Raw genomic sequence first — 56,111 nt, 5'->3', positions numbered from 1 at the left:
GGCTGGGTGTTCATCCTGGCCGGGCTGGCCGTACTGCTGACCACTGTCTGGTTCTGGCAGGACCGGCGCAAGAGGGCTCGAACCCTCATCGTGGAGGAGAACCGGCTGTCTCATCCGACGGCGATGATGCCGCCACCGCCGGACCCGCCGCCACCAACCGCACCGCCGTCCTGATCCCCGCACAACACGTACCCTGAGCCACCCGTCTGATCGGCGGGTGGCTCAGTCGCGTGCGGTGTGCCGAGCCGTGAGCGGCGCTCCCGCCCTGCTCAACTCCGACCAGCCGAGCGGGCAGCGGTGCACCGCAAGCTCGGCCGTGCGCAAACCCTCGTCGTCCACTCCCTCGGGGTCGAGGAGCGCGGAGAGCAGCGAGATGCCCGGATTGTGGGCAATGAGCAGCGCTGTGCGGGCCGCCGGATCCACAGTGCGGACCAGCGACAACAACTCCTCGGGGTGCGCGTCGTACGCACCCGGCTCATAACGGACGGTCGGGCGAGGACCGGTCGGGCCACCCTCCGGTGGTGAACCGGTCATCCCCATCGCCACCCCGTGCCAGGTCTGCCGGGTGCGTCGGGCCGTCGAGCAGATCACCACGTCGGGCAGCAGCCCCTGGTGCGCCAACCAGGCCCCAGCCGTAGCCGCGTCGGCGGTTCCACGTGCGCTCAGCGGCCGCTCCGCGTCGTCCGCCGCGTCGCTGCCCTGCTCGGCCTTCGCGTGCCGCAGCAACACCAGAGTCCGTGTGTCGGGGTCGGCGTCCGTCATGCCCCCAGCTTGCCCGATTGGCGATCTCTGCGCCTGGGTAAGTCGATGGATGCCGCACCCCTACCGACGGCCGCGGCGCGACGTACGCCAGGTTAGAGCCGAGGAGCGAGACATGGGCATTGGTGGCAGCATCTTCTTGATCGCATTAGGCGCGATCTTCGCGTTCGCAGTGGAGGCCGACCTGGGCTGGCTGGACCTGGCCGTGGTCGGCTGGGTACTGATGCTCGCCGGCGTCGCCGGCCTGCTCGCCACCCTCTACTTCTGGAACAGCCGCCGTCGCCCGGTGGTGGCGGCGCCGGTTCGCGAGGAGCGCGTGGTGGCCGACCGGGTCGTGCCGGTCCAGGACAACCAGGTCATGCAGGAGTACCGCGAGGTGCGTCGGCCGGGCCGACCGGTCTGATCCTCGCCCACACACTCCGGGGTCCCGCAGCGTCGCGGGGCCCCGGCTCGCGTCTGCGCCGGGACCGCCGGCCCCCACTACCCTTGCGGTGCGGGCCCGGTCCCGAAGCCGGTCGGGTCAGGCGAACAGCGCGAAGTAGATCGCGATGTGGTGACAGAGCGCCGCCAGCAGTGTGCAGGCGTGGAAGAACTCATGGTGGCCGAAGACGGTCGGCCACGGATTGGGTCGGCGCAACGCGTAGAAGACCGCGCCGATGCTGTAGATCGCGCCGCCGACGATCAGCAGCACCAGCGCGGCGACGCCGCCCCCGTGCAGGATCTCCGGCAGCATGGCCACCGCCACCCAGCCCAGCGCCAGGTAGAGCGGCGCGGACACCCAGCGCGGCGCGTGCGGCCAGACCACCTTGACCGCCACGCCGGCCAGCGCGCCGCCCCAGACCAGGGCCAGCATCACTGTGGCCGGCCGGGGCGCGAGCAGCATCGCGCAGAGCGGTGTGTACGTGCCGGCGATGAACACGAAGATCATCGAGTGGTCCATCCGGCGCATCACCTGGTAGCCGCGCTCTGACCACACGCGACGGTGGTACAGCGCGCTCGTGCCGAAGAGCCCGCAGACCGTCAGGCTGTAGATGAGGCAGCTCACCAGGGGTGCCCACCCCGGCCGGGTGGCGGCGATCGAGCAGAGCACGATGCCGCAGACCACGGCGACGAAGAAGGCGTACGTGTGTAGCCAGCCGCGCATCCGGGGCTTACCGATGTCGACCGGCTTCAGGCGAAGCGGGGCGGAGGTGGTCACCCAATCAGGTTACGGCACCGTAGGTTACTTGTAAGTAGTGGCGTTGGTGACACCCGGCACCGTCAACGTGAACACCGGATCGGCACGACATCGGCGAGGATGAGCGGATGCGGATCCGACAGGTCGGGGCGCACGCCCTGCTACTCGACTGCACCGCCCCCGCCGACACCCCCGAACACGTCGCCGACACCCCCGAGGCCGCGTTTGTCGAAGCGTGGCGGGCCGAGCTGTGGCGGCGTCGGGAGCGGGGTGACCTGATCGCCGTGGAGATCGTGCCGGCGGCCCGGACCGTGCTGCTCGACGGCCTGCCCGACCCGACCACCACGGCCGATCAGCTGACCCGATGGGCATCCGCCGTCACCGCCGCGATCACCCGCCCCAACCAGGCCCACGCCCACGCCAAAGACCACGCCGACGCCCAGGACCACAACGCCACAGCCGGAGACGCAGCCGACGGCGCGGCGGACGTGGTCGTACCGGTCACCTTCGACGGGCCGGACCTGCCGGCGGTGGCGGAACACTGGGGCGTGGACGTGTCGGCAGTGCGGCACCGGTTGACCAGCACCCGGTTCCGGGTCGCCTTCTGCGGCTTCGCCCCCGGATTCCCCTACCTGACCGGGCTGCCCGCCGAGCTGGCGCTGCCCCGGCTGGCCACGCCCCGTCCCCGGGTGCCGGCCGGCTCGGTCGCGTTGGCCGGCCCGTACGCCGGCATCTACCCGGGCGCTTCCCCGGGCGGCTGGCAGCTGGTCGGTCGGACCGACCTGGTGCTGTTCGACGTGGCCGCCGACCCGCCGGCCCGACTCGGTCCGGGCACCACGGTCCGGATGGTGGCGGCGTGACCCACCCGGCCACCATCGAGGTGCTCCGCGCCGGCGCGCTCACCACAGTGCAGGACCTGGGCCGGCCGGGTTGGGCGCACCTCGGCGTACCCCGGTCCGGTGCTCTCGATCCGGGTGCCCTGCGGTTGGCCAACCGACTGGTCGGCAATCCGGAGCACGCGGCCGGCCTGGAGATCACCCTGACCGGCTGCACCCTGCGGCTGACCCGGGCGGCGACGGTGGCGGTCACCGGCGCCGAGGTCCCCGTCCAGGCGGGTGCCCGACCCGGTGACACGGGACGCCCGCTCACCGTGCCGGCGGGGACGGTGCTGCGGATCGGTCCCGCCCGGCGGGGCGTACGGAGTTGGCTGGCGGTGGCGGGCGGCATCGACGTGTCACCGGTGCTCGGTAGCCGGGCCACCGACACCCTCTCCGGGCTCGGCCCGCCCCCGCTACGGGACGGTGACCTGCTGCCGCTCGGTGATCCGGTCGGCACCCCCGCACCGGTGGACCTGACCGTGTGCTCCACGCCGCCTGAGGAGCTGCACCTGACGCTGGGCGCCGGTCCTCGCGAGGACTGGTTCACGCCGACAGCGTTCGACCGGCTCTTCGGCAGCGCGTACACCATCAGCCCGGTGAGCAACCGGGTCGGCGCGCGGCTCGCCGGCGCGGCGCTGCCCCGCGCGGTGGCCGGCGAACTGCCCAGCGAGGGCATCGTGCTCGGCGCGGTGCAGGTACCGGCGGACGGACAACCCCTGATCTTCCTCGCGGACCATCCGACCACCGGTGGATACCCAGTCATCGGGGTGGTCACCGACGTGACCCCGCTCGCGCAGGCCCGGCCAGGTACTACCGTCAGATTCCATGGACCTCAACGCTGACCTGGGCGAGGGATTCGGCATCTGGCGACTCGGCGACGACGAGGCGCTGCTGAGCCTCGTCACCTCCGCCAATGTCGCCTGCGGCTTCCACGGCGGCGACCCGTCCACCATGCGGCGGGTCTGCGAGGGTGCCGCGCGCCGCGGGGTCGCGGTGGGCGCGCAGGTCGGCTACCGGGACCTGGCCGGCTTCGGCCGGCGGCACATCGCGTACGACTTCGCCGAGCTACGCGACGAGGTGACCTACCAGTTGGGGGCGCTGGACGCGTTCTGCCGGTTGTTCCGCACCCGGGTCCGCTACCTCAAGCCGCACGGCGCGCTCTACCACGCGGCCAGCACCGACGAGTCCCAGGCGGCGGCGGTGGTCGCCGCCGTCAGCGGTTACGACCCCGAGCTGCCCGTACTCTGCCTTCCCGGCTCGACGCTCGCCCAACTCGCCGTGGGCGCGGGCCTGCCGGTGGTTGCCGAGGCGTTCGCCGACCGCGCCTACCTGCCCAACGGGGCGCTGGTGCCGCGCGGCACCCCCGGCGCGGTGATCACCGACCCCGAGCAGGTAGCCGAACGGGCGGCGCGGATGGCCACCGAACGCAGCGTGGTGGCGGTCGACGGCACAGTCATCCCGTGCTCGGTCGACTCGATCTGCGTGCACGGCGACACCCCCGGCGCGGTGTCCGCCGCCGAACTCGTCCGCGCCACCCTGATCGACGCCGACATCACACTGGCCCCGTTCGCGTGATCGGAGGGGCCGGCGGGCCCCTCCGATCGCGTCAGGCGTCCAGGCCGCGAAGCACCAGCGGCAGCCTGGTCACGGCACCGTCGACCACCCGGACCGGTACGCCCCAGTCCTGCCGGGTCAGGTGGCACGCCGCGTGCTCGACGTCCGCGTCACAGGTCGCCGCCTGCGCGGTCACCTGAAGCACCCCTGCGGTGACCTCGCCGTTGAGCACCAGCCGGCGGGACAGTTCGGTGCCCGTGCCGGCACCGTCCACCAGCAGCTCCGGCGGGGACGCGGAGACCACCAGCCGGGTCGACGGCCCGTACGTCTCGTCCAGCTTCTGCCCCGGCGCCGGGGTGAAGACGATGTCCAGGGTGACCTCGCCGGCCGCGACGTCGGTCGGCTTGCGCTCGGTGCGGTGCCGAGGCCCGTCCACGGTGCTGGCACCCGCCGCCGACAGGGCGCCGGGGGCGAGCCGGGTCAACCGGTGCGCGGCGGACTCCACCACCAGCACCTCACCGGACGGGGTGAGCACCAGGTCGCTCGGCTCCGCCAACCCGTCCGCGACGGTGGAGACCTGGTTGCTGGCCGGGTCGAAGCGGCGCACCGCACCGTTGTACGTGTCCGCGATCAGCACCGAGCCGTCCGGCAGGGCGCACACGCCCAGCGGGTGCTGCAGCAGCGCAGTCTCCGCCGGACCGTCCACGTGCCCGAAGTCGAACAGACCCTGCCCGACGGCGGTGCCCAGCACACCGTTCTCGACGTACCGGACGGCGCTGGACTCGCTGTCGGCCACCCAGAGTCGGGTGCCGTCGGCGGAGGTGGAGAGCCCCGACGGCTGGGCCATCCACGCCTCGGCCAGCGGGCCGTCGCGCAACGCCTCCACAGTGGTGCCGGCGTACATGCCGGCGGTCCGCTTGATCGGGTCGAACCACCAGAGCTGGTGGATGCCGGCCATCGCGATGATCAGCTTGTCGTCGTACCAGGCCAGGTCCCACGGGGAGGAGAGGTCGACGGCGAACGCGTCGTGGGCGTGGTCGTCGACCTCGGCGCGCCACTGCCGCCCACTGCCGGCCACTGTGACCACCTCGCCGGACTCCAGCCGTACGCCGCGCAGCAGGTGGTTGACCGTGTCGGCCACCACCAGGTCGTAGCCGGCCACCTCGGCGACGTGCGTGGGCAGCAGACACACCCCCTGCGGCTCGGAGAACGTCGCCGCGGCGGCCGGCCCGTCCGCCCGGCCGCGCTCGCCCGAGCCGATCCGACGCACCGGCGTCTCGCCGTCCGGGTCGATCTCGACCAGGGAGTGCCGGGCCGAGTCCGAGACCAGCAGGTTGCCGTTGGGCAGCAGCACCGCCTTACCCGGGAAGCGCAGCGCGGTCTCCGGTGCCGGCGGCGGGACGTACGGGCCGGTCCCCCGGTGCAGGGTGCCCTTGGCCTCGTGGGTGGCGATCAACTCGTCGATCAGTCGGGCCAGCCCCTCGGCGTGCCCCTCGCCGGCCATGGTGGCCACCACGTAACCCTCGGGGTCGATCACCGACAGGGTCGGCCAGGCCCGGGCCGCGTACTGCTGCCACATGTCCAGCTCAGGGTCGTCGAGTACGGGGTGGTGCACCCCGTACCGCTCCACGGCGGCGGCGAGCGCGTCGGCGTCCTTCTCGTGCTCGAACTTCGGCGAGTGCACGCCGATCACGACGAGCACGTCGCCGTACTTCTCCTCCAGCGGGCGCAGCTCGTCGAGCACGTGCAGGCAGTTGATGCAGCAGAACGTCCAAAAATCGGCAATGACGATCTTGCCGCGAAGGTCGGCGAGCTTGAGGTCGCGTCCACCGGTGTTCAGCCAGCCCCGACCGCGCAGTTCGGGAGCCCGTACTCGTGCGCTCATGCACCCATCGTGCCTGACCATCGGCCCGTGTTCGGCCGGAGGGGGCGAGATTCCGGTACCACCTGCGGGTACGACGACGGCGGGGTCACGGTTACCCGTGACCCCGCCGTCGGTGCAGCTACTTCGTGGCCGGCTTCAGGCAGAGCACCCGGTTGGTGCCCTCACCCGGCAGCACCACGTGGGGCTGGGTCGTGTCGGTGCACTTCTCCTTGGCGTCCACCTTCGAGACGATCGTGAACGCGCCCGCCTCGCCGCAGTCCGCCGCCGAGGCGCCGCCCTGCCCGGACTGCTTGACGCAGGTGCCGACTGCCGGGTCGAAGGACGGCGTGTCGTTCCCGCCGACCTTGCCGAGCAGCAGCAGCAGGCCGAGCGGCACCGCCAGGATGAGCATCGCGGCGATCAGCACCGCGGCCAGCACCCGGCCGTTGCGCACCTTCGGCGTCGGTGGCTCCACCTTCGGCTCGTCGGCGTCCGGCTTGAACGAGTCGAACCGGCCCTGGTCCGCCTGGCCGGCCTCCTGGCCCCAGGACGGCGCGGGCTGCGGCGGTGGCGGGAACGACGGGAAGCCGCCGCCCGGCGCCGGTTCGGTCGCCGGCCCACCGAAGCCCGGCGCGCCGGTGCCCGGGCCACCGAAGTTCGGCGCACCGAAGGTCGCCGCCCCGTTCACAGTGGCAGCACCGGCGGCAGGTGACCCGGGGCCGCCGAACTGGTCCGCCGGCGGCTCGGCACCGGAGTGCGGACGGGTGCCGTTCACCGGCCTGTTGTTGCCCGGGGCGTCGACGAAGGACGGCACACCCGGCGGGAACGCCGGCGGCGCAGCCGGCGCCTCGTTGAACGCGTTCGGTGCGGGCTGCCGGTCGTCGAAGCGCGGATCGGCCGGGGACTCGCCGCCCCAGCCAGGCCCAGCCCGCCGCTGCGCGTCGTGCTGCCAGTCGGGTGGGGACTGCTGCCGCTGCGCGTCGTTCTGCCAGTCGGGAGCGATCTGTCGCTGCCCCTCGTGCTGCCAGTCGGGCGTGGCCTGCCGTGGCGCGTCGTTCTGCCACTCCGGAGCACCCTGGCGGTCCGCGCCCGAGTCGCCCTGGAACGCCTCCGGCTCCGGCTCGGCCTCCGGCTCCGGTCGCGCCGGACGGCCGTACACCCGGGGTTGCGGGTTGGCCGTGCCGGTCGGTCGGATGGCCTGGTCGGTCGGCGGCATCACCCGGCTGGCCAGCGGCACCGAAGCGCTCGCCGTGGCCCTGGCCGCTGCGCCGGCTGCCGACTCGGCGTCCGACACCGGTACGACCGCGCGGCCCGCTCCGGACTCCGGAGAGGTACGCGGGGCGGGCACCACCGCGCCGCTCGCGGAGACGTCCTCGGGGCGGCCACCGTACTGCGCGGCGGCGTCCGGGGTTTCCCGCTCGGCGTAGGCGGGCTGCTCGGGGATCGGAGCGAACTGTGCCTGGGGCGCGTAATCGGCCGGCGGGGCGGCAGCCAGGCTGGCACCCGGGACGCGCTGCTCCTGCGGGGGCAGCGGCACCGCGTTCGCCGGCGAGATGCCCGGCGCGGGCCCGGGCTGGTAGGCCGGTGCCTCGTCGCCCCGGTCCGCCTCCCAGCCTCCACGGGACTGGGCGGAAGCCTCGGCCTCCGCGCGACCCCACACCTCACCGGGGGCCCACGGCTCGACCTCCGACACGCCGCCGGAGTTGCCCTGGGTGGCGTTGTCCGGGCCGGCGGCCCAGTTGGGCGCGCCGCCGCTGGTGGGCACGCTGGCGCTGGCCCGGGCGGGGAGGTTGCTCGGCTCCGCCTGGGTCCACCCTGCCTGCTCCGGCCGCTCGGTCGGCTGCTCCGGTTGGGAGAGCACCCAGTCGGGCTGCTGCGGACGGCCCTCGGCCTCGCCCCAGGCGGCCGGCTGCGCGGGCTGATCCTGCCGCGCGTCGTTGCCGTCGTTCCACACTGCGGGCTGCGCCTGCGCCTGCGCCTGCTGCTGCTGCGCGGCCCACCCGCCGGAGTTGGCCGGATCGTCCTGCGCGGGCCAGTTCGTCGGCGGGGCCGGGACCTGGGCGGCGCCACGGGCCGGGCTCGGCTGGGCGGCCTGACCCCAGCCGGGGGCGGGCTGCTCGGTCGCTTCGGCGGGCTGGCTCCAGGTCGGTGGCGACTGCTCCGCCGGCGTCCACACCGGTTGGTCGTCGCGGGCGGCACCGGCGGCGGGCCAGCCGCCGTTGCCGGTGGCCTGGTCCTGCTGGGCCCCGCCGGACCAGCCGGCGGCCTGCGGCGCGTCGGATTGCGGAGATTCGGTCGCTCGCCAGTCAGCCGCGGGCGGGCTGCCCTGCGCCGCGCCGCCCCAGCCGCTGGCCGGGTCCTCCTGGGCGGGCCAGGCGGCGGTGGCCGGGGGAACCTGCGCGGCGCCCCGTGCGGCTGGCTGGGCCTGCGCCCAGTCCGGCTGCTCGGCGGGGGCGTTCGGGGTCCAGGTCGGTGCGGGTGCGCTCTGCTCGGCGGGCGTCCAGCCCTGCTGCTGCGCGGCCCAGGGGTCGGGCTGTGCCGGAGCCGGCGCGCCGTCGTTGCCGGACCACGCGCCGGGCTGCTGCTGCGGCGGCTCGCTCGCGCCACCACCGGCGGCCCAGGCGGGCTGCGCCGGGTCGTTGGGCTGGGCAGCCGCGGTGGCACCCCAGGCGGGGGCCGGCGGCTGCTCGGACTGGGCCGCCCATGCCGGCGCCGACGGGTTGGGCCGCGTCGGGGGCGGGGGTGCCCAGCCCAGGTCGGGGCCGGCGGCGTTCTGGCCGTTGTCCGGCTGCGCCGGGCGGTCGCCGTACGGCGCCGGTCCGCCGGCGCCCGGTGACACCTCGTCCGGCTCCTGGCCGGGTCGGTGCGGGCCCTCGGACGTCATGGGTGCGCCTCCTCCATCACATGTCGGCTCGCCGGTGCCGATCGGTCTCCTCGGCGTGGCTGCCGGCGTCACCGGCGTACCGCTGTGCCGGCTCCCCGCACGGTATCGGGTGTTGGCACGGCACGTCCAAGGAGCACTGGTCGTCACTCACCGTGGCCGGTTGATGTCGAGCAGTTTTGTCGGCTCGGCCTCTGCCGGGTCGGCGGGCGGCGACCGAAGCCCACCGTACCGGGCGCTGCGGCAGGGCGGAATCCCGGTGGTGGTGGTTGGGAAACGCCGATGGCCCACCCGGTGGGCCGGGTGGGCCATCGATCTGGAGGAGGTGAGGAATGTCGTGGAGCGTCAGCTCATGTGACGCTGGGCGATGACGAGGATTTCCTCGCGGACCGCCGGCGAGTTCGCGGAGCGCAGCGCGTGCTCGATGGCACGGGCGCGGCGGGTCGCGTCGCGGTGGTTGCGGATTCGCTCGATCATGCTCATTGGTGGGTCCCCCTAGCTATTCGGTTGTCAGCCCCTGATACGTCTATTCAACAGCAGAAGCCGGCGAAATTCCATCGATTATTAGGTGAGCTGAGACACCTGCCTAACAATCAAAGGTCAACAAGCCATCTGGCCGACGGTTCCGTTGCCCAACGGACACGGCCGGTGTGCCGGGCGTTAACCCGTGGCACACCGGCCGTGGCTGGCGTTCGAGACGATCAGGTCCAGGCGAGCAGCGCCGCCTCCGGATCCGTGAGGAAGTCGCCGACGTCCCGCAGGAACTTCGAGCCCAGCTCACCGTCGATGATCCGGTGGTCGAAGCTCAGCCCCAGCGTGGTGACCTGGCGAACCTTGACCTTGCCCTTGTGCACCCAGGGCATCTCCCGCACCGCGCCGAAGGCCAGGATCGCGGACTCGCCCGGCGGCAGGATCGGCGTGCCGGTGTCCACCCCGAACACGCCGACGTTGGTGATGGTCAGGGTGCCGCCGGACATGGCCGCCGGCGAGGTGCGGCCGGACTTCGCCGTCTGCACCAGGTCGGTCAGCGCGTCCGCCAACTCCCGCAGCGAGAGTCGGCCGGCGTCCTTGACGTTCGGCACGATCAGACCGCGCTCGGTGGCCGCCGCGATGCCGAGGTTGACGTACTCCTTGACCACGATCTCGTCGCCCGCCCAGGTCGAATTGACCATCGGGTGCCGTTGCACCGCCAGCAGCACCGCCTTCGCCACCAGCAGCAGCGGCGAGACCCGTACGTCGCGCCACTCCCGCCGGCCGCGCAGCCGGTCCAGGGCCTTCATCGCCCGGGTCACGTCGACGGTCAGGAACTCCGTCACGTGCGGGGCGGTGAACGCCGAGCGGGACATGTTCTCGGCGGTCAGCTTGCGGACGCCCTTGACCGGGATGCGCTGCTCCCGGTCCGCGCCGAAGCTGGGCGCTGTCGTCGCCGCGATCGGCTCGGCAACCACAACGCTCGCACCACTCGCCGCCTGCTGCACGTCCTCCCGGGTGATCGAGCCGAGCGGCCCCGACCCGGTCAACGTGCCGAGGTCTACCCCGAGATCCTTGGCGAGCTTGCGCACCGGCGGCTTGGCCAGCACCCCGCCGGTCGCCGCCGCGGCCCGCCCGTTCTGGGCCGGCGCGACCACCGGTGGCGGAGTCGGCGCCGCCGGTGCGGGAGCCGCCACGGCCTGCGCCGGGACCGCGCCCTTGCGGGGGCGGCGCTTCGCGGCGGTGGTACGCGGGCCGTAGCCGACCAGCACCGCCGTCCGCCCGCCCGGGGCCGCCCCACCGATCAGGCCGGGCTCGACCATGCCCTCGGCCGGTGCCACCTGCACCGCCGCCAGCGAGGCCGCAGACGGGGTGGGCAGGTCACCGCTGGGCGTGGCAGTGGTCGACGGCGCGTCCAGCGGCCCGGCACCCGGGTCGGTGTCGATAGCGATGATCGGCGTACCGACCTCGACAGTGGTGCCCTCCGGGTGGTGGATCGCCTGGACCTGGCCGGCCCACTTCGCCGGGATCTCCACGGCCGCCTTCGCCGTCTCCACCTCGACGATCGGCTGGTTCAACTCGATGGTGTCGCCAACCTTGACCAGCCAGGCCAGGATCTCGCCCTCGGTCAGCCCCTCGCCCAGGTCGGGCAGGTTGAACGTCTTGATCCGGGACATGTCGCTCACCAGCCGAAGGTGCGGTCGACAGCGTCGAGCACCCGGTCGAGGTCGGGCAGGAACTCCTCCTCCACCCGGGCGGCCGGGTAGGGGATGTCGAAGCCGGTCACCCGCAGCACCGGCGACTCCAGGGAGTAGAAGCACTCCTCGGTGATCCGGGCGGCCAACTCGGCGCCGAGGCCGATGTTGGACGGTGCCTCGTGCACCACGACCACACGGCCGGTGCGCTTCACCGACTCGTACGCCGCCGTCAGGTCCAGCGGCGAGAGCGAGCGCAGGTCGATGACCTCCAACTCCCGGCCGTCCTCGGCGGCGGCGGTCGCCGCCTCCAGGCAGGTCCGCACCATCGGGCCGTAGGCCAACACGGTGACGTCGGTGCCGGGCCGCACGACCCGGGCCGAGTGCAGGGGGTACGCGTCGGACAGCGGCGCGTCCAGGTCGACCTGGCCCTTCTCCCAGTAGCGCCGCTTGGGCTCCAGGAAGACGATCGGGTCGTCCGAGGCGATGGCCTGCTGGATCATCACGTACGCGTCCTGCGGGTTGGCGCAGGTCACCACCTTCAGGCCGGCGGTGTGCGCGAAGTACGCCTCCGGCGACTCGGAGTGGTGCTCGACCGCGCCGATGCCGCCGCCGAACGGGATCCGGATCACCATGGGGATGCTGAGCCGGCCGCCCGAGCGGTAGTGCATCTTCGCCACCTGCGACACGATCTGGTCGTACGCGGGGTAGACGAAGCCGTCGAACTGGATCTCGCAGACCGGCCGGTAGCCGCGGATGGCCAGACCGACAGCGGTGCCGATGATGCCGGACTCGGCCAACGGGGTGTCGATCACCCGCTGGTCGCCGAAGTCCTTCTGGAGGCCGTCGGTGATCCGGAAGACGCCGCCGAGCTTGCCGACGTCCTCGCCCATGATGATGACCTTGGGGTCGTTCTCCAGGGCGCGGCGCAGACCGGTGTTGAGGGCCTTTCCGATGGTGAGCGTCTCCGTGGCCATCAGTGGGCGCTCCCCTCGAACGACTCCATGTAGCGGCTGAACTTCGCGCGCTGCTCGTCGAGCAGCGGAGACCCGTTGGGGTAGACGTGGTCGAACATCGTCACCGGCTCCGGGTCCGGCATCTCCAGGACCCGCTCGCGCAGGTGCACCGACTCGCGGCGGGCCTGCTCGTCGACCTCGGCGAAGAAGCCCGCGTCGGCGATCTGCTGCTTCTCCAGGAATGCCTTGACCCGGGCGATCGGGTCCTTGGCCTGCCACGCCTCGACCTCGCTGGCGATGCGGTAGCGGGTCGGGTCGTCGGAGGTGGTGTGTGCGCCCATCCGGTAGGTGTACGCCTCGATCAGGCTCGGGCCCTGCCCGAGGCGGGCGTTGTCCAGCGCGGTGCGGGTGACCGCGTACGTGGCGAGCACGTCGTTGCCGTCCACCCGTACGCCGGGGAAGCCGAAGCCGGCGGCCCGCTGGTAGAGCGGGACACGGGTCTGCCGCTCCAGCGGCTCGGAGATCGCGTACTGGTTGTTCTGGCAGAAGAAGACCAGCGGCGCGTTGAACACGCTGGCCCAGACGAACGCCTCGTTCACGTCGCCCTGGCTGGTGGCGCCGTCGCCGAAGTAGGCGATCGCCGCCTCGCCGTCGTCGGTGCCGGTCTTGCCGTCGATGGTGATCCCCATCGCGTAGCCGGTCGCGTGCAGGGTCTGCGCCCCGATGACGATCGTGTACATGTTGAACTTGAACTCGTTCGGGTCCCAGCCGCCCTGGTCGACGCCGCGGAACAGGCCGAGCGGCATGATCGGGTCGATGCCCCGGCAGTAGAGGACGCCGTGCTCCCGGTAGGTCGGGAAGGCCATGTCCTGGGTACGCAGCGCCCGCCCGGAGCCGACCTGGGCGGCTTCCTGGCCGAGCAGGCTGGCCCACAGGCCCAGCTCGCCCTGGCGCTGGAGAGCGGTCGCCTCGGCGTCCAGCTTCCGGACCAGCACCAGGTCGCGGTAGAGACCGCGGTATTCCTCGTCGGTGAAGTCGACGCGGTACTCGGTGCCGTCCGGCCCGGTGGCGCTGTCGATCCGCTCGCCTTCGGGGGTGAGGAGCTGCACCAGCGCGGGGTCGCCGGCCGCGCCCTTTTTGGAGCGGGGTGCGGCCCGCCTGCTGCGGGTGGTGCCCCCGGGGTCGCCCTTTGCCATCGGTCTCTCCCTGTCGTGTCTGCGTCGGCACCGGGGGGTCACCCGGCCGCGCAACTCGTGCGCCTGCCCGGCTGCTGCCGGACCGGTTCCTGGCGGCCGCGCCTAGCCCCGGTGGGGGTTGCCGCACGGCGTGATCCGGGTTCTGGCCGAACCCGGATCGGGAGCGCCGGCGCTCAACCGCGCCTGCCGCGAGGGTGCGCGGAGGTCACGGCTGCGTTGCCGTCGTGCTCCATATTCGCAGAGCAGGTGAGCGCGCCCACAGTACGCCTGCCTCCGCAATCCGACCGCCCCTGCTTTGACGCCGTTTGTCGCCATCATGCCGGCCCGCGTTTCCCATGCGTTGCGGCACGATTCGTCACCGTTCGGGCAGCACTGCGTGTCGACACGCGGTGGAGGTTGGCTGACCCACCGTGACTGCGCGAGGCTGATTCCCGCAGGATCGCGCCTATCGGGTTATTTGTCGGGTTTCTTGCCCCGGTGGCGCCCATTCATGTCCTCCGACGGCCGACGACTAGGGGTGTGCGGTGTACGAGCCAGGTGACGGTCCCGGCACACCAGCGCTTGGTAGGCACCGGTCAACCGGCGGCTACCGCCGGATGGTCGGTGTCCACCGGGCCCCCGGCGCCGGTGGCCCCTCCCGCGGTTACCTGCTCACCGTCGCGTTGCTGGCCGGCACGGCGTCGATGCCCATCCTCGCCGCGATCAGCGCGGGCTCGGCCACCCCGGGCAGCACCGCACTACCGGACAGCAGCACCCCGTTCATGCCGACCCCGTCCGTCGGGCCGGTGGTGATCCCAATGCCGATGACCAGCCAACCACCGCTTTCCCCGCTCGGCACACCCAGCGTCGGCCCGACCAGCGGCTGGCTGCCGGCCGCCCCGTCGCGCCCACGGGAAGGGCCCGCCGCTGCCGATCCCGGGCCCGCCCGGTGGACGACCGCCCCGCCGGTGGCACCGAGACCCCCGCGGAGCACCTCGCCGCCGGTGCCCCCGCCCGTCGCTCCGCCACCGCCGACCGACCCCGACCCGACCGATCCGCCGGACCCGGACCCGACCGACTCGCCGGGTCCGGACCCGACCGGCTCGGCCGACCCCGATCCGACTCCGACCCTGACGGTGGACCCGACGCCCACCCTGGAGCCGACACCCACACCGACCGACGACGCGACAGCGACCGCCGTGCCGACCAGCACCCGGTCCGTGCCGGCTCCCACACCCACGCCGCCCGCGGTACCGACCCGCCGACCCAGCCCGGCGATCCCGTCGCCGTCGGCCGTCGCCTCGACGCCCAGCGTCAGCCCGGCGCCACTGGCCGGACCGACGTACCCCGCGGTGTCGCCGACGGTACGGTGACGATCAGGCGCGGCCTGTCCGGCGACGGCGGCGCTCGGCGGTAGGCGCGTACCGGAGGGGGTGGCGTGGGCGGCGGTGCGGAACCCCGCCCGGTCACCACCCGGCCCGGCCCGGGGTTGCGGATCGCCCGGCTGGTCACCGAGGTGACCGCCCCGGCGGTGCTCGTGTCACTGCTGATCATCACGGTGAGCTGGCACAGCGCCAGCCGTCCCGGTCAGGGCCTCGTCTGGGGTCTGCTCGCCACTCTGTTCGTCACCGGCATCCCGTTCGCCTACATCGTCGGCGGCGTACGCCGTGGCCGGCTCACCGACCACCACGTCGGCCGCCGGGAGCAGCGCCGGGCGCCGCTGCTGGTCGGCCTCGGTTCGGTAGCGGCGGGGCTCGCCCTGCTCGCCGTGCTCGGCGCACCCCGCCCGGTGCTGGCACTGGCGGTGGCCGGCCTCGTCGGCCTCGTCGTGGCCGTGTCGGTCAGCCACTGGTGGAAGATGTCGATCCACTCGGCGGTGGCCGCCGGCACGCTGGTCATCCTGATGCTGACCTTCGGGACCCTGCTGGTCGCCGCCGCACCGCTGCTGGCGGTGGTCGGCTGGTCCCGGGTACGGCTGAAAGACCACACGCTGGCGCAGGTGCTGACCGGAGGTGCGCTCGGCGCCCTGATCGCCGCGGCGATCTTCGGACCGCTGCGCTAGCCCGATCCAGGGCGGGCGGCGTGCCGCTCAGCCCTGGCGGGCGACGCCGGCCGGGCCGAGGGCGGGCGGCGCGTGGCCGCCCACCCTGGGACGCCGTCAGGCGCCGTCGTCGGCGAGGCGGTGGCGGTTCGCCTCGATCCACGCGTCCAGCGCGGCCGGGTCGTCCGGGTCCACCCCGTCGGCCATCAGCTGCGCCACCGCAGCGGTGGCAGCGCTGCGCCGCTCACCGGTCGAGTAGAGGCGGGCGAACTCCGGCACCATCTCCTCGATCGCCTCGTCGGTGCGCGTCGCCGCCGCCTCGGGCAGCCCGCGCTGGCGCGACGCGTACCGCGCCCAGGCCCGCAGCACCCGGGGAAGCATCGCCGCGTCGTCCATGTCCAGCACGGCCCGGCGGTGCACCCAGTCGAGCAGGAAGAGCCCGGACACCGCCGGACTCCAGCGCATCGGATCGGCGTCCGGGAAGCTCGCCGAGTGGTCCAGCAGCAGGCTCAGGCAGAAGTGCAGGGAGGCCAACTCCGGGCCGTCGACGGCGTCCAGCCCGAAGCGGGCCGCCTCCGGCGCGGCGAGGAACCGCCGGACCAGGTCGGTGCGTTCGGCCGCGGAGAGCGGCTCGACCTCCGCCGGACCGGTCGGAACGGCCGCGATGGGCAGCGTCGCCAGCCGGGCCCCGACCAACGCTCGGTCGGTGGCGAGTGACCCCTCGCCGGGCAACTCGCCCAGGTCGTCGGTGACCGCAAGATGGCGAGCCACCTCGCCCCGGAACCGGGCTGGATCTTCGGCCCGGAACCAGGTCAACTCGTCGTCGGCGCACATCTGCCGGACCTGGTCCAGGATCCGTTCGGCCGGCCCGCCCACGAAGATGTCCTTGGTGATCCCGATGTTGTGGTCCACCAGGGCCACCAGCGCGTGCTCCGAGCCGCCGGACTCGTCGTCGTAGGCGAAGGTCGCGAGGTAGGAGGTCTGGTCGCCGTACACGTCGCCGTACGCCCAGGTGCCGGTTAGGTGCACCCGGCCGAGCTGGGCCGTCCAGGTGGGCGCCTGGCTGCCCGGGCGCACCCGATCGGCACCCTCGGCGGTCGGGACAAGCGTGGCGAAGACCTGCCGGATGGTGGTCGCCGCCGCGATCCTGCGGCGTGCGGTGGCGGCGAGAAAGCCGGTGACGAACTCCCGTACGGCGGCGTCGCGGTCGGTCTCCGCGATCGCGTAGACACTGCCCAGCAGGGCGCTGCCGAGCATCTCGGCGTCGAGGGCGGACTCCAGCTTGGTCACGTCGCGTGCGGCGTGCAGCACCGCGTCGTAGGGGGTCTGAGGCGTGGCCATGCTCCGACCCTACGCCGCCGGAGGCGTACGCAGAGCGGTAGCGAGCCGTGCGGAGCGTCAGCGGCGTGCGGCGTCCCGCAGCGCGTCGCGTGCCTCCTCGTACGAGCCGAGCACGATCCGTACCGGTGTCAGCACGTACTCGTCGCCCACCTGGGCGACCCGCGCCGTCAGCCGCTGGTCGGCGCGGGCCCGGGCGCGCCGGGCGGCCCAGCGCACCACCGGCCGGGTCAGCGCCGACACGAGCAGCCCGGCCAGCAGGCCGCCGAGCAGCAGCACTGTCGGCAGCGGCACCTGGCCGACCATCGGGTTGTCCAGCGCGGGCAGGCCGAGCGCCCGCAGCGCGTAGCCGAGCACCAGCCAGCCCAGCCCGACCACGGCGGCGAGGGTGACCAACCACTGCACACCGCCGACGACCCGCCACCACAGCGGGCGACGGTCGAGGCCGAGGTCGGTGCCGGCGATCGTGCGATCCAGGGCGTCCGGCAGGTCGCCGAGGCGGGACCGGGCGGCGGAGGTCACCGCGCCGGGCCAGGCGGCGGGCAGGTCGGCGGCGGCCCGGTCGGCCACCGCGCGGATGGCGAGGCCGAGCGCCGAGCGTTGGGCGGCCGTCGGGTCCGGTACCGAGGTGGCCGCGACCAGGCTCTCCGCCGGGTCGGCCTGGTCGCCGGTCGGGCCGGGCAGGTGCAGCCGACGCAGCGGGTCGGGTCGCAACCGCCGCCAGCCCCGGACCACGGGCCAGCCGGTGGCCGCGCCGGCCCGGTGCCGGTACGCCCGTTCCACGGCCTCGGTCACCGCTGGCACCCCGGCCGCCCCGGCCAACGCCCGGTTCAGCCCGTTGACGGCGGTGTCGTCCGGCCCGCCCGCAGGCCGGGCCGAACCGACCAGCTCGTCCAGGCCGGCGACGACCGTGTCGACGTCACCCGCGAGCCGGCGCAACGCGGCCTGCCGCTCGGCGACGGTGCGCTCCAGCGCACTGCGCAGCCCGACCATCCCGGCCGGATCGATGGCGGTGGTGGCCAGCAGGGGCACCCCGGTCAACCCGTCCGTGTCGAGCAGCCGACGCAGGTCGTCCAGGACCCGGGGTACCTCGACCGGGGGCAGCCGGTCGGCCTGGTTGAGCACGACCAGCGTGACCTCGCGGTGCCTGTGGAACTCGCGCAGGTAGCTGTCGTGGATGACCCGGTCGGCGTACTTCTGTGGGTCGACCACCCAGACCACCTGGTCGACAAGGCCCAGGAGTCGGTCCACCTCGAGCCGGTGCGATCGCTGCACCGAGTCGAAGTCGGGCAGGTCGAGCAGGATCAGCCCGTGCAGGGCCGTCTCGTCGTCCGCGTCCAGGGCGCTCTCCCGGACGAAGCGGTGTCGGGGCAGTACGCCGATCCAGTCGAGCAGATGGTTGGCGCCCTCCAGCGGCCCCCACACGCAGGCGTGGGTGACGCCGGTGGTCGGCCGACGGACCCCGACCGGCGAGAGTTCCAGTTGGGCCAACGCGTTGAACAGGCTGGACTTGCCGCTGCCCGTGGCACCGGCCAGGGCGACCACTGTGTGGTCCCGGGACAGCGCGAGCCGGGCGCCGGCCCGTTCGACCACTGTGTGCGCGGGCACCAGGTCGGCGTCCGGCAGCAGACCGTCCACGGCGGTCAGGAACCGGCGTACCGCGTCCAGGCGGGCGATCAGCGCGTCGGCGTCGACCCGCTGATCCCCGCGGAACACCTCGCGTACCCGGCCGGCGATGTTGCTCACCGGGAACCCTCCTCGTCGGCGGCGGACAGGCCGCTGCGGTGCCGGGCCAGCTCGACCCGGCCGGCGGCCCGGCGCAGCCCGTCGCCGGCGTCCTCGGCGGGGCGGGCGTCGGCGGTGCGGCTCAGGAAGCGGTCCGCCTCCGCGTCGAGCAGCGTCCGCACCCGGTCCAGCAGGTCGGCGCGGGCCTTGGCAGCGAGGGTACGCACCGCCTGGTCGCCGAAGATCGCCTGGAGGACGGCCTGCGCGGCGACAGTGGTGCCGGCCCCGGTGGCAAGCTCCAGCCCGGTCGGGATGAACGCGGTGGAGGCGAAGACGGCGATCATCACGGCCAGCCCGGTGGCGTTCACCGCGTACGCGGCGGTGCGGGCCACGAACCGCTTGTCACCGCCCTCGACCCGGACCAGTTCCAGCACTCCGCGCTGCCAGTCCCGGACCATGCGCTCGGCGCGTTCGGGTAGGTCGTCGCTCGGGTGGGCGAGCGCCGGGTCGAGCAGCCCGGCGCCGGCCGGATGTGCCTTCCACCCGGTGTACGCGGACTCGGCGGCCTCCGAGGCCACCCCGCGCAGCAGCGTCACCAGTTGCGACTCGATGGCGTTGCGCAGCTCGACGGCGGGCACCGGTCGACCGGTGACGGCGGCCACCACCCGGTCCCGGAGGCGTCCGATCCGTGCCTCCAGCGTGCGGAACAGCTCGCCGGTGCCGACGAACTCCTGCCAGCGGGCGAGCACCTCACCCCGGAGCAGCCGGCCGTCCTGGAGCCCTTGCTCGACGGTGCGCTCGGCACCCCGGTACGCGGCCCGGACCCGTTCGTCCAGCCCGTCGGCGGCGGCGAGCTGCTCGTCGGCGGCGTCGGCCAGATCCTCCACGGCGGGGTGGAGTGCGGCCAGCGCCCCGTCGAGGGTCTGGCGGACCACCGCCGCCCGCGCGTCCACGTCGGCGGCCAACCGGGCGAACCAGTCGGCCAGTGGGGCGGTAACTCCCTCGGGCAGCAGCCCCTGGCCGTCGACCCAGGTCTCGGGCAACACGAACAGCGGTGCCCGGCCGAGGCCCTGCTCGGCGAGCATCTCGGTCAGGTGCGCGGCGATCTCGTCGGTGGCCTCGGCGGGCACCCGGTCCAGCACCATGGCGATCACCGCGCCGCGCGCCCGGGCACTGCGCAGCAGCTCCCAGGGCACCGCGTCGGCGTACCGGGCGGCGGTGGTGACGAAGAGCCACAGATCGGCGGCGGCCAGCAGTTGGGTGGCGAGCGCCCGGTTGGCGTCGACTACCGAGTCGATGTCGGGCGCGTCGAGGAAGGCGAGCCCGGCGGGCAGGGCCGGCGCGGTGACCAGGTGCAGGGCGCGCGGATCGTCGCTCGGCTCGGTGGTGCGGGTCAGCCCGGGCAGGAGGTCACCCTGCCGAAACCAGGCCGCGTCGGACGGGTTGCAGACCAGCACCGGGGAGCGGGTGGTCGGCCGGAGCACGCCGGCGGCGCTGACCCGGGCCTTGACCAGGCTGTTGACCAGGGTCGACTTACCCGCGCCGGTGGAGCCGCCGACGACCACGAGCAGTGGGGCGTCCAACCGGGCGAGCCGGGGCAGCAGGTAGTCGTCGAGTTGGTCGGTGAGTGCGGTGGCGCTGTGCCGGGCAGAGTTGGCGGAGGGCAGCGCGAGGGGATACCGGGTCGCGCCGATCGCCTCCCGGAGACCCGACAGTGCGCCGGGGAGGCTGTCGTCCCCGGTGGTGGCGGGCGGCTCCTCCGCGGCGTCCGGCGGGTCGGTGCGGGCTGCGACGGCGGGCGCACCGGAACGGGTGGCGGGATCGCCGTGCGTCGTCACCGCTAAAGCGTGCCCGACCGATGCAAGGGAAGACAACCGGACGGTAATAACGGCTGGGTTGCGTCGGGTTGACTCAAGTCAACTTGACGATTGGCCAACGCGTGGCACTATTGAGTCAAGTTCACTCAACTTGTGGTGGGGCCCGCTGCGAGCGGTGCTCGCCAGCAGCCCACGGGCGATGCCCGTCACCTGCACAACCTTACGAAGCGAGGAAGCGAAGATGGCACGTGCGGTCGGTATCGACCTCGGCACGACGAACTCCTGCGTCAGCGTTCTCGAGGGCGGTGAGCCCACCGTCATCGCCAACGCTGAGGGGTCGCGGACGACTCCTTCGATCGTCGCGTTCGCCCGTAACGGCGAGGTGCTCGTCGGTGAGGTCGCCAAGCGCCAGGCGGTGACCAACCCGGACCGGACGATCCGGTCGGTCAAGCGCGAGGTCGGCACGAACTGGTCCGTCGACATCGACGGCAAGAAGTACACCCCGCAGGAGATCTCGGCCCGGACGCTGATGAAGCTCAAGCGGGACGCCGAGGCGTACCTGGGTGAGCAGATCACCGACGCGGTGATCACCGTTCCGGCCTACTTCAACGACAGCCAGCGCCAGGCCACCAAGGAGGCCGGTGAGATCGCCGGCTTCAACGTGCTGCGGATCGTCAACGAGCCGACCGCGGCCGCCCTGGCGTACGGGCTGGACAAGGGCTCCAAGGAGCAGACCGTCCTGGTCTTCGACCTCGGCGGCGGCACCTTCGACGTGTCGCTGCTGGAGTTGGCCGAGGGCGTCGTCGAGGTCAAGTCGACCAGCGGTGACAACCAGCTCGGTGGCGACGACTGGGACCAGCGGATCATCGACCACCTGGTCAAGACGTTCCGCGGCGAGCACGGCATCGACCTGGCTCAGGACAAGATGGCCCTCCAGCGGCTCCGCGAGGCAGCCGAGAAGGCCAAGATCGAGCTGTCCGCCGCCACCACCACCAACATCAACCTGCCGTACATCACCGCCGGCGCGGCCGGCCCGCTGCACCTCGACGTGACGCTCAGCCGCGCCGAGTTCCAGCGGATGACGCAGGACCTGCTGGACCGTTGCAAGGGCCCGTTCGAGCAGGCCGTGAAGGACGCCGGGATCAAGATCTCCGACGTCGAGCACGTCATCCTGGTCGGCGGTTCGACCCGGATGCCCGCCGTGACGGACCTGGTCAAGCAGCTCACCGGCCGCGACCCCAACAAGGGCGTCAACCCGGACGAGGTCGTCGCCGTCGGCGCCGCCCTCCAGGCCGGTGTGCTCAAGGGTGAGGTCAAGGACGTCCTGCTGCTCGACGTGACCCCGCTGAGCCTGGGCATCGAGACCAAGGGCGGCATCTTCACCAAGCTGATCGAGCGCAACACCACCATCCCGACCAAGCGTTCCGAGGTCTTCACCACGGCGGACGACAACCAGCCGTCGGTGCTGATCCAGGTGTTCCAGGGTGAGCGTGAGATCGCGGCGTACAACAAGAAGCTCGGCACCTTCGAGCTGACCGGCCTCCCGCCGGCGCCGCGCGGCGTGCCGCAGATCGAGGTCGCCTTCGACATCGACGCCAACGGCATCGTCAACGTGCACGCCAAGGACCTGGGCACCGGCAAGGAACAGAAGATGACGATCACCGGCGGCTCCTCGCTGCCGAAGGACGACATCGAGCGGATGCGCCGGGACGCCGAGGAGCACGCGGAGGAGGACAAGCGCCGCCGCGACGACGCCGAGACCCGCAACGTGGCCGAGGCGCTCCAGTGGCAGACCGAGAAGTTCCTCGCCGAGAGCGGCGACAAGCTGCCCGGTGAGAACCGCGAGCAGCTCAACGAGGCGCTCGGCGAGCTGCGTGGCGCCCTCGGCGGTCAGGACATCGAGAAGATCAAGTCGGCGCACGAGAAGCTGGCTCAGGTCTCCCAGCAGGCCGGTTCGCTGCTCTACTCGCAGCAGGCCGAGCAGGGTCAGCAGCCGGGTGGCGAGCCCGGCCCGGGTGCGACCGGTGCGACCGGTGCGACCGGCGCGCAGGCCGGCGGCGCCGACGACGTGGTCGACGCGGAAATCGTGGACGAGGACGGCAAGAAGTGACCGTCGGCCTCCGACACGTTCTCACCGCGAAGGGGATGAGGTAGCCGCATGACGCAGAAGCCACGAGCCGCCGACCCGGGCGACACCGGGTCGGCGCCGGGTGGCTCCGCGACCACGGAGCCGACCGGCGACGGGGAGCGGGTCGTCATCCGCAACAACCGCAAGCTCGTCGACACCGCCGAGCCGGAGGGGACCGCCGCCGACGCGGAGACCGGTGTGCCGGCCGAGGGTCTGGTCGAGGACGCCGAGGTAGTGGTCGACGAGATCGAGGTCGAGGTCAACTCCACCGACGGGCCGGAGCCGTCCGGTCCGCCGGTGGTCGACGCCCCGGCGCAGCCGGTGGACGGCGGCGGCACGGGCACCTCGCTCGGCGCTGAGCTGGAGGCGCTCCGGGCCGAGCTCGACGAGCGGACCAGGGACCTGCAGCGGGTGTCGGCGGAGTACGCCAACTACCGCAAGCGGGTCGACCGCGACCGCAGCCTCGTCCAGGAGCAGGCGACCGGCTCGGTGCTGGCCGCGCTGCTGCCGATCCTGGACGACCTGGACCGGGCCCGGGAACACGGCGACCTGGTCGGGCCGTTCGGCACGGTGGCGGAACAACTCACCACCGCGCTGGGCAAGTTCGGCCTGAACGCCTTCGGCGAGCAGGGCGACCCGTTCGATCCGACCCGGCACGAGGCGGTCGCGCACCAGACCTCGGCCGACGTCAGCGAGCCGACCTGCGTACAGGTCATGCGACGCGGCTACCAGCTCGGTGAGCGGCTGCTGCGCCCCGCGCTGGTCGCGGTCGCGGATCCGGAATAGTGCCAGACAGTGACCGGGCCGTCCCGCCCACCGTTCTGGGGTGGGCGGGACGGCCGGGCCACCAGGGTCGGAAGGAGGTGGACCGGTGAGTTCGAAGGACTGGATCGAGAAGGACTTCTACGCCGTGCTCGGCGTGGACAAGGCCGCCTCCGCGGATGACATCAAGAAGGCGTACCGCAAGGTGGCCCGGGAGTCGCACCCGGACCACAACCCGGGCGACCCGAAGGCCGAGGAGCGGTTCAAGGCCGCGTCCGAGGCGTACAACGTGCTGTCGGACAGCGGCCGCCGTCGCGAGTACGACGAGATGCGTTCGCTGTTCGGCTCGGGCGCGTTCCGGCGCAACGCCCGGGGTGGGGGTCAGCCGGGCGGCATGCCGTTCGACGTCTCCGACATGTTCGGCGGCGGCGGAGGCGGCGATCGTCGCTTCGGTGGCGCCGGCTTCCAGGACCTCTTCAGCTCGATCTTCAGTGGCGGTCAGGCCGGTGGGCAGGCCGCACCACACGGTCCGGCCCGTGGTCGGGACGTGGAGACCGAGGTGGCGCTGGACTTCGGCGACGCGGTGCGCGGAGTGACGCTGCCCCTGACGTTGCGCGCGCCGGGAGTCTGCGACACCTGCCACGGCAACGGGGCCAAGCCCGGCACCCAGCCGCGTACCTGCCCGGTCTGTCATGGTGCCGGCGTGACCACCCGTAACCAGGGGTCGTTCAGCTTCTCCGAGCCGTGCCGCAACTGCCAGGGCGTCGGCACAGTGGTCGAGGAGAAGTGCCCGGAGTGCCACGGCAGCGGCGGTGTCACCAAGACCCGCACCATGAACGTGCGCTTCCCGGCCGGTGTGGCCGACGGTCAACGCATCCGGCTGGCCGGGCGTGGCGAGCCGGGCGAGCGCGGCGGCCCGGCCGGCGACCTCTTCGTACACGTCAAGGTTCGGCCGGACGAGCTGTTCGGGCGTACCGGGGACGACCTGACGCTGACGGTGCCGGTCACCTTCGCGGAGGCCGTGCTCGGCACGGACCTGCGGGTGCCCACGCTCGACGGTGCGATGACCCTGCGGGTGCCGCCGGGAACGCCGAGCGGGCGGGTGCTGCGGGCCCGGGGCAAGGGTGTGGTCCGTCGCGACGGGCAGGCCGGTGACCTGCTGGTCACGCTGGACGTGGTGGTGCCGGCCCGGTTGTCGGACGAGGCGCGTACGGCGCTGGAGTCGTTCGCCGAGCAGACCCCGCCGGCGGCCCGGGAACATCTCGACGCACGGGTGCGTCGAGTCAGTTAGTCCGGTGGAATGGACGCGGAGGTGAGCGGGATGTCGGGCGAGTTCCTCGGTTCGGGCGACCCTGCCTACGAGGCCAAGGTGCTGATGATCTCGGTAGCGGCACGGATGGCGGGGATGCACCCGCAGACCCTGCGCCAGTACGACCGACTGGGGCTGGTGCAGCCCGGCCGGGCCGCTGGTGGCGGGCGTCGCTACAGCGTCCGCGACGTGGTGCTGCTGCGCGAGGTGCAGCGGCTCAGCCAGGACGACGGGATCAACCTGGCCGGCGTCAAGCGGATCATCGGGCTGGAGCGGCTGCTGGAGCAGGCGCAGCAGCGGGTGGCCCGGCTGGAGGCGGAGCTGGACGCCGCGTACCGCCGGGTGGCGGAGCTGGAGTCGTTGGCCCGCTTCCCGGGCCGGGATCTGGTGCCGACCAACCGCACGTCCACCGCCCTGGTGGTGTGGCGCCCCCGCCGGACGCCCGATCGCTGACCTGCCGCTCACCCGGATCTGTCTTCTCGGCCCGGACCGCGCTGGATTCCCGGCGCGGTCCGGGCCGCTTCAGTTAGCCTGTCGATAAGGGTCCAATCGGCTTAATATGGACCTACCGGCATGGCGAGGGGGAGCGATGGCGGAACCGGCGAAAAAGGTGGCCCAGCAGACCGAGGACCGGTTGGAGAACCTGGCCGAGACCGTCCGCAAGAAGTTCGACAAGGTGACCGAGGGGACCTACCGGGACCGGATCATCGCGGGCCGGTTCGCCGAAGACGGCGACCACGCCGGCGAACGGGGCCGAGCCGAGACGGAACGCAAGCAGGACTGACCGGTGACCGACGTGCGGGCCGGGACCCACGGGGGGTCCCGGCCCGTTCGCCGCGCCGGGGTCGCGGCCCGTTCGCCGTAACTGAGTGCGGGCCGTGCCTCAGCCGAGGCGGCGGTTCTCGCGGACCAAGCCGCCCTCGCACCAGTCCCGGTAGACGAAGAGGTCCGGTCGGGCCAACAGCACCCGGCCGTTGTGCGCCCAGATCCTCATCAGCTCGTCGCCGTCACGCTCGGCCTGTTCGACGAGCTTGCGGAAGCGGCGCTTGGGGTGGGCGCGGAAGTTCGTCCGGATGCCGTCGGCCGCGTAGATGTAGAGGCAGTGCAGCGCGAAACGCCGGGCCGGGCAGGTTGGATCCATCGCCAACTCGAAGAGCGTCAACACCAGCCGGTCGCCGGAGACCAGCAGGTCCCAGTCGGGTGGCATCGAGGCCAACGGCACCGAATCGGGCTTGTACGCCCAAGCTCGCAACTCCGCCGGAGTCGGATCGACGGGGTTGGCGAAGCCGTGGAACGTCGACTCCTGCACGCTCACCGGCCAACCTTCCGCTCTCGCCCGCGTTTGGCAACGCTGCCTGCGGACCCTGGCTGCTGGGGCGAAACGGTAACCCGCCGTCGGGTGCTGCGGTAGTACCCGCGGGGAGCAATTCCGCAACCGTTGGCACGGGCGGGTCCATTGCATCGACAGCGCAGCCGATGATGCACCAATGACTATCCACGTTAGACGGTTCCAGCGGGGCGCCGAGGCCGAGTTCGTCGCCGGGCTGGAGTGGCTTTTCGCCCCTCCCGGTAGCCGTCCCGGGGATTGGGACCGCGACCGCGCCGTCGAGCGAACCGCGCAATTGCTCGCCCACGAGGACGTCGCACTCTTCGCGGCACGATCGGACGAAGATCAGTTGGTCGGCGTGGCCAGCGTCTACGTGGACATCCTCTCCGTGCGCTTCGGCCGTCGGGCGTCGATCGAGGATCTCGCCGTGCACCCCGAGTGGCGCTCCCGGGGTGTCGGCTCCAGCCTCCTCACGGCGGCCAGGGCGTGGGCGCACGAACAGGGTGCCGACTACGTCTTCCTGGAGTCCGGCCTGGCCCGAACCGAGGCGCACCGCTTCTACCTCCGCGAGGGTGCGACCCACGCCGCCGCGGCGTTCAGGTGGAGCTCAGGGCACTGAGTCGACCACCGGGACCGGCTCCCGCCGTTGGGCCGCCGCACGGTTGCGCAGCCACCGCTTGAACCACGGGAAGTCGGGCAGCCGAGCCAGGATCGGCCCGGTCACCACGGTGATCAGGACGTACGTCGCGGCCAGCGCCGCCAACTGCGGCTCGACGCTCCCGGCGGCCACCGCGAGACCGGCGATGACGATGGAGAACTCACCTCGAGGTACGAGCGCCAGACCGGCTCGCCATCGACCGGGTTCCGCGATGCCGACCCGGCGGGCCGCGAGGTACCCGGTGAGCGTCTTCGTCGCCATGGTGACCACTGCCAACGCGAGCGCCGGCAGCAGCACCGGCGGGATGTCCCGTGGGTCGGTGACCAGGCCGAAGAAGACGAAGAACACCGCCGCGAACAGGTCTCGCAGCGGCGAGAGCAGTTCGGTCGCGTGGTGCGCAACCGGGCCGGAGAGCGCGATGCCGACCAGGAACGCGCCGACCGCCGCCGACACCTGGAGCTTCGCCGCGAGCCCGGCGATCAGCAGGGTCAGACCGAGTACGCCGAGCAGCAGCGCCTCCGGGTCCTTCGCCGACAGGGCGGAGGAGATGAGGTGGCCGTACCGGATGGCGACCACCAGCACGAGCAGCACCGTGCCCACTGCGACGGCGAGTGCGATGCCCCCACCGAGCAGGCCGGTGCCGGCCAGCACGGCGGTGACCAGCGGCAGGTAGAGCGCCATCGCCAGGTCCTCGATCACGAGGACCGAGAGGATCACCGGGGTTTCCCGGTTACCGAGTCTTCCCAGGTCGGCGAGGACCTTGGCGATCACGCCCGAGGACGAGACCCAGGTGATGCCGCCGAGTACCAGGGCGGCGACCCAGTCCCAGCCGAGCAGCAGGGCGAAGGCCGCGCCGGGCAGCGCGTTGAACACGCCGTCGATCAGCCCTGCGGGGGCCGCCGACCGGAGGTTGCCGACCAGTTCGTTGGCCGAGTATTCCAGGCCGAGCATCACCAGCAGCAGGATGACGCCGATCTCGGCGCCCACCGCGAAGAACTCCTCGCTGGCGGCGAGCGGGAGCAGCCCACCGTGCCCGAACGCCAGCCCGGCGAGCAGGTAGAGGGGGATGGGTGACAGCCCTACCCGGCGGCTGAGCCGCCCGAGGACGCCAAGGAGCAGCAGCAGCGCGCCGACTTCGACGAGCAGAGTGGTGGAATCGTGCATCCGCCTCAGCCGTCCGGGTCACTGTCGGCGAGGATGGCGGAAACGCCGTCGAGACCTCTACGGGTCCCGACAACGACCACCACGTCGCCGGCCGCGAAGCGGAAGGAGGGGAGTGGCGAGACGATCACTTCGCCTTCACGCAGTACAGCCACGATGGAGGCGCTGGTGCGGGTACGCGCCTTGGTGTCGCCGAGCTTCCGGTTGACGTACGGGGAGCCGGCCGTGATGGCGATCTGCTCGGTGAGCAGACCGGCGGCCTGCTCCCGGAGCCCGGAGAGCTGGCCGAGCATCAGCGACGCGCCGAGGATGTCGGCCAGAGCCTCAGCCTCGTCGTCGGTCAGCGGAATGTCTGACTGGCAGGCGTCGGGGTCGTCGGGATCGTAGAGAACGAGATCACGGCGGCCGTTGCGGTGAGAAACGACGCCCAGGCGGCGTCCGGACTCCGTCACCAGATCGTGACGTACCCCGATCCCGGGTAAGGCGGTCTGCTCGACACGTACTCGCACCCTCCAAGGCTACCGCTTTGTGAACAGAGCGCAGATCTTGGAGGGACAGCATCCCTCGGGCCGGCCCCGGCGCAGCCCAATGGCCATTTACTTTGGGTCGCTGACGTAGGTGCCTTTGCCTTGATGTCCCTCGGTCAGACCCTCGGCCTGCAGAATCAGCAGCGCTGATCGGACCGGCTCGGCGGAGACGCCGTAGTGCGCGGTCATTTCACGCAACGAGGGCAGCTTGTCGCCCGGCGCGTATTCGCCAGAAGCGATCTTGTCGCGGATGTCCTGCGCGATGCGTTGGCGGTCCGAAACTCGGGGCATGGGGCAACTCCTGGTAGGCCCCAAGATCTTCCCATGCGGTTGGCCGGTCGGCCAACACTTCGCGTGCTAAGCATGGTCACTGGTTGTCCTGCAATGCTTTGCATTGTATGTTGACCGGGCGGGCACTCGGGGTGTGGAAAGCCTGGTAGGCAGCCGGCCTCCTCGGCCGGGTCGTCCGCGTCGCCGCTGGCACGGCCGTGCGCTCCCTCGAGTAAACGGCCGTGCCAGCGATCCGCACCCCCAGGACAGGAACAGCGCTGATGGTGGATCGAGGGTGGCGGCGATGACCGGGCGGTACGTCATCCACCTGCCGATATCCGCGCCCGATCTGGCCCGCGCGAAGATGCTGGGGCGGACCGCCGGTCGGTCGCTGGCCTTCCTGGCTCGGATCGACCTCGGCGGGATCACCGTCTCGACCGAGGACAACCAGGGGGTACGGCACTGGGTCTTCTGCGACCGGCGGCTGGACGGTGACCGTCGCTGCGTGCTCCGCGCCGACCACGAAACCCCGTGCACCGCCCGGTTGCCCCGGCGAATCGGCCCTTAGGGGCCGTACCAGATCAAGCGGTCGGTGCCCGCCCCGGTCGAGCGGGGCGGGCACCGATCGGTCGCACCGGACGTCGAGGTCAGCGGAGGCTGCTGAAGAACTCGCGGATGTCGGCGACCAGCACCTCGGTGGCCTGGTGGGCGGCGTAGTGGCCGCCGACCTCGCCCCGGCCGTCGACGTCGGTCTCGTACGCCGTCCACCGGACGATGTTCGCGTGGTCCCGCTCGGCGAAGCGGCGGATGGACTGGAAGTCGCCGGGGAACATGGCCAGCGCGGTCGGAGCGGTGGTCGGCTCGGTCGGCGGCTCGCCGGCGTGGGCGTCCTCCCAGTAGAGCCGGATCGCCGAGGCGGCCGTGCCGGTGAACCAGTAGAGCGCCACGTTGGCCAGGATGAAGTCGGCGTCCAGACTCTCGTCGAAGAGCTGGGCGTTCCAGGCGAGCAGCCCCACCGGCGAGTCGGCCAGCGCGAACGCCAGGGTCTGCGGTTGCTGACTGTGCACCTGGTTGAAGGAGAACTTGTTCTCGTAGAACCACTGGAGGTGCCCGAGCGCGGCCTGGTCCGTCTCGGAGAGCCCGGCGAACTCGGCCGGGTCGCCGGAGGGGAACGAGAAGAGTTGGGTGACGTGTACGCCGAGCACCCGCTCCGGGGCGATCCGGCCCAGCTCCGGCGCGATCATCGAGCCGGCGTCGTTGCCGACCGCGCCGTAGCTGTCGTACCCCAGGCGGTTCATCAGCTCGGCCCAGGCGCGGGCGATGCGGAACCGGTTCCAGCCGGCGTTGCGGGTCGGGCCGGAGAAGCCGAAGCCCGGCAGTGACGGGACGACCACGTGGAAGGCCGGTGCGTCCGGGTCGGTCGGCTCGGTGAGCGGGGCGATCACGTCGAGGTACTCCAGCACCGAGCCGGGCCAGCCGTGGGTGAGCACCAGTGCCGTGGCGTCCGGCCGGGACGACCGGACGTGCAGGAAGTGGATCTGCTCGCCGTCGATCTCGGTGACGAACTGCGGGTGAGCGTTCAGGTGGGCCTCGACGGCACGCCAGTCGAACTCGCCCCGCCACCGGTCGACGAGGTCGCGCACCCGGTCGGTGCTCATCCCGTACGAGTCGCCGGTGCCGGGCAGGTCGGCGGGCCAGAGGGTGCGGTCCAGCCGGGCGGCCAGGTCGTCGAGGGCGGTCTGCGGGATCTCGACGCGGAACGGGCGGATCGCGGTGTCGCTCATGGCGGAACTCCTTCGGAACGGAATGTTTCGTTCTGCAATCACCATAGCAGAGCGGAACGATCCGTTCCACTGTTAGGCTGGGGGCATGTCAACGACTTCCGGCAAGACGCTGGGCGGTCGCCGCGCCCAGGCCGCCCGCAACGACGAGGTCATCCTCGAAGCCGCCCGCGCCGTCTTCCTCAACGACCCGAAGGCCCCGATCGCCGCCGTCGCGGAGCGCGCGGGCGTCGGCATCAGCGCCCTCTACCGGCGGTACGCGGGCAAGGAGGACCTGCTGCGCCAGCTCTGCCACGACGGGCTGCGCCGGTACGTCGCGGAGGCCGAGACCGCCCTCGACGAGCCGGACGACTGGGCCGCGTTCACCGGCTTCCTGGCCCGGGTGGTCGACGCCGACGTGCACTCGCTCACCGTCCACCTGGCCGGCACCTTCACCCCGACCGAGGAGATGGGCCGGGACGCGATGCGCGCCGGCGAGTTGGCCACCGCCCTGGTCGACCGGGCGCACGCCAGCGGGCGGCTGCGCCCCGACGCTGTCGTACACGACCTGGGGTTGTTGTTGGAAGCGTGCGCCGCGGTCCGCGTACCCGATCCGGAGCGGACCCGCCAACTGCGCCGCCGGCAGCTCGCGGTCCTGCTGGCCGGCCTGTCGTCGGTGCCGGGTGCGGGCCCGCTGCCCGGCCCGCCTCCGGCGGCCGGCGAGTTCGACTGGCGGTGGCGACGCCGGGAGTGATGGGCGTCACGCGCTAAGGTTGAGCGGAATACGCTCAACTCTGGTTGTGTCCAACCCAGTGGACAACGCCGATCCGGGGGAGCCCATGAACACCGAAAGACTCACCACCAAGAGCCGCGAAACCATCACGGGCGCTGTCGCGCTGGCCAACCAGCGTGGTCACGCCACAGTGGAGCCCTGGCACCTGCTCCTGTCACTCCTGGACACCGACGGTTCGACCGCCACCGGCCTGCTGCGCGCCGTCGGGGCCGACCCGACCGAGCTGCGCCAGGCCGCCCAGCGCGCTGTCGACAATTTGCCGGCCGCCCGCGGCTCCAGCCTCGCCGAGCCGACGTTGGCGCGGGAGTTCGTCAACGCCATCGGCGCCGCCGAGCAGATCGCCCGACCGCTGGGCGACGAGTACACCTCCACCGAGCACCTGCTCGCCGGCCTGGCCCGGGTGGGCGGGGCGGTGTCCGGCGCGCTGAAGACCGCCGGCGCCACCGAGGAAGCCCTGGTCGCCGCCTTCCCGACCGTTCGCGGTGGGGACCGTCGGGTCACCACCGCCGACCCCGAGCAGACCTACCAGGCCCTCACCAAGTACGGCGTCGACCTCACCGCCAGCGCCCGGGACGGCAAGATCGACCCGGTCATCGGCCGGGACTCCGAGATCCGTCGGGTCATCCAGGTGCTCTCCCGGCGTACCAAGAACAACCCGGTGCTGATCGGTGAGCCCGGCGTCGGCAAGACCGCGATCGTCGAGGGCCTGGCCCAGCGGATCGTCACCGGCGACGTGCCCGAGTCCCTGCGCGACAAGAAGCTGATCTCGCTGGACCTCGGCGCGATGGTCGCCGGGGCGCAGTACCGCGGCCAGTTCGAGGAGCGACTGAAGTCCGTCCTGGAGGAGATCAAGAACTCCAACGGGCAGGTCATCACGTTCCTCGACGAACTGCACACGGTCGTCGGCGCCGGCAAGGGCGAGGGCTCGATGGACGCCGGCAACATGCTCAAGCCGATGCTGGCCCGTGGCGAGCTGCGGATGGTGGGCGCCACCACGCTGGACGAGTACCGCGAGCACATCGAGAAGGACCCGGCGCTGGAGCGTCGTTTCCAGCCGGTGCTCGTCGGTGAGCCGACCATCGAGGACACCATCGGCATCCTGCGCGGGCTCAAGGAGCGCTACGAGGTGCACCACGGCGTACGGATCACCGACGCCGCGCTGGTGGCCGCCGCGACGCTGTCCGACCGTTACATCACCGAGCGGTTCCTGCCGGACAAGGCGATCGACCTGGTCGACGAGTCCGCGTCCCGGCTCCGGATGGAGATCGACTCGCGTCCGGTCGAGGTGGACGAGATCGAGCGGGCGGTCCGCCGGCTGGAGATCGAGGAGATGGCCCTGGCCAAGGAGCCGGACGCCGCCTCGGCCGAGCGGTTGGAGCGGCTCCGCAAGGAGTTGGCCGACAAGCGCGAGCAGCTCACAGTGCTCTCCGAGCGCTGGCAGACGGAGAAGAGCCACATCACCAAGCTCTCGACCGCCAAGGAGGAGTTGGAACGCCTCGGCGGTGAGGCCGAGCGGGCCGAGCGGGACGGCGAGCTGGAACGCGCCGCCGAGCTGCGCTACGGCCGGATCCCCGCCCTGAAGGTCGAGCTGAAGCAGGCCGCGGAGGAACTGGCCCAGCTCCAGTCCGACGGCGCGATGCTCAAGGAGGAGGTCGGCGCGGACGACATCGCCGCTGTGGTCGCCTCCTGGACCGGCATCCCCGCCGGCCGCCTGCTGGAGGGTGAGACGGCCAAGCTGCTGCGGATGGAGGAGTCGCTGGGCGGCCGGGTGGTCGGCCAGACCGAGGCGGTCGGCGCGGTCTCCGACGCGGTACGCCGTGCCCGGGCCGGTATCGCCGACCCGGATCGCCCGACCGGCAGCTTCCTCTTCCTCGGCCCGACCGGCGTCGGCAAGACCGAGCTGGCCAAGGCCCTCGCCGAGTTCCTCTTCGACGACGAGCGGGCCATGGTCCGCATCGACATGAGCGAGTACGGCGAGAAGCACTCGGTCGCTCGCCTGGTCGGGGCCCCGCCCGGCTACGTCGGTTACACCGAGGGTGGTCAGCTCACCGAGGCGGTGCGCCGACGGCCGTACTCGGTGGTGCTGCTGGACGAGGTGGAGAAGGCCCACCCGGACGTCTTCGACGTGCTGCTCCAGGTGCTCGACGACGGCCGGCTCACCGACGGCCAGGGCCGCACTGTGGACTTCCGCAACGCGATTCTGATCCTCACGTCCAACCTCGGGTCGTCGGTGATCAGCGACCTGACGCTCGCCGATGAGCAGCGCCGGGAGGGCGTGCTGGCCGTGGTCCGGTCGCACTTCAAGCCGGAGTTCCTCAACCGGCTGGACGACATCGTGGTCTTCGCCTCGCTGCGCGGGGACGACCTGCGCTCCATCGTCGACATCCAGTTGAACCGGATGCGGCGTCGGTTGGCCGATCGCCGGCTGGGTCTGGAGATCACCGATGCCGCCCGGGACTGGCTGGCCGAGCACGGTTACGACCCGATCTACGGTGCGCGACCGCTCCGCCGCCTGGTTCAGACCGCAATCGGAGACCAACTGGCGAAGGCCCTCCTGTCCGGCCAGATCCGCGACGGCGAAACCGTGAAGGTGGACCGCGCCACCGAAACCAACACCCTGTCCGTCACCGCCGCCTGATCCGTCGCACCCGGGCCGATCCCGCCTCGCAGGCGGGGTCGGCCCGACCCGTTCTCTGCCCCCGACGGTGCCCCACCGGGACGCTCCGTAGCTGCCGTATCACCAGGCAATGATGAGTTTCTCCAGGTGCGCGGGGTTGTTACCGTTCCCGCCGACGCACTTGGGGAGGTGGTCGGCATGAACGGTCCCGTGGCGTACCTGGTGGCGACGCTGGGGTGTCTGATCGGAGTCGCCGGGGTCGTGGTGGCGGTGGTGGCAGTTCGCAAGGGCCGCAAGGCCGCCCGGCCGGCTGCACCCGCAGACCCGTTCCGGGACACCGACAGCGACGCGCTCCGCGGTGACCCGCGCAGGCTCAAGCCCGGCGACATCGTCGAGATCCGCCGGGTGTCGTACGCGGTCCGGGGCTCGGTGCATCTGAATGAGGGCGGCTGGAGCTGGGCCGAGCACCTGCTCGACACCGTCGAGGGCGACAAGCGCTGGCTCTCCGTGGAGGAGGACCCGGACCTGGAGTTGGTGCTCTGGACCGCCGAGCCGGCCGCCACGATCGCCCCGGGCGCGTCCGCCCTCGACTTTGCCGGCCGCCGCTACGCCTTGGAAGAGTCCGGTCAGGCCCGCTTCACGGCCACCGGCAGCACCGGCCTCGACCCCGGTGGCACCCTTCGATACCACGACTACCGGGCCCAGGGCGGCGAACGGCTTTCCTTCGAGGCGTACGGCCAGGCCGGCTGGGAGGTCGCCCGGGGCGAGCAGCTGCACCGCGCCGACGTGATGGTGTACCCGCAGGCCGGGCCGGAGGCCAGCTGACGTGTTGGTGAGCCTCCACACCCCATACGTCGACACCTGCGCCGCCGACTTGAGCCTGGCACTCGGCGGCCCGGAGCGGCCCGCGCTGCACGTCCGCGATCTCACGCTGCCCGGGGACGTCCGGCTACGGCTGCGCCTGCTCGGCGCGTCCCACCAGGTCGTGCTGGCCGAACCCGGCAGTGCGGTCGGACTCACCGAGACGGTCGCCTGCCTGCCTGGTCGGCCGCCGCACCTGCCCGGCGCCCTGCACGACGAGGCGGGCGGCTACCGCTTCACCGCCAGCGTGCTGCGCCCCGCCGACGGTGAGTTGCACACCCGGATCGCCGGGCTCCGCGCCGACCTGGCCGACGACCCGTATGCCCTGGTCGGAGTCTTTCCCGGTGATCCGGACGCGGTCACCGCGCTGGCCGTGCGCACCGACCTGCCGCACCTGTCGGTCGGCTGGCGTACCTGGCACGCGTACCCGCAGACCAATGAGCTGGTCCTGACCGAGACGGTGGTGGCACTGCGATGACGTACCGACGCTGGTTCGTGGTGGGCGCGGCGACGGCAGTGGTCGGCGTGCTGGTCGCGGCCTTCGCGCTCGTCAACGGCACCTTCTCCCCGCGCGCCTACGTGCAGGACAGGTACTCGCGAGCGGCCAGCCGGGACATCGGCCGGGAAGCGACCGCGTACACCTCGTCCAAGTCACCGACCACTGTCGCCGAGGAACTGACCGACGCGTGGAAGCCGTCCGACCGGTACGCCGACGGCAGCGGCGTCTACCTGCGCTACGACGACGACTCGGTGGTGATCCTGCCGATCGCCGCCGGCTCGGTGATTCTGCTCGAAGACATGAAAACCGCTCACCCTCGTTACCACTCGACCGTCGGGTCGTACTGGGGCTGGGGACGCGGCAGCAGCGTGCGGGGCGGCGGCCCCGGCACCGGCAAGTAGCCCGACGCCCGACCCCTTGACCTGGAGCCCTCCGTGCAGAACCTCGTCATCGATCTACTGGCCACCCTTGCCTTCGGCGCGGTCGGCGTCGTCCTCATGGGCATCGGCTACGGGCTGGTCGACCTGACCACTCCCGGCAAGCTCCACGAACTGATCTGGACCGAGCGCAACCGCAACGCGGCGCTGCTGCTCGCGTCCAACCTGCTCGGCGTCGGCACCATCGTTGTCGCGGCGATCGTCGCCAGCGACGACGACCTCGCCCTGGGGCTGGTCGGCGCGGCGGCCTACGGGATCGTCGGCCTGGTGATCATGGCCGCGGCGTTCCTGCTGCTCGACGCGGTGACCCCGGGCCGGCTCGGCGAGCTGCTGGTCGACCCGGAGCCGCACCCCGCCGTGTGGGTGTCGGCAGTGGTGCACCTGGCCACCGGCGCGATCATCGCCGCCGCGATCCTCTGATGACCGGGGGACCGCGACCGCGCGGTGCCGGTCGGCCGTACCCGGGGCGGTCATGAGCACCGGGGCGCCGCGGGTGGTCGACGGCGGCACCGAGGCCCGGCCGCACTGGCGGCTGGCCCGCGCGGCGGTGCTGGTCGCGGTCTTCGTCTGCGCCGCCTGCGGGCTGGTCTACGAGCTGGCCCTGGTCGCGCTCGGCAGCTACCTGATCGGCGACACCGTCGGGCAGGCGTCGATCGTGCTCGGCGTGATGGTCTTCGCGATGGGGGTCGGCGCGCTGGTCGCGAAGCCGTTGCAGCCCCGGGCCGCCGCCGCGTTCGCGGTGATCGAACTGACCCTGGCCCTGCTCGGTGGTCTGTCCGTGCTCGGCCTCTACGCCGCCTTCGCCTGGCTCGACCTGTACGGCCCGGCGCTGGTCGGCACCGCCTTCGTGCTGGGCCTGCTGATCGGCGCGGAGATTCCGCTGCTGATGGTGATGCTGCAGCGCATCCGCGAGCAGGCCGCCGGCAGTGCGGTGGCCGACCTGTTCGCCGCCGACTACGTCGGCGCGCTGCTCGGCGGGCTCGCCTTCCCGTTCCTGTTGATCCCCGTCTTCGGCCAGCTCAAGGGCGCCCTGGTGGTCGGCGCGGTGAACGCGGTGGCCGGTCTCGCCCTGGTCTGCACGGTGTTCCGGAGGGAGCTGAGCCGCCGCGCCCGGCTCGTCCTCGGCGCCGGCTCTGTCGTGGTCGCGCTCTGCCTGGGGTACGCCTGGGTGACCGCCGCCGACTTCGAGGTGACCGCCCGGCAGCAGCTCTACCGGGACCCCGTGGTGTACGCCGAACGCTCCCGTTACCAGGAGATCGTGCTGACCCGGTCGGTGCGGGAGGTCGGCCACGCCGACACCGACCTGCGGTTGTTCCTCAACGGTGATCTTCAGTTCAGCTCGGTCGACGAGTACCGCTACCACGAGGCGCTGGTGCATCCGGCGATGCGCGGCCCGCGCGGCGACGTCCTGGTTCTCGGTGCCGGCGACGGCCTCGCCGTCCGGGAGATCCTGCGGTACCCGGACGTCCGCCGGGTGACAGTGGTCGACCTCGACCCGGCGGTGGTGGCGCTGGCCAGCACCGTGCCGCAGCTACGGGAGCTCAACGGCGGCTCGCTCGACGACCCCCGCGTGCGGGTGCTGAACACTGACGCGTTCGGCTGGCTGCGTACCGCCGCCGAGCGCTTCGACGTGGTGGTCGCCGACCTGCCCGACCCGGACGAGACGGCCACCGCCAAGCTCTACACGGTCGAGTTCTACGCGCTGATCAGGTCGGTGCTCGCCGAGCAGGGACGGCTGGTGGTGCAGTCCGGCTCGCCGTACTTCGCGCCCCGCTCCTACTGGTCGATCGATGCGTCGGTGCGGGAAGCCGGCTTCGCCACAGTGCCGTACCACGTCGACGTGCCGTCCTTCGGCGACTGGGGTTTCCTGCTCGCCACGGCGGGAACCGTCCCGCCGGTGCTGGAACTGCCGGCCGACGCGCCCCGGTTGCGTTTCCTCGACCCGGGCGTGCTGCGGGCGGCGGCGGCCTTTCCCCCCGACCGCGCCCGCCTGAACGTGCCCCCCAGCACCCTCCTTCGACCGAGGGTCCTCGACTACGCCCGCACGGAGTGGCGCGGCTACTGACCCCCACGACCTGGCGCCTGGACAAGGCGGCTGTGTCAGGAGAGTGTCCGCTCATGGCGCAAACCTCTTGATTAACGGGGTGGAGTGGGGGCGGACGGGGAAAGGGTGGAGGCATGTTTGGGATGCGGAAGGCTTGGGAGCGCGAATTGGGCGCCGCCGTCGACGAGTTGGTGGCGGCTGACACGCTCGCCTTCGGGGGAGTTGGCTTCGCCGGGACCCTGTTGCCGGTGACCGAGGCGTACCACCGGGTCGAGGCCGCCCTCAGCGACCACCCCGAGGAGGTACGCCGCCAGCTCGACCGGGTGCTGGCCGACGGCACGCCCGCCGGCCGGGCGTACGCGGCCACGCTGCTCGAGCGGGTCGACCCGGAGGCGGCCCGAGCGGCCTGGACGTCGCTGCGGGACGATCCGAGCGAGTTCACCACCTTCGTCGGCTGCGTGATGGACAGGGAAACCCTCGGCACGTACGCCAGTCGGCGGCTCGCCGCAGCATGATCCATTCGCCGGTCGGTGCTGCCCGATTGGTTCTGCCGGTCGCCGACGCCGCGTACCGCGAACGAGGCGCTGCCCGGCCCGGCCTGGGTGATGCCCGTCCCCACCTACGCCCCGACCGGTTACGGATATCCGACAGCTCCGCTCGTGCCGGGCTTCCTGCCGCCGAACCAGCCGCTCCCACCCGGCTACCTGATCTGCCCCGACCCGGCCGCGCACCTGACCCCGGGCGCGCCGGGCACCTCACCAGGGCCGACCGGACCCCCGGCGGCACCTCCGCAGGACGCACCCGACCACACTCGCTAGCTGAGCTGTCGGCCACAGCGCGGGCCTTCCTGGTGCCGAGGGTTGTTACCGTCTGCGCCGACGTACCTGGGGAGGTGGTCGGGTGGACGCGCTGGTGACGTGCCTGGTGGCGGCTGTTGCCGTACTCGCGGTGGTGGTGGTGGTGGTCGTCGTGCGGGCCCGCCGACGGCCGACGGCCCGGCCCGACGGCCAGCAGGCGGAGCCGCCGCGCGGCGGCCCGCTCCGCCTGGCCCCGGGCGACCGCGTGCGGATCCGCGAGCGGGAGTACGCGGTGAGCGCCACGATCCGGCTGGTCGAGGGCGACTGGAGTTGGGTGCAGCACCTCCTCGACGACGACTCCGGCACCCGACACCGGCTCTCCGTGGAGGACGGCCCCGAACTCGAGCTGGTGTTCTGGACCGCCGAACCGGGCGCCACCGTCACCCCGGGCGCCCCGACCATCGAACTCGGCGGGCGGCGCTACACCTGGGCCGAGACCGGGCAGGCGCGTTACACAGCCACCGGCGAGACCGACCTGCCGTCGGCCGGGACGATGCGCTACCACGACTACCAGTCCGGCGGTGCCGCGCGGCTCTCCTTCGAGGCGTACGGCGAAGAGGGTTGGCGGGTCGCCCGCGGTGACCTGCTCGACCCCGCCGACCTGACGATCCGCCCGCCCCGTGCCTGAGACCCGCTGAACCGGACCGGGCGGACGCGCCGGGCTCGTCACGGCATGCCGAACTGGCTGGTTGTCGATACGGTGTGGGCGCGATCTTAGGGAAGGAGAATCGTGGTCGATTCCCAGAGCACGCCGGCCCGTCAGCGGCCATCCATTGTGTCGATTTCCAGTTACCTGCTCTTCCTGTTCCTGGCACTCCAGGTGATCACTCTGATCATCACGCTCAGCACCTTCGGCAAGACGCGGGACGCGCTCCGTGCGGCGTACGCGGACAGCGCCACCGACGGTGACCAGGTGGCCGACGTCTTCGCCGTCATCGGCATCGGCGGCAGCATCGTCCTGCTGCTGCTCGCGGTCGTGCTGGGCGTGCTGGCCCTGTTCAACAACCAGGGCCGCAACGGCGCCCGGATCACCACCTGGATCGTCGGCGGCATCATGGTCTGCTGCGTCGGCGGTGGCCTGCTCAGCAACGCGGCCGGTGGTCTCAACACCGGTGGCGGGAATGCCGGCGACGGGCCGAGCCCGGAGGAGATCCAGCGCCGTCTGGAGGAGGCCCTGCCCTCCTGGGTCACCCCGGTCAGCCTCCTGCTCGGCGTGCTCAGCCTGATCGCGCTGATCGCGGCGCTGGTCCTGCTGGCGCTGCCGAAGGCCAACCCGTTCTTCCGCAAGCAGACCGCGGGCTGGGAGCCGCCGACCCCGGGCGCCAGCTACCCGGGTCCGCAGGCGCCCGGTCAGCCGGGCTACCCGCAGGCATCGGGTGAGCCCGGTTATCCGTCGAGTGGGGAGCCGAGCTACCCGCCGCCACCGGTCGCGAACCGGCCGGACGACACGCCGCCCACGGACCGGCCCGGGTCAACCCCGCCGCCGACCAACTGACGGCTCGATAAGCACGACGCCGACGATCCCTCCGAGTAGGTTGCAACCCGACGCCTACCGGAGGGATTCGTCGTGTCGTACCCGGAATCGGCACCGGCCCGCCGGCCCGCCGCCGTCCTGTCGGCCGCGACCGTGCTGTTGGTGATGGCGGTCGCCGCGCTCGCGTACGCCGTGGTCGACCTGGTGGTGCTGGGCGGGACTGTCGACGCGTTCCGCTCCGCCGCCCGCGACACCTCGGCAAGCCCCGAGCAGATCGACGACGTGGTGACTCTGCTCCGCGCGTCCGCGGTGCTGTCGGCGGTGGTGGCGGCGCTCTCCGCGCCACTGCTCGCCGGCCTCGCCCTCGGGCTGCTGGCCGGCCGCAACGGCGTCCGGGTGGCGACCTGGGTGGTCAGCGGGCTCGGCCTTCTCGGCGGCTGCTGCAGCGTGGCGGTGGTCGTCGGCGAACGGGCCGCGCCATTGCAACTGGGCTCCGGTGAGCAGGCTCTCGCCGAGTTGCTGGGCCTGATCGGCGACGCGTACCCGTCCTGGTGGATCCCGCTCAACGCCGGGCTTTCCGTCGCCCAAGGGCTCGGTTACCTTGTAGTAGCTACGCTGCTGGCACTGCCGGCCGCGAGCAGCTGGTTCGGCCGCCACCGCTCGACACCAACCGCACCGCCCCACTTCATGCCCGCCCCGCACCAGCCCCCGTCGGCGCCGCCCGCGCCCCCGTACCCGCCCAGGTGAGGACCACTCCGTGACGCTCGACCCCACCACTGCCGAGCGCCGAGCCCTGATCACCGGGGCCACCGCCGGCATCGGCGCGGCGTTCACGCGGCGGCTGGCCGCCGACGGCTGGCACCTGGTGCTCGTTGCCCGCGACGCGGCGCGGCTGACCGAGCTGGCCACCGAGCTGGGTTCCACGTACGGACGCGAGGTGGAGACGATCTCGGCGGATCTGTCCACCGACGACGGATGCGCCACCGTGGAGCAGCGGCTCGCCGACGGCAGCCCGGTGCACCTGTTGGTCAACAATGCGGGGATCAGCCTGAACAAACCGTTCCTGCGCTCCACGGCGGAGGACGAGGCGCGACTGTTGCGACTCAACGTGCACGCGGTCATGCGGCTGACCCTGGCGGCGCTCCGACCGATGACCGAACGGCGAAATGGGGCAGTGATAAATGTCTCTTCGGTCGCCGGTTTCGGTACGGCCATGCCCGGATCGACGTACTCGGCCAGCAAGGCGTGGGTCACCAACTTCAGTGAGTCCGTCGGGCAGTCGGCGCGGCCGTTCGGCGTACAGGTGATGGCCCTCTGCCCCGGCTACACCCGCACCGAATTCCATCAGCGAGCCGGCATCAACATGTCCAAGACGCCGGAGTGGCTGTGGCTGCGGGCCGAGGATGTGGTGGACGAAGCCCTGCGTGACCTGCGCAAAGGCAAGATGGTCAGCATCCCGGCGTGGAAGTACAAAGTGGTCGTCGCCGGCATGCGACACGCGCCGCGGCGGCTGCTCCAGGCGGTCGCGCGGGACACCCGCGGCCGGATCGGTCGCGACGAGCGCTGAGCTTCGACCGGCCCGCCGACACCGAGCGAGTGGTGGGACGGCGTTGGCACGCCGCTGTCGGGCCAGTTGCTGAGCGTAGTCGAGCATCGCCAGTCATCGGTTCCCCCCGGGGCTGATCAGGGTGGACCCCGCACACGGCGTTCAGAGTTGCGCAGTAACCTCTATCGCCATGGGGGACCACGACGACCTGCGTAAATTCATTACCGACCTGGCTGTGGTCCACGGCCGGGTCGTGCTCTCGTCGGGGCGCGAGGCAGACTGGTACGTGGATCTGCGGCGCGTCACGCTCCATCACCGGGCCGCTCCTCTGGTCGGCCGGGTGTTGCTCGACCTCACCGCCGACTGGGAGTTCGACGCCGTTGGGGGCCTCACCCTGGGCGCGGATCCTGTCGCGCTCTCGATGCTGCACGCCGCCGCTCCGACCGGCCGGGCCCTGGACGCCTTTGTGGTGCGCAAGGCGGGCAAGGCCCACGGTCTTCAGCGGCGGATCGAGGGACCGGAGGTGGCTGGCCGTCGAGTGTTGGCGGTGGAGGACACATCCACGACGGGCGGAAGTGTTTTGACCGCTGTCGAGGCGCTTCGCGAGGCCGGGGCGGAAGTCGTGGGCGTGGTGGTTATTGTTGATCGAGGCGCCGGCGACGCGGTGCGAGCCGCCGGATTGCCGTACCGGGCGGCCTATACGTTGGCTGACCTCGGCCTTGTGGCGTAAAAGTCTGCCGATTCGGATCTGCTGATATGCAGGCGGATCGATGCTGCTGGTGGAAGGATGGAATACGTGGGAACTGCGTTGGCCGAAATGACTATGCCTCAGATCTCGCCGCTAAACGGCGAGCCGATCGAACGTGCCGATGCCGAGCGTCTCGCCGGGGTCCTCAAGGCCCTTGCTGATCCTGCTCGGTTGCGGCTGCTCAGCCTGATCCAGTCGGCCCCCGAGGGCGAGGCGTGCGTCTGTGACCTGACGGCGCCGCTCGGCCTCTCTCAGCCGACGGTCAGTCATCACCTGCGTATCCTCACCGAGGCTGGCTTGTTGCAGCGGGAGAAGCGCGGTGTCTGGGCGTACTACAGCCTGGTCCCGAGTGCGATCGCGACGATCGCCGACCTGCTGACCCCGCCGCGTAAGCGGGCCACCAAGAAGGCCCGCTGACCTAGGCACTACACGCCGTCCCGAGCCGGGGCGGCGTCCGGTGGCGAGCCAGGGGTGGCGCCACCGGTGGTTGACACCTGCTCGTCCCCGGTCGCACCACCGGAGGCCGGGTTCGACATGCCGACGGCCGACCCCCTCACCAGGGGGCCGGCCGTCGTCGTACCGCTCAACGGTCCTGACCGTGCTCCGGGCGCTGACGGCCGTGCTCGTGCCGGTCGTGGTCGAACGCCTCACGGGCCGCCTCCACCGCGCCGGCGGCACTGGCCGCCGCGACCACCGCGACCGCCTCGCCGCGCTTACGAGCCCGCCGGTCGCGCAGGAACTCGAAGAAGATCGGCAGCACCGAGATCACAATGATCAGGGCCACCACCGGCAGGATGTAGTGGTCGATCTTGTCGCCGATGGCCTGGTAGATCTGCTCGGCCAGCAGGTAGCCGATCAGCAGGATGCCGTCCACCCAGAGCACCGCGCCGACGATGTTCCAGAGCAGGAACTTCTTGGCCGGCATGCCGAGCGCGCCCGCGACCGGGTTGAGGAACGTGCGGACGATCGGAATGAAGCGCGCCAGCACGACGGCCTTCGCCGGGCCGAACTTCTGGAAGTAGTACTCGGCCTTCTCCACGTACTCCTTCTTGAAGAGACGGGAGTTCGGCCGCTCGAACATCGGCCGGCCGTACCGCGCGCCGAGCCAGTGCCCCAGCTGCGCGCCGACGATCGCGCAGATCGGCCCACCGATCAGCAGACCGGTGAGGGAGAGGCGGGTGCCGTCGCCGAAGATCGCGTCCGCCACCGGTGACGAGGCGACCCCGGCGAGGAACAGCAGCGAGTCACCGGGGAAGAAGAAGCCCACCAGCAGGCCGGTCTCGGCGAAGAGGATCACCCACACGCCGATCAGCCCGAAGGTCTGCAACAGATCCTTGGGATCGAGCGGGTTCAGGGCGACGTTCTCCACGAGAGCGCGGGTCTTCTCAGCTGTGTCCACGGCCACAAAGGGTACCGAAGCCCAGGGCCCCGGCCGCGCCGGACCGGCCCGTCACCACCCGCCCGCGCCGTGGGGTCCAACGACGGTGCCCCGGCGTCGTGGGGTCCAACGACGGTGCCCCGGCGTCGTGGGGTCCAACGACGGTGCCCCGCCGACCGTGGTGGTCGACGGGGCGCCGGTGGTGCGGGGTGGGTCAGGCGACGAAGCGGGTCCGGCGGCGCTTGGCCACCAGGTAGCCGCCGACGCCCGCGGCGAGCAGCAGCGCGCCGAGGCCGACGATCAGGCCGGTGGACTGACCGGTGACCGGCAGCGAGCCGCCGTCGTCACCGCCGCCCTGGCCGCCGTCTCCGCCGCCGTTCACCAGGATCTGCGCGGTGTCGTTGGCCGGGTTCAGGTCCTTGATCTCGGTCTCCTCGTGCCCGGTACGCAGCGTGACCTCGCCGGCCTGGTCGCCGGCCTGGTCGATCCGCACCTGGAACTCGTAGTCGACCTTCTCGCCCTTTTTGATCGAGCCGTCCACGAAGCACCGGTAGACCCGCGCGCCGGGCTTGCCCGGCTCCCACCCGTCGTCCTCGGAGTCGAAGCAGTTCTCCGAAGCGCGGACGGCGGTGACGCCCTTCGGCAGCGTGACGGTGGTGCCGATCCAGGGCGACTCGCCGCCACCCGCGTTGACGGCCGCCGGCCCGTTGTTGACGTAGCCGACCGTGAGCGCGACGGTGGCGCCGACGTCACCGGTCACCGTCGCGCCGCGCGCTGCCACATCGGCCCGCTGGTCGCCGGTCACCTGAAGGTCGACCCAGGTCGAGTTGTCCAACGGGTTGACGTCGGTCTGCCGGGAGCGCAGGTTCATGACCGGCTCGAGCTTCAGCTCACCCTCGGTCCCGTTCGGCCCGAGCTTGGCCGGGAGTTCGGCCACGGACCGGTACTCGTCCCAGTCGGCAGGCGTGAACCAGGTGGAGAACCCGCCGAAGGCGTTCGGCGCCCAGCTGTCGGCGGGCACGGTGAACCCGAAGCTGTCGTCGAGGCGGAAGCTACTGTTCTCGTCGATGGTCGTGTCGAAGCGGCAGACGAACGCGAAGTCGTGCAGCGGGCCCTCGGTGTACTCGCAGTTCTCGTAGCGCTTCGACGGCTGAAGACCGTCCGCGCCGACGACGTAGAGAACCGCGTCCTTTGCGGGCACCTCGCCCCGGTTCGTCACCTGGAACGGAGCCTTCAGCGTGGCGCCGGGCGCGCCCTTGAGCTCCAGGGACTCGTTGGTGGTGAGGTCGACGCCCTCGCCGATTTCCACCGTCGAGCTGTAGGAGGCGGATCCGGACTTGCCGTCCGGCGTGACAGTGAAACTCAGCTCGCCCTTCTGATCGGGCTTGGCGTCGGCCTTTGCGCGAACGACGAGGGAGACGAGGTTCAGGTACGAGCCGTCGTCGTCCTGGTCCTCGACCTTGCACGTCAGGATCGCACCGGACTCGGTGCAGTTGTCCCCGCTGCTCTCGACGTCGGCGAAACCGTAGACCTTGCTCCGGTCCACCTTGATCGTGTAGTCGTCGGGCTGCCGCTCCGTGGTGAGCGAGAAGAGGGTGAGCCACTTCTCGGTGCCGCCGGGCGCGACGATCACGTTGTTGGCGTACAGGTCGAGATTCTCTACCGGTGCGGCGAGGGCTGCCGGTGCGGCAAAGGCGGGGGTGGCGGAGGCGGCGACGAGCGCGCCTGCTACGCCCAGCCCGGCGAGCCAACGCCGGGTGGAGTGGGTGAGCATCAGGGGAGTTCCTCCAGTTGGGGGATCAGGTGGAGCCTGCGGATCTTAAGGAATCGCTAAGGCTGACTGCAGCCCTCAAAACCGCCCGCTGGGCAAGACGAACCAAAAGGTTGATCGAAGTCACCGCAATGTCGGTCGGTCCGCTTCCGTCATCTGAGGCAGGAGCCCTCGGGAGGCGCAGTGACGTACGAGGAGTTCGCGACGACGCCCCGCCGGCCCGGTAAGGGACGGCGGGGCGTCGGTCGGGTCGGGGTGGGTCAGGCGGGGAAGCGGCTGCCTTGGCGTCGGGCGAGCAGGTAGCAGCCCACACCGGTGACGAGCAGCAGGGCGCCGATGCCGACGATCAGGTTGGTGGGGGCGCCGGTGATGGGCAGCGAACCGCCACCGCCCGCGCCACCGTCGCCATCACCGTCGCCTTGGTCACCGCCGCCCTGGGCCGCGTTGACCACGATGGTGGCCTTGTCGTTGGCCGGTTCGATGTCGTCCTTGAAGCCCTCGCCGCCGGGGCACTCGCACGGTGCGTTGACCCGCACCGCACCCCGGGCGTTGGAGACGACCTTGTCGATACGCAGCCGGAACTTCATGGCGTAGGTCTGCCCGGCCACCAGGAGCATCTCCGAGGCGCACGAGTACGTGCGGGTGGTGTCCTGCCGCAACCAGCAGTTGTCGGGGACCTCGACGGCGGTGGTGCCCGGCGGTAGCTCGACGTCGGTGTGGGTGGCGGCCTCGAAGTCTCCGTTCGTTCCGTCGAGCGTCGCCGGGCCGTTGTTCCGGAAGCCGACTGTCGCCGTGACGACGGTGCCGGCCGCGCCCTTGAGCGTGGCGCCGATCGCCGCGAGGTCGGTGCCGTTCACGCCGGTGGCCCTGATAATCCATGCGGTGTAGTCGTTACCCGGGCCGACATCGGTCTGGTCGGCCTGCCGCACCCTGCTGGGTGCCTCGGTCATGGTCAGTTTCGGGCCGCTGCCGGGGTTGGCCGCTCGTGCGCCGACGGCCGTCCGCACCCGGGTCAGGTCCTCGAAGTCGGCGCTGGTCATGAACTGGGCGTAGCCGGAGTGGCTGGCCGGCGCGTAGGTGTCCTTGACGAATTCGAGGTTCAGCGTGGTGGCCAGCCCGGTGCCCACCGGGATGTCCTCGTCGAAGTGGCAGGAGACCAGGTGGTCGCCGGAGTAGCGGCAGTTGCTGAACCGGTCCTTGGTTCGGATCGAGTAGGGGAGGTCGAAGACCGCGACGAACCCGGTGACGGCCTTGTCGCCGGCGTTGGCCACGACCAGCGGCACCGTGAACTTCCCACCCGGCTTGGCGGAGAGGCTGGTGTACGGTCCGCCGGCCAGGTCGACCCCCTCGCCGACCCGGACCCGGGAGGTGTAGCTGCCGCGCCGCCCGCCGGCCGCCTGGAAGCTGACAGCGACGTCGCCGGAGTCGCCGAGCTGCGCATCTTCGGTGAGGCCGAGGTGAACCCGCTTGGCCCCGTTGCGGTAGATCCCGCTGCCGAGCGGCGGCATCTCGTACAGGACGACATCGGAGCGCTCCGTGCAGACGAGAACGCCCGGCTCCGGCGCGGTGCACTCCTGGCCGTCGGCAGGAGCCACAGTGATCTTGGTGGCCAGGGAGCGGTAGTCGTACCGCACGGAGACGTCGGTGAGGACCGTCGGCTCGTCGGCGTGCAGCAACAGGCCACGGATGGTCGCCTCCGAGCCGATGGCCAGCGTGGCGTCCTGGAAGTAAGGCTCGATCGTGGGTGCGGCGACGGCGGGGGTGGCGGAGGCGGCGATCAACACGCCTGCGGCGCCGAGGCCGGTCAGCCAGCGGAGCGAGTGCTTGAGCATGGGGGTCCTCCCGTGGGGGTACAGGTGGCGCTCGTCAAACCTAGGGACGCCAGACTCCTCCGGTAACCCCTCTCGGATCGATATTCGTCTAATGACCCGAACGGCTGAACACCCCTGTCGCAACGGGCAGCCGACCCCGTGACGGAATCAGCGGTAGTCGTCCTCGTCCCCGGTGACCACCCGGGCCTGCTCCATGGCGTCCCAGTCGTCGACCTCCAGGCCGCGGTGCGGCTCACTGTCGACGTCGGCCGGGCCGGCGACGGTGGCCTGCTCGACCGCGTCGGCCGGGTTCGCCTCGGGGTCCCGTTCGTTGGGCGCGAGGTGGTCGCCGGGGGTGAAGTCCTCGTCGGGCTGACCCATCATCCCTCCCGGGGGTCTCGGGGCACGGTTCCCACCCACCGTACGGGTTGGGCCGGCGCACCGCCCGGAAGCGGAGTAGGCGGAATCAGCCCTCGGCGACGCGACCCGGTGCCAGGATGGTGCCGTGGGCTTCCTCATCAGACTGGCGATCACCGCTGTCGCGTTGTGGATAACCACGCTGATCGTGCCCGGGGTCGACGTGCACGGTCGTTCGGGTGGCAACACAGTGCTCACCCTGATCGTGGTGGCGCTGATCTTCGGCGTGATCAACGCGGTGCTCAAGCCGGTGATCCGGGTCGTCGGTTGTGTGTTCTACCTACTGACCCTGGGCCTGTTCGCGCTGGTGGTCAACGCGTTGCTGTTCCTGCTCACCGACCGGATCGCCCGCGGGCTCGACCTGCCGTTCCAGGTGGACGGATTCTGGCCGGCGTTCTGGGGAGCCATCGTGATGACCGTGGTGACCTGGTTGATCAGCGTCATCGTGCCGGACAACCTGGATCGCCGGTGAACGGCTAGCACCCGGGTCGGTTGTTCCGGCGCACCTCACCTACGGGATACTTCCGGGCGGAGGACAGCGCGGTCCGGCGCACAAATGAAGAACAGCGGCCAGCACGGCCGAGAGTGGTAAGTAAGGAGCGCATCACATGCCCATCGCTTCCCCCGAGGCTTACGCGGAGATGCTGGACCGCGCCAAGGCTGGCCGGTACGCGTACCCCGCGATCAACGTGACCTCCTCCCAGACGCTGAACGCGGCGCTCAAGGGCTTCGCCGACGCGGAGAGCGACGGCATCATCCAGGTCTCCACCGGTGGCGCCGAATACCTCTCCGGGCCCTCGATCAAGGACATGGTCACCGGCGCGGTGGCGTTCGCCGCGTACGCGCACGAGGTCGCCAAGAAGTACTCGGTGAACATCGCCCTGCACACCGACCACTGCCCGAAGGACAAGCTGGACGGGTTCGTGCGTCCGCTGATGGGCATCTCGCAGGAGCGGGTGAAGCGCGGCGAGGAGCCGCTGTACCAGTCGCACATGTGGGACGGCTCGGCCGTGCCGGTCGCGGAGAACCTGCAGATCGCCGCGCAGCTGCTCGACGAGGCCGCCAAGGCCAAGATCGTCCTTGAGATCGAGGTCGGTGTCGTCGGTGGCGAGGAGGACGGCGTCGAGAACGCCATCAACGACAAGCTCTACACCACCACCGATGACGGCTTGGCGATGGTCGAGGCGCTCGGCCTCGGCGAGAAGGGCCGCTACATGGCGGCGCTGACCTTCGGCAACGTGCACGGCGTCTACAAGCCGGGCAACGTCAAGCTCCGTCCGGAGATCCTCAAGCAGATCCAGGACGCCGTCGGCGCCAAGTACGGCAAGGACAAGCCGCTCAGCCTGGTCTTCCACGGCGGCTCGGGCTCCCTGCTGAGCGAGATCCGCGAGGCTCTGGACTACGGCGTGGTGAAGATGAACATCGACACCGACACCCAGTACGCCTTCACCCGCCCCGTCGTGGACCACATGCTCCGCAACTACGACGGCGTGCTGAAGATCGACGGCGAGGTCGGCAACAAGAAGCAGTACGACCCGCGCGCCTGGGGCAAGGCCGCCGAGGCCGGCCTGGCCGCCCGGGTCGTCGAGGCCTGCGAGCACCTGCGCTCCACCGGCACCACGATGACCAAGTAACGACGTCCGACCCGACGGCCGGCTTCCCGCACGGGGAGCCGGCCGTTCGTCGTCAGGCCGTCAGCAGGCGTACGGCCTCGCGCACGTCGTCGGTGAGGTGGATCGTCGACGACAGGTCACCGAACGGGGACGCGGCCAGCAGCGGACGCAACAGCGCCTCCACCGGCAACTCCACTGTCCAGTAGGCGCGGTCCAGGAAGATGTACGCCCCGCTGGCGCCGTCGGTGCCGTAGTAGGTCTTGGTGGCCGCCTGGAACACCTCCTGCACCGTGCCCGCCCGCCCCGGCGCGAAGACGATGCCGCCCCGGGCGAGGCGCAGGATGGTGTCCTCGCGGATCGCGTTCGAGAAGTACTTCGCGATCCGCCCGGCGAACAGGTTCGCCGGCTCGTGCCCGTACAGCCAGGTCGGAATGGCCAGACCACCCGCACGCGCCCAGTCCAGGTCGTCGCCGCGCTGCCGGGGCACCCCCGCGTACCGCTGCCGGACCGTCAGCGCGGTGGCCGTGTACCGGTGGTGGTCGGTGAAGTCGGGGGCGGTGGCCAGCAGGTCGATCGCGGCCGTCACATCGGTCGCCGGCCGGTCCGCCAGGTAGGCGCCAAGGTTCGCGGCCTCCATCACACCCGGGCCGCCGCCGGTCACCACCAGCCGGTCGGCCCGCGCCAGCTCCCAACCCAGCACCGCCGCCATCCGGTACGCCGGACTGCCGCGCCGCACCGCGTGCCCGCCCATGATGCCCACCACCGACTGCGGCCCGTGCGCGGTCAGCCAGATCCGGGTGGCGTCGGCCAGCGCGTTGTCCACGCCGTGGTCGTGCAGCCGCTGACCCAGCGCCTCCTTGACGTCCGGCAACGCGCCACCGTGCGCCCGGTAGTGGTCGTACACCCGGGTGTCGTACATCCCGGTGAACCCGCCCTCGGCGAACCCGGCGGCCAGTTCGTCCGGGGTGTAGAGGTGCGTCGGCTGGGTCGGGTACGGCAACCCGGAGAACGGCGGCACCACGTTCGCGCCGCGCCGGACCAGGTCGGCGCCCACGTCCCGGGACGCGAACCGGCAACCGACGAAGAGGGTGCCGGCGACGTCGACGCCGGTCAGGTCGGGCACCGGCGCGAGGTCGAGCCGCAGGCCCTGCACGGTCAGCCCGGTCAGCCGACCGGTGGCCAGCTGTTGGTCGAACTCGGCCCGGGTCTGGATCTCACCGGCGTGCAGGTGCGGCTCGATGACGTCCGCGGGAGGTGGGGTCGGCACCGGGCCATCCTGCCCCTCCGCAGGGGCCGGTCAAACCTCGGGCCAGGGGTGGAACCGACAGGAGCCCGATGGTCGTGGCCACCGGGCTCCTGCATAACCGGTTCCTGGGGAGGCTCCGGACTATTAGTTGTAGTGGAAAACGCCAGGCAGCGGCATAGGCCGCAGGCGTGACCAACTCCTCAGCCGTTCAGCGGGACACGTCGGCCGACCCGCTCGCGTGTCGCCCTGTCTAGCGGGTTGAATGGGGCGATGCAGAACCTTTTGCCAGAGCCACCGGCCACCCGCCTGCCCGTGAACGACGAGGCCGACGCCGCCCTGGCCGCCGCCGACGAGGCCGGCACCGATGAGGCGTACGCCAACGTGGCGGCCGGCTTCCCGACCTACAGCGCGGCCTGGGCGGAGCTCGCGGCGCGGGCGTTCGCGCAGGGCCAGGTGGTGACGGCGTACGCGTACGCCCGCACCGGTTACCACCGGGGCCTCGACCAGCTGCGCCGCAGTGGTTGGAAGGGGCACGGCCCGGTGCCGTGGTCACACGAGCCCAACCGGGGCTTCCTCCGTTGCCTCTACGTGCTGTCCCGCGCCGCCGACGAGATCGGCGAGGCCGACGAGGCGGCCCGCTGTGCCCAGTTCCTGCGCGACTGCGACCCGGAAGCGGCGGACGCGCTGGCGAGCAACTGACCCCGCCCCGGCGGCCGGCCCGACATCGGGCCGGCCGTCGGTGGGTTGGGCCCTACAGCCCTTCGGCGACCGCCGCGGCGATCTTCAGCCAGGCGTCCCGGGTGGCCGAGGAGAGCCCGCCGTACCGGATCGGCTCGCCACTGTCGATGAGCCGCTCGTACGGGGCCAGCAGCACCGCCCGGGTGCGGGCCGCGAAGTGCTCCTGGATGGCCGGCAGGTCGATCTCCTTGCGGGACGGTGGCATCGACACCACCGTCACGGCCTGACGGACCAGCCGTTGCCGGCCGCTCTGTTCCAGGTGGTCGAGCATCCGGGCGGCGGTCTCGGCGGAGTCGTTACGGGCCGACATGGTGACCACCAACTGGTCGGTGGCGTCCATCGACGCCTGCCAGTTCTGTGCCCGGACGTTGTTCCCGGTGTCCACGAAGATCAACTTGTAGAACCGGCTGACCACCTCACGGATCTCGGCGAACGCGGCAGCCGTCAACATCTCGCCACCGGTGGCCGACTCGTCCGAGGCCAGGACGTCGAACATCCCCTCGCCCTGCGAGCGGACGTACTGCGACAGGTCGCCGACCCGCCCGTGCGCACCCTGGAACTGCCCGAGGTCACGCAGCATGTCCCGCACGGTGCGGGAGTGGAAGTCCTGTTGGGCGCGCATCCCCAGGGTGCCCTGGGTTTCGTTGTTGTCCCAGGCCAGCACGTAGCCGCCACGCTTCTGACCGAACGTCATCGCGAGCAGCAGGATGGCCACCGTCTTACCGGCACCACCCTTCGGGTTCACCACGGTCACCTGCCGCAGACCGCCGAAGTTGCGGCGCACCATCTCGATGTCCCGCTTGAGCTCCTGCTCGTGCCGCCCGGGAGAGAGTCGGAGCAGGCCCATCTTGTTGACCACCGCGCGTACACCCATTGTCGCCACCGGGTCGGCGGGTCGAACCTGGCGGCGTCGGGCGAAGTCCTCGGCGGTCGGAGCGGCGGTGGTGTCCGGTGTCCAGCTCGCGTCCGGGTACGCGGGGGCCGGCACCCGGGTCACCCCGTCGGCCTCCTGGTACGGCTGCCCGGGCGTGCCGCCGGGCGAGCCCTGCTGCCAGGGCGGCGGGTACCAACCCGGCGAGGGCGGGAACGGCCCGGGTGGTGGGGTCCCCGGCCCGGCCTGCCCAGCAGCGTGCTGCGGTGCGGCAATGCCGTGCGGTGGGTTGTTGAACTGCGTCACGTCGGGCGGCGGTGGAATCTGCGCCGGGCCGGCCTGGCCGGGGATGAACGGCTGCCCGGGGTGTGCCTGCCCGGCGTCGGCGTGCGGGGCGACCGGCGGCGGCGGAATCGGAGGCGTCGCGCCGGACTCGCCCTGGGCGGGCGTGGCCGTTCCGGCCGGGCGTTGCGGCGGGTACGCCCACGGCGACTCGGCAATCGGCCGCGCCGGCCCGTCGGCGGACCCGTCCGCACCGGGCCCGCCGGCCTGGTGCACCGGCTGGCCGGGCTGCGGTGTCGGCCCATCAGCCTGCGGTGTCGGCCCACCAGTCTGGGGCACGGTCCCGCCAGGCTGCGGTGCCGGCCCGGCCGCCGCGAGGGCTGCGGCCGAGGGGTCTGCCGGTGCGGGGCCGGCGGCCGTCGGGCTGTCGGTGGCGTTCGGGCTGGCGGCGGACGCGGTGGCCGCCGGGACGGGCCGGTCGGCGGCTGCGGCCGTGGTGGGGCGGTCGGCGGCTGCCGATGCGGCGGGGCGGTCGGCGGCGGTCGGGTTGTCCAGGGTGAACGGCAGGTTCAGGTCGACGCCGCCCGGGGTGATCGGCCCGGCGGTCGGGCCCCGGTCGCCGGGTTGTACCTGAGTCGCTTCACCGGCCTGGCTGGCCGGGTCGGGCGCGGCACTGCCCGCGTCGCTAGCGGAGGGACGGCCGTCCCTCGGCGCGGAGGTGGTGCTCGGCGTCGCGGCGGCAGCCGGCATGCTGGTGCCGGCTGGCCCACCGTTGCTCCCCGGGCCGGTCGCCGGCGGCGTCGGCCGGGCGCCGGTCGCTGGCGGAGCGGGCGGTGACGCAGCGGCCGGGTCGGTCGGCGGCGGCCAACTCGGCTGCGCCGGCGCCCAACCCGACCCGGCGCCGGACGGGCCGCTGGCCCCCCACCCCCCGGGCGCCGGGACGGCGCCGGTGAGCGACGGGTAGTCCGACGGCGAGGGCGGCGACTGGGCCGCAGCGCCCGGCTGGCCGGGAACCGGCGGTCGCCCGATCGGCGGCGCGGCCACCGGTGGCGTGACCGGATGTGTGACCGGCGACGGCCCACCCCGCTGCTCGGTGACCGCAGCCCACGGCGGCACCGCGCCCCGGTCGCCCGGATCTGGCGGCCAGAGTGGTTCGACGTCCCGCTCCGGCACCGGCTGCTGGCCGGGCACCTGCGCCCGGTCGGCGTTCTCGTCCATTACGGCCCTCCCCAGTCCTCCTGCGAGGATAGGCCCAATCGCCCAACAGGGCCGATCGGCGCAGGCAGGTCGGCCGGTCGGTGCGGTCGAGGTCAGATCGACCAGACCGCCCACGCGCCCGGCTCGACCCACCAGGAACGCTTCCGGGTCAGCTCGCCCTCGACACCATCGTCGAGGTACGGCACCTTGCCCTCCCTGGGCAGCACCGACACCGCCCGCCCACGGGCCCGCCGAACTTCGAGGCGTACCCGCTTGCGCCCCCAGGCCGAGCGGACGACCACCGGCACGGCCACCGCGACCTCGACCTGGCCGTCGGCCGGGTCCGGTGCGGTCAGCAGCGTCACGTCGTTGAGCGTCGCGTACCCGCCGGCGTTGCCGACGGCGCAGGCCAGCAGCGGTTCCGCACCGTCGGTGAGGATGGTGTCGTCGACCTCCACCCGGGCGCGCCAGTGCAGCGGCCGGCCGGCGTCGTCGGCCGCGCCGAGGAGCGCGCCGTCCAGGGTCACCGAGCCGCCGTCGTTGCGCAGCAGGTCCAACCGGCGCGGCGTGCCGTCCAGCACCGCGGTGGCCACCGCCGCCGGGTCACGGGGCAGCCCGAGCTGCGCGACCAGGTCCCGTTGGGTGCCGCCGCGGGCCGGGTCGAGCGGGAGTACGGCCACCGGCGGCAGGTCGGGCAGGGTCCGGTTGCCGGGCAGGTCCGCCGGGCGCTTGCTCGGCGCCGGGGCGTACCGCTTGACCAGCCGGCGCAGCACTGCGCGCAACTGCCCGTCGCTGGCAGTGGCGACGACCAGCCGGGTCTTGCTGTCCGGATCCGGCCAGGTGAGGCCGTCCGGGCGGGTCGGGCCGTCGAGCCGGGCCAACACCGCGTCGATCTCCGCGTCGGAGCGGGCGGTGACCGTCTCCACCCGGGCGCCCCGGGCGTTCAGCGCGTCGGCGCACGCCAGCACCGGCACCCGGGGCCGCTCCGTCGCGCACTGCCCGGTGTCGGTGCTGGCCTGGCCGGTGTCGGTCTGGTCGGTGTCGGTCTGGTCGGTGTCGGCTTGGCCGGTGTCGGTCTGGCTCGTCGGGGCGGTGTCGGCCCCGGTCGCGCCGCCGCAGCAGGCCCCGCCGCTGCCACAGCCCCCGGGAGCGTCCCGCTCCGAACCGAGGGTGAGCAGCACCACGTCGTACACGGAAGGAGCCTCCTGCCTCTCGACGCGACCCCTGCCGGCCGCGCCGTCACTACTTGTTAACCTGACACCCCGGGCTCGCCGAGCGGTCGCCACCTGGCACCCGAGCCTTCTGGAGGCGGAAAAGATGCCAGCGATCGTGCTCATCGGCGCTCAGTGGGGCGACGAGGGCAAGGGCAAGGTTACCGACCTGCTGGGTGAGCGGGTCGACTACGTCGTGCGCTACTCCGGCGGCAACAACGCCGGGCACACGGTGATCACCCCGGACGGCCAGAAGTACGCGCTGCACCTGATGCCGTCCGGTGCGCTCTCGCCGAACGCGATGATCGTCATCGGCAACGGTGTGGTGGTCGACCCGAAGGTGCTGCTCGCCGAGATCGACGGCCTGGCGGAGCGCGGCGTCGACGTGTCCCGGCTGCGGATCTCCGGTGACGCGCACCTGATCATGCCGCATCACCGGGCGCTGGACCGGGTCATCGAGCGGTACCTCGGCTCGTCCCGGATCGGCACCACCGGCCGCGGCATCGGCCCGGCGTACGGCGACAAGGTCGCCCGGATCGGCATCCGCCTCCAGGACCTGCTCGACCCGGGCATCCTGCGCAAGAAGCTGGAACTCGCGCTGCGCGAGAAGAACCAGATCCTGTTCAAGGTCTACAACCGCAAGGCGATCGACCTCGAGGCGACCGTCGAGGAGTACCTGGCGTACGCCGAGCGCCTCAAGCCGTACATCGCGGAGACCCGGGCGATGCTCTGGGACGCCCTGGACCGGGGCGAGACGGTGCTGCTGGAAGGCGCCCAGGCCACCATGCTCGACATGGACCACGGCACCTACCCCTTCGTGACCTCGTCGAACCCGACCGCCGGTGGCGCCTGCGTGGGCGCGGGCATCCCGCCGACCGCGATCAACAAGGTCATCGCGGTGAGCAAGGCGTACACCACCCGGGTGGGTGCCGGGCCGTTCCCGACCGAGCTGTTCGACGCCAACGGTGACCACCTGCGCAAGATCGGCGCGGAGTACGGCACCACCACCGGGCGGGAGCGCCGGTGCGGGTGGTTCGACGCGGTCGTCGCCCGGTACGCCTGCCGCCTCAACGGCGTCACCGACCTGGTCATCACCAAGCTGGACGTGCTCACCGGCCTGCCCAAGGTGCCGATCTGCGTTGGCTACGAGATCAACGGCGTCCGGGTCGACGACATGCCGATGAGCCAGACGGACTTCCACCACGCCAAGCCCGTCTTCGAGGAACTCGACGGCTGGTGGGAGGACATCACCAAGGCCCGCACCATCGACGACCTTCCGGAGAACGCCCGCCGCTACATCGCGAGGGTCGAAGAACTCTGCAACACGAGGGTGAGCGTCGTAGGCGTAGGCCCAGGCCGAGAAGAAAACGTAGTCCTCCACCCCCTCCTCCCCTAACCCCACCACCCCCAACCCCCACCCCCACCCGGTGCCCGCCTCGGTGATCAAGAGGTTTGCGTCAGATCTGGT

Annotated in this window: 56 protein-coding genes (1 of these 56 running past the window's edge); 33 read left to right on the top strand and 23 right to left on the bottom strand. The window is 71.9% G+C overall.

The features are described from left to right. Positions 1-174 carry the 3' portion of a DUF6458 family protein gene (locus KBX08_RS11115; RefSeq protein WP_030487564.1) on the top strand. The gene continues 96 nt to the left of window position 1, outside the view, so the window shows 174 of its 270 coding nt (coding positions 97-270); the start codon falls outside the window, past its left edge; the stop codon is at positions 172-174. A gap of 48 nt (positions 175-222) precedes the next feature. Here KBX08_RS11115 and KBX08_RS11110 read toward each other — a convergent pair whose 3' ends face one another. Then, complete coding sequence (locus KBX08_RS11110) at positions 223-762, bottom strand: histidine phosphatase family protein (protein WP_210783029.1); 540 nt, start codon at positions 760-762, stop codon at positions 223-225. A gap of 112 nt (positions 763-874) precedes the next feature. Here KBX08_RS11110 and KBX08_RS11105 point away from each other — a divergent pair, with 112 nt between their 5' ends. Beyond that, positions 875-1,162 (top strand): DUF6458 family protein, encoded by a 288-nt coding sequence (locus tag KBX08_RS11105; RefSeq protein ID WP_210783027.1) that lies wholly within the window; start codon positions 875-877, stop codon positions 1,160-1,162. Positions 1,163-1,279: 117 nt separating this feature from the next. On the opposite strand, the gene KBX08_RS11100 is transcribed toward KBX08_RS11105, so the two are convergent. Beyond that, positions 1,280-1,957, bottom strand: coding sequence for a hemolysin III family protein (locus tag KBX08_RS11100; RefSeq protein WP_210783025.1), 678 nt, complete (start codon positions 1,955-1,957; stop codon positions 1,280-1,282). Between the two features lie 107 nt (positions 1,958-2,064). Here KBX08_RS11100 and KBX08_RS11095 point away from each other — a divergent pair, with 107 nt between their 5' ends. From KBX08_RS11095 to KBX08_RS11085, 3 genes are read left to right on the top strand one after another with little or no spacing between them, the layout of a single operon-like run. Beyond that, positions 2,065-2,796: an allophanate hydrolase subunit 1 gene (locus tag KBX08_RS11095; RefSeq protein ID WP_210783023.1), complete on the top strand. Its 732-nt coding sequence runs from the start codon at positions 2,065-2,067 to the stop codon at positions 2,794-2,796. After that, on the top strand, positions 2,694-3,656 hold the full coding sequence (locus KBX08_RS11090; protein ID WP_374101936.1) for a biotin-dependent carboxyltransferase family protein: 963 nt from the start codon (positions 2,694-2,696) through the stop codon (positions 3,654-3,656). The genes KBX08_RS11095 and KBX08_RS11090 overlap by 103 nt, the downstream gene beginning before the upstream one ends. After that, complete coding sequence (locus KBX08_RS11085; protein WP_091396260.1) at positions 3,640-4,389, top strand: LamB/YcsF family protein; 750 nt, start codon at positions 3,640-3,642, stop codon at positions 4,387-4,389. Before KBX08_RS11090 ends, KBX08_RS11085 begins: the two co-directional genes overlap by 17 nt. A 31-nt stretch (positions 4,390-4,420) precedes the next feature. On the opposite strand, the gene KBX08_RS11080 is transcribed toward KBX08_RS11085, so the two are convergent. The 6 genes from KBX08_RS11080 to pdhA all read right to left on the bottom strand — a co-directional run bounded on the left by KBX08_RS11080 (position 4,421) and on the right by pdhA (position 13,430). Next, complete coding sequence (locus KBX08_RS11080) at positions 4,421-6,253, bottom strand: NHL domain-containing thioredoxin family protein (RefSeq protein WP_210783019.1); 1,833 nt, start codon at positions 6,251-6,253, stop codon at positions 4,421-4,423. Positions 6,254-6,371: 118 nt separating this feature from the next. Then, positions 6,372-9,116 (bottom strand): hypothetical protein, encoded by a 2,745-nt coding sequence (locus KBX08_RS11075; protein WP_210783017.1) that lies wholly within the window; start codon positions 9,114-9,116, stop codon positions 6,372-6,374. A 342-nt stretch (positions 9,117-9,458) separates the two neighbouring features. After that, a complete protein-coding gene (locus KBX08_RS11070) occupies positions 9,459-9,596 on the bottom strand; it encodes a hypothetical protein (RefSeq protein ID WP_165435866.1) in 138 nt (45 codons plus the stop codon). Between the two features lie 218 nt (positions 9,597-9,814). After that, positions 9,815-11,269 carry a dihydrolipoamide acetyltransferase family protein gene (locus KBX08_RS11065; RefSeq protein ID WP_210783015.1) on the bottom strand — a complete coding sequence of 485 codons (1,455 nt, stop codon included), beginning with the start codon at positions 11,267-11,269 and terminating at the stop codon, positions 9,815-9,817. After that, positions 11,266-12,255, bottom strand: coding sequence for an alpha-ketoacid dehydrogenase subunit beta (locus tag KBX08_RS11060; protein WP_210783013.1), 990 nt, complete (start codon positions 12,253-12,255; stop codon positions 11,266-11,268). The genes KBX08_RS11065 and KBX08_RS11060 overlap by 4 nt, the downstream gene beginning before the upstream one ends. Next, positions 12,255-13,430, bottom strand: coding sequence for a pyruvate dehydrogenase (acetyl-transferring) E1 component subunit alpha (pdhA, locus tag KBX08_RS11055; RefSeq protein ID WP_210783011.1), 1,176 nt, complete (start codon positions 13,428-13,430; stop codon positions 12,255-12,257). The genes KBX08_RS11060 and pdhA overlap by 1 nt, the downstream gene beginning before the upstream one ends. A gap of 596 nt (positions 13,431-14,026) precedes the next feature. On the opposite strand from pdhA, the gene KBX08_RS11050 reads away from it, so the two are divergent. Beyond that, positions 14,027-14,782 (top strand): hypothetical protein, encoded by a 756-nt coding sequence (locus tag KBX08_RS11050; RefSeq protein ID WP_210783009.1) that lies wholly within the window; start codon positions 14,027-14,029, stop codon positions 14,780-14,782. Between the two features lie 65 nt (positions 14,783-14,847). Next, positions 14,848-15,471, top strand: coding sequence for a phosphatase PAP2 family protein (locus tag KBX08_RS11045; RefSeq protein WP_210783007.1), 624 nt, complete (start codon positions 14,848-14,850; stop codon positions 15,469-15,471). A 96-nt stretch (positions 15,472-15,567) separates the two neighbouring features. On the opposite strand, the gene KBX08_RS11040 is transcribed toward KBX08_RS11045, so the two are convergent. The 3 genes from KBX08_RS11040 to KBX08_RS11030 are packed head-to-tail and all read right to left on the bottom strand — an operon-like array spanning position 15,568 to position 20,351. Beyond that, positions 15,568-16,791, bottom strand: coding sequence for a hypothetical protein (locus KBX08_RS11040; RefSeq protein ID WP_210783005.1), 1,224 nt, complete (start codon positions 16,789-16,791; stop codon positions 15,568-15,570). A gap of 57 nt (positions 16,792-16,848) precedes the next feature. Beyond that, positions 16,849-18,534, bottom strand: coding sequence for a GTPase (locus KBX08_RS11035; RefSeq protein ID WP_210783003.1), 1,686 nt, complete (start codon positions 18,532-18,534; stop codon positions 16,849-16,851). Further along, the gene (locus KBX08_RS11030) at positions 18,531-20,351 is read right to left on the bottom strand and encodes a GTPase domain-containing protein (protein WP_210783001.1); all 1,821 of its coding nucleotides are present in this window, start codon (positions 20,349-20,351) and stop codon (positions 18,531-18,533) included. Before KBX08_RS11030 ends, KBX08_RS11035 begins: the two co-directional genes overlap by 4 nt. Positions 20,352-20,571: 220 nt before the next feature. Here KBX08_RS11030 and dnaK point away from each other — a divergent pair, with 220 nt between their 5' ends. The 5 genes from dnaK (at position 20,572) to KBX08_RS11005 (ending at position 25,313) form a co-directional block, all read left to right on the top strand. Next, positions 20,572-22,440: a molecular chaperone DnaK gene (gene dnaK / locus KBX08_RS11025; RefSeq protein WP_112586096.1), complete on the top strand. Its 1,869-nt coding sequence runs from the start codon at positions 20,572-20,574 to the stop codon at positions 22,438-22,440. A gap of 48 nt (positions 22,441-22,488) precedes the next feature. After that, positions 22,489-23,244: a nucleotide exchange factor GrpE gene (grpE, locus tag KBX08_RS11020; protein WP_210782999.1), complete on the top strand. Its 756-nt coding sequence runs from the start codon at positions 22,489-22,491 to the stop codon at positions 23,242-23,244. Between the two features lie 85 nt (positions 23,245-23,329). Continuing rightward, positions 23,330-24,511, top strand: a complete 1,182-nt coding sequence (gene dnaJ / locus KBX08_RS11015) for a molecular chaperone DnaJ (protein ID WP_210782998.1) — start codon at positions 23,330-23,332, stop codon at positions 24,509-24,511. 30 nt (positions 24,512-24,541) lie between these two features. After that, positions 24,542-24,982 carry a heat shock protein transcriptional repressor HspR gene (locus tag KBX08_RS11010; protein WP_030332087.1) on the top strand — a complete coding sequence of 147 codons (441 nt, stop codon included), beginning with the start codon at positions 24,542-24,544 and terminating at the stop codon, positions 24,980-24,982. Between the two features lie 136 nt (positions 24,983-25,118). Then, positions 25,119-25,313 (top strand): hypothetical protein, encoded by a 195-nt coding sequence (locus tag KBX08_RS11005; protein ID WP_210782997.1) that lies wholly within the window; start codon positions 25,119-25,121, stop codon positions 25,311-25,313. A gap of 99 nt (positions 25,314-25,412) precedes the next feature. On the opposite strand, the gene KBX08_RS11000 is transcribed toward KBX08_RS11005, so the two are convergent. Continuing rightward, entirely contained in the window at positions 25,413-25,844 is a 432-nt protein-coding gene (locus KBX08_RS11000) for a hypothetical protein (protein ID WP_151491008.1), read from the bottom strand. Between the two features lie 172 nt (positions 25,845-26,016). On the opposite strand from KBX08_RS11000, the gene KBX08_RS10995 reads away from it, so the two are divergent. Then, positions 26,017-26,475 (top strand): GNAT family N-acetyltransferase, encoded by a 459-nt coding sequence (locus KBX08_RS10995; protein ID WP_210782996.1) that lies wholly within the window; start codon positions 26,017-26,019, stop codon positions 26,473-26,475. On the opposite strand, the gene KBX08_RS10990 is transcribed toward KBX08_RS10995, so the two are convergent. The 3 genes from KBX08_RS10990 to KBX08_RS10980 form a co-directional block, all read right to left on the bottom strand. Next, entirely contained in the window at positions 26,464-27,678 is a 1,215-nt protein-coding gene (locus KBX08_RS10990) for a cation:proton antiporter (RefSeq protein WP_210782995.1), read from the bottom strand. The two genes, KBX08_RS10995 and KBX08_RS10990, sit on opposite strands and share 12 nt — an antisense overlap. A 5-nt stretch (positions 27,679-27,683) precedes the next feature. After that, complete coding sequence (locus tag KBX08_RS10985) at positions 27,684-28,184, bottom strand: cation:proton antiporter regulatory subunit (RefSeq protein WP_030332098.1); 501 nt, start codon at positions 28,182-28,184, stop codon at positions 27,684-27,686. 87 nt (positions 28,185-28,271) lie between these two features. Then, the gene (locus KBX08_RS10980) at positions 28,272-28,493 is read right to left on the bottom strand and encodes a winged helix-turn-helix domain-containing protein (RefSeq protein ID WP_112668519.1); all 222 of its coding nucleotides are present in this window, start codon (positions 28,491-28,493) and stop codon (positions 28,272-28,274) included. Between the two features lie 283 nt (positions 28,494-28,776). Here KBX08_RS10980 and KBX08_RS10975 point away from each other — a divergent pair, with 283 nt between their 5' ends. Then, positions 28,777-29,040: a hypothetical protein gene (locus KBX08_RS10975; protein ID WP_210782993.1), complete on the top strand. Its 264-nt coding sequence runs from the start codon at positions 28,777-28,779 to the stop codon at positions 29,038-29,040. A 79-nt stretch (positions 29,041-29,119) separates the two neighbouring features. Here KBX08_RS10975 and KBX08_RS10970 read toward each other — a convergent pair whose 3' ends face one another. Then, positions 29,120-30,256, bottom strand: a complete 1,137-nt coding sequence (locus KBX08_RS10970) for an epoxide hydrolase family protein (protein WP_210782991.1) — start codon at positions 30,254-30,256, stop codon at positions 29,120-29,122. Positions 30,257-30,341: 85 nt separating this feature from the next. On the opposite strand from KBX08_RS10970, the gene KBX08_RS10965 reads away from it, so the two are divergent. The 15 genes from KBX08_RS10965 (at position 30,342) to KBX08_RS10895 (ending at position 42,525) form a co-directional block, all read left to right on the top strand. Then, positions 30,342-30,986, top strand: a complete 645-nt coding sequence (locus tag KBX08_RS10965) for a TetR/AcrR family transcriptional regulator (protein WP_210782989.1) — start codon at positions 30,342-30,344, stop codon at positions 30,984-30,986. An 85-nt stretch (positions 30,987-31,071) separates the two neighbouring features. Next, positions 31,072-33,663 (top strand): ATP-dependent chaperone ClpB, encoded by a 2,592-nt coding sequence (gene clpB, locus KBX08_RS10960; protein ID WP_210782987.1) that lies wholly within the window; start codon positions 31,072-31,074, stop codon positions 33,661-33,663. A 177-nt stretch (positions 33,664-33,840) separates the two neighbouring features. Then, the gene (locus tag KBX08_RS10955) at positions 33,841-34,467 is read left to right on the top strand and encodes a DUF4178 domain-containing protein (RefSeq protein ID WP_210782985.1); all 627 of its coding nucleotides are present in this window, start codon (positions 33,841-33,843) and stop codon (positions 34,465-34,467) included. A 1-nt stretch (position 34,468) separates the two neighbouring features. After that, entirely contained in the window at positions 34,469-34,981 is a 513-nt protein-coding gene (locus KBX08_RS10950) for a DUF2617 family protein (protein ID WP_210782983.1), read from the top strand. Continuing rightward, positions 34,978-35,403 (top strand): DUF4247 domain-containing protein, encoded by a 426-nt coding sequence (locus tag KBX08_RS10945; RefSeq protein WP_210782981.1) that lies wholly within the window; start codon positions 34,978-34,980, stop codon positions 35,401-35,403. The genes KBX08_RS10950 and KBX08_RS10945 overlap by 4 nt, the downstream gene beginning before the upstream one ends. 33 nt (positions 35,404-35,436) lie before the next feature. Beyond that, positions 35,437-35,859 carry a DUF350 domain-containing protein gene (locus KBX08_RS10940; protein WP_210782979.1) on the top strand — a complete coding sequence of 141 codons (423 nt, stop codon included), beginning with the start codon at positions 35,437-35,439 and terminating at the stop codon, positions 35,857-35,859. Positions 35,860-35,911: 52 nt separating this feature from the next. Further along, positions 35,912-37,504 (top strand): polyamine aminopropyltransferase, encoded by a 1,593-nt coding sequence (locus KBX08_RS10935; RefSeq protein ID WP_210782977.1) that lies wholly within the window; start codon positions 35,912-35,914, stop codon positions 37,502-37,504. A gap of 113 nt (positions 37,505-37,617) precedes the next feature. Further along, a complete protein-coding gene (locus tag KBX08_RS10930) occupies positions 37,618-37,998 on the top strand; it encodes a hypothetical protein (RefSeq protein WP_210782975.1) in 381 nt (126 codons plus the stop codon). Positions 37,999-38,013: 15 nt separating this feature from the next. Next, positions 38,014-38,301 carry a hypothetical protein gene (locus KBX08_RS10925; RefSeq protein WP_210782973.1) on the top strand — a complete coding sequence of 96 codons (288 nt, stop codon included), beginning with the start codon at positions 38,014-38,016 and terminating at the stop codon, positions 38,299-38,301. Between the two features lie 82 nt (positions 38,302-38,383). Continuing rightward, the gene (locus KBX08_RS10920) at positions 38,384-38,968 is read left to right on the top strand and encodes a DUF4178 domain-containing protein (protein WP_210782971.1); all 585 of its coding nucleotides are present in this window, start codon (positions 38,384-38,386) and stop codon (positions 38,966-38,968) included. A 102-nt stretch (positions 38,969-39,070) separates the two neighbouring features. Further along, positions 39,071-39,835: a hypothetical protein gene (locus KBX08_RS10915; RefSeq protein ID WP_210782969.1), complete on the top strand. Its 765-nt coding sequence runs from the start codon at positions 39,071-39,073 to the stop codon at positions 39,833-39,835. A 72-nt stretch (positions 39,836-39,907) separates the two neighbouring features. Then, positions 39,908-40,561, top strand: coding sequence for a hypothetical protein (locus KBX08_RS10910; protein ID WP_210782967.1), 654 nt, complete (start codon positions 39,908-39,910; stop codon positions 40,559-40,561). A 10-nt stretch (positions 40,562-40,571) separates the two neighbouring features. Next, positions 40,572-41,381 carry an SDR family oxidoreductase gene (locus KBX08_RS10905; RefSeq protein WP_210782965.1) on the top strand — a complete coding sequence of 270 codons (810 nt, stop codon included), beginning with the start codon at positions 40,572-40,574 and terminating at the stop codon, positions 41,379-41,381. 169 nt (positions 41,382-41,550) lie between these two features. After that, positions 41,551-42,090 carry an orotate phosphoribosyltransferase gene (gene pyrE / locus KBX08_RS10900; protein ID WP_112586136.1) on the top strand — a complete coding sequence of 180 codons (540 nt, stop codon included), beginning with the start codon at positions 41,551-41,553 and terminating at the stop codon, positions 42,088-42,090. A 57-nt stretch (positions 42,091-42,147) separates the two neighbouring features. Next, positions 42,148-42,525, top strand: coding sequence for a helix-turn-helix transcriptional regulator (locus tag KBX08_RS10895; protein WP_030332125.1), 378 nt, complete (start codon positions 42,148-42,150; stop codon positions 42,523-42,525). A gap of 166 nt (positions 42,526-42,691) precedes the next feature. Here KBX08_RS10895 and KBX08_RS10890 read toward each other — a convergent pair whose 3' ends face one another. The 4 genes from KBX08_RS10890 to KBX08_RS10875 form a co-directional block, all read right to left on the bottom strand. Then, on the bottom strand, positions 42,692-43,513 hold the full coding sequence (locus KBX08_RS10890; RefSeq protein WP_210782963.1) for a DedA family protein: 822 nt from the start codon (positions 43,511-43,513) through the stop codon (positions 42,692-42,694). A 187-nt stretch (positions 43,514-43,700) separates the two neighbouring features. Continuing rightward, positions 43,701-45,260, bottom strand: a complete 1,560-nt coding sequence (locus tag KBX08_RS10885) for an LPXTG cell wall anchor domain-containing protein (RefSeq protein ID WP_210782961.1) — start codon at positions 45,258-45,260, stop codon at positions 43,701-43,703. Between the two features lie 257 nt (positions 45,261-45,517). Next, positions 45,518-47,089, bottom strand: a complete 1,572-nt coding sequence (locus tag KBX08_RS10880; RefSeq protein ID WP_210782959.1) for an LPXTG cell wall anchor domain-containing protein — start codon at positions 47,087-47,089, stop codon at positions 45,518-45,520. A gap of 147 nt (positions 47,090-47,236) precedes the next feature. Then, positions 47,237-47,449, bottom strand: coding sequence for a hypothetical protein (locus KBX08_RS10875; RefSeq protein ID WP_210782957.1), 213 nt, complete (start codon positions 47,447-47,449; stop codon positions 47,237-47,239). A 124-nt stretch (positions 47,450-47,573) separates the two neighbouring features. Between KBX08_RS10875 and KBX08_RS10870 the strand changes: the two genes are divergently transcribed. Together KBX08_RS10870 and fbaA are read left to right on the top strand one after the other, a co-directional pair. Further along, the gene (locus tag KBX08_RS10870; protein WP_030491363.1) at positions 47,574-47,957 is read left to right on the top strand and encodes a phage holin family protein; all 384 of its coding nucleotides are present in this window, start codon (positions 47,574-47,576) and stop codon (positions 47,955-47,957) included. A gap of 136 nt (positions 47,958-48,093) precedes the next feature. Continuing rightward, positions 48,094-49,119, top strand: coding sequence for a class II fructose-bisphosphate aldolase (fbaA, locus tag KBX08_RS10865; RefSeq protein ID WP_124853722.1), 1,026 nt, complete (start codon positions 48,094-48,096; stop codon positions 49,117-49,119). A 52-nt stretch (positions 49,120-49,171) separates the two neighbouring features. Here the strand turns inward: fbaA and KBX08_RS10860 are convergent, their stop codons facing one another. Then, on the bottom strand, positions 49,172-50,365 hold the full coding sequence (locus KBX08_RS10860) for an LOG family protein (protein ID WP_210782955.1): 1,194 nt from the start codon (positions 50,363-50,365) through the stop codon (positions 49,172-49,174). A 249-nt stretch (positions 50,366-50,614) separates the two neighbouring features. On the opposite strand from KBX08_RS10860, the gene KBX08_RS10855 reads away from it, so the two are divergent. Then, the gene (locus tag KBX08_RS10855; protein WP_091396135.1) at positions 50,615-51,043 is read left to right on the top strand and encodes a DUF3151 domain-containing protein; all 429 of its coding nucleotides are present in this window, start codon (positions 50,615-50,617) and stop codon (positions 51,041-51,043) included. A 52-nt stretch (positions 51,044-51,095) separates the two neighbouring features. Here KBX08_RS10855 and KBX08_RS10850 read toward each other — a convergent pair whose 3' ends face one another. Next, positions 51,096-53,453: a chromosome partitioning protein gene (locus KBX08_RS10850; protein ID WP_210782953.1), complete on the bottom strand. Its 2,358-nt coding sequence runs from the start codon at positions 53,451-53,453 to the stop codon at positions 51,096-51,098. Positions 53,454-53,545: 92 nt separating this feature from the next. After that, positions 53,546-54,625 (bottom strand): hypothetical protein, encoded by a 1,080-nt coding sequence (locus KBX08_RS10845; RefSeq protein ID WP_210782951.1) that lies wholly within the window; start codon positions 54,623-54,625, stop codon positions 53,546-53,548. A gap of 124 nt (positions 54,626-54,749) precedes the next feature. Between KBX08_RS10845 and KBX08_RS10840 the strand changes: the two genes are divergently transcribed. Continuing rightward, positions 54,750-56,039 (top strand): adenylosuccinate synthase, encoded by a 1,290-nt coding sequence (locus KBX08_RS10840; RefSeq protein WP_210782949.1) that lies wholly within the window; start codon positions 54,750-54,752, stop codon positions 56,037-56,039. Positions 56,040-56,111: the final 72 nt, after the last annotated feature.

It is taken from the genome of Micromonospora sp. H61, assembly GCF_018070325.1.
GTDB lineage: Bacteria > Actinomycetota > Actinomycetes > Mycobacteriales > Micromonosporaceae > Micromonospora > Micromonospora salmantinae.
This window is presented reverse-complemented; position numbering and strand designations above follow the sequence as displayed.

Excerpts from the sequence above, each read along its gene's own strand:
- KBX08_RS11060 (WP_210783013.1), bottom strand. The coding sequence starts at position 12,255 with ATGGCCACGGAGACGCTCACCATCGGAAAGGCCCTCAACACCGGTCTG.
- KBX08_RS11110 (WP_210783029.1), bottom strand. The coding sequence starts at position 762 with ATGACGGACGCCGACCCCGACACACGGACTCTGGTGTTGCTGCGGCAC.
- fbaA (WP_124853722.1), top strand. The coding sequence starts at position 48,094 with ATGCCCATCGCTTCCCCCGAGGCTTACGCGGAGATGCTGGACCGCGCC.
- KBX08_RS11005 (WP_210782997.1), top strand. The coding sequence starts at position 25,119 with ATGGCGGAACCGGCGAAAAAGGTGGCCCAGCAGACCGAGGACCGGTTG.
- KBX08_RS10945 (WP_210782981.1), top strand. The coding sequence starts at position 34,978 with ATGACGTACCGACGCTGGTTCGTGGTGGGCGCGGCGACGGCAGTGGTC.
- KBX08_RS10880 (WP_210782959.1), bottom strand. The coding sequence starts at position 47,089 with ATGCTCAAGCACTCGCTCCGCTGGCTGACCGGCCTCGGCGCCGCAGGC.
- KBX08_RS10995 (WP_210782996.1), top strand. The coding sequence starts at position 26,017 with ATGACTATCCACGTTAGACGGTTCCAGCGGGGCGCCGAGGCCGAGTTC.
- KBX08_RS11085 (WP_091396260.1), top strand. The coding sequence starts at position 3,640 with ATGGACCTCAACGCTGACCTGGGCGAGGGATTCGGCATCTGGCGACTC.
- KBX08_RS11040 (WP_210783005.1), bottom strand. The coding sequence starts at position 16,791 with ATGGCCACGCCTCAGACCCCCTACGACGCGGTGCTGCACGCCGCACGC.
- KBX08_RS11050 (WP_210783009.1), top strand. The coding sequence starts at position 14,027 with ATGGTCGGTGTCCACCGGGCCCCCGGCGCCGGTGGCCCCTCCCGCGGT.
- clpB (WP_210782987.1), top strand. The coding sequence starts at position 31,072 with ATGAACACCGAAAGACTCACCACCAAGAGCCGCGAAACCATCACGGGC.
- KBX08_RS10840 (WP_210782949.1), top strand. The coding sequence starts at position 54,750 with ATGCCAGCGATCGTGCTCATCGGCGCTCAGTGGGGCGACGAGGGCAAG.
- KBX08_RS11075 (WP_210783017.1), bottom strand. The coding sequence starts at position 9,116 with ATGACGTCCGAGGGCCCGCACCGACCCGGCCAGGAGCCGGACGAGGTG.
- KBX08_RS10885 (WP_210782961.1), bottom strand. The coding sequence starts at position 45,260 with ATGCTCACCCACTCCACCCGGCGTTGGCTCGCCGGGCTGGGCGTAGCA.
- pdhA (WP_210783011.1), bottom strand. The coding sequence starts at position 13,430 with ATGGCAAAGGGCGACCCCGGGGGCACCACCCGCAGCAGGCGGGCCGCA.
- KBX08_RS10970 (WP_210782991.1), bottom strand. The coding sequence starts at position 30,256 with ATGAGCGACACCGCGATCCGCCCGTTCCGCGTCGAGATCCCGCAGACC.
- KBX08_RS10975 (WP_210782993.1), top strand. The coding sequence starts at position 28,777 with ATGACCGGGCGGTACGTCATCCACCTGCCGATATCCGCGCCCGATCTG.
- KBX08_RS11010 (WP_030332087.1), top strand. The coding sequence starts at position 24,542 with ATGTCGGGCGAGTTCCTCGGTTCGGGCGACCCTGCCTACGAGGCCAAG.
- grpE (WP_210782999.1), top strand. The coding sequence starts at position 22,489 with ATGACGCAGAAGCCACGAGCCGCCGACCCGGGCGACACCGGGTCGGCG.
- KBX08_RS10930 (WP_210782975.1), top strand. The coding sequence starts at position 37,618 with ATGTTTGGGATGCGGAAGGCTTGGGAGCGCGAATTGGGCGCCGCCGTC.
- pyrE (WP_112586136.1), top strand. The coding sequence starts at position 41,551 with ATGGGGGACCACGACGACCTGCGTAAATTCATTACCGACCTGGCTGTG.
- KBX08_RS11105 (WP_210783027.1), top strand. The coding sequence starts at position 875 with ATGGGCATTGGTGGCAGCATCTTCTTGATCGCATTAGGCGCGATCTTC.
- KBX08_RS10990 (WP_210782995.1), bottom strand. The coding sequence starts at position 27,678 with ATGCACGATTCCACCACTCTGCTCGTCGAAGTCGGCGCGCTGCTGCTG.
- KBX08_RS10935 (WP_210782977.1), top strand. The coding sequence starts at position 35,912 with ATGAGCACCGGGGCGCCGCGGGTGGTCGACGGCGGCACCGAGGCCCGG.
- KBX08_RS10875 (WP_210782957.1), bottom strand. The coding sequence starts at position 47,449 with ATGGGTCAGCCCGACGAGGACTTCACCCCCGGCGACCACCTCGCGCCC.
- KBX08_RS11080 (WP_210783019.1), bottom strand. The coding sequence starts at position 6,253 with ATGAGCGCACGAGTACGGGCTCCCGAACTGCGCGGTCGGGGCTGGCTG.
- KBX08_RS10955 (WP_210782985.1), top strand. The coding sequence starts at position 33,841 with ATGAACGGTCCCGTGGCGTACCTGGTGGCGACGCTGGGGTGTCTGATC.
- KBX08_RS10855 (WP_091396135.1), top strand. The coding sequence starts at position 50,615 with ATGCAGAACCTTTTGCCAGAGCCACCGGCCACCCGCCTGCCCGTGAAC.
- KBX08_RS10980 (WP_112668519.1), bottom strand. The coding sequence starts at position 28,493 with ATGCCCCGAGTTTCGGACCGCCAACGCATCGCGCAGGACATCCGCGAC.
- KBX08_RS10850 (WP_210782953.1), bottom strand. The coding sequence starts at position 53,453 with ATGGACGAGAACGCCGACCGGGCGCAGGTGCCCGGCCAGCAGCCGGTG.
- KBX08_RS11070 (WP_165435866.1), bottom strand. The coding sequence starts at position 9,596 with ATGAGCATGATCGAGCGAATCCGCAACCACCGCGACGCGACCCGCCGC.
- dnaK (WP_112586096.1), top strand. The coding sequence starts at position 20,572 with ATGGCACGTGCGGTCGGTATCGACCTCGGCACGACGAACTCCTGCGTC.
- KBX08_RS10965 (WP_210782989.1), top strand. The coding sequence starts at position 30,342 with ATGTCAACGACTTCCGGCAAGACGCTGGGCGGTCGCCGCGCCCAGGCC.
- KBX08_RS10895 (WP_030332125.1), top strand. The coding sequence starts at position 42,148 with ATGGAATACGTGGGAACTGCGTTGGCCGAAATGACTATGCCTCAGATC.
- KBX08_RS11095 (WP_210783023.1), top strand. The coding sequence starts at position 2,065 with ATGCGGATCCGACAGGTCGGGGCGCACGCCCTGCTACTCGACTGCACC.